The organism is Candidatus Symbiopectobacterium sp. 'North America' (genome assembly GCF_015762685.1).
GTDB lineage: Bacteria > Pseudomonadota > Gammaproteobacteria > Enterobacterales > Enterobacteriaceae > Symbiopectobacterium.
This window is the reverse complement of the sequence record NZ_PEHF01000002.1, coordinates 1-57,671: the sequence shown is the minus strand read 5'-3', so window position 1 is coordinate 57,671 and position 57,671 is coordinate 1. Positions and strand designations below refer to the sequence as shown.

At 51.4% G+C, this 57,671-nt stretch carries 48 protein-coding genes and 12 pseudogenes; 37 read left to right on the top strand and 23 right to left on the bottom strand.

The features are described 5' to 3' along the window. The first annotated feature begins 37 nt into the window (after positions 1–37). From CS369_RS01090 to CS369_RS01020, 15 genes and pseudogenes are all read left to right on the top strand, one after another. Entirely contained in the window at positions 38–877 is an 840-nt protein-coding gene (locus CS369_RS01090; RefSeq protein ID WP_196905671.1) for a hypothetical protein, read from the top strand. A gap of 53 nt (positions 878–930) precedes the next feature. Continuing rightward, positions 931–1,476, top strand: coding sequence for a pilus assembly protein N-terminal domain-containing protein (locus tag CS369_RS01085; RefSeq protein ID WP_196905670.1), 546 nt, complete (start codon positions 931–933; stop codon positions 1,474–1,476). Positions 1,477–1,484: 8 nt separating this feature from the next. After that, complete coding sequence (locus CS369_RS01080; RefSeq protein ID WP_196905669.1) at positions 1,485–2,333, top strand: type II and III secretion system protein family protein; 849 nt, start codon at positions 1,485–1,487, stop codon at positions 2,331–2,333. Next, positions 2,290–3,333, top strand: a complete 1,044-nt coding sequence (locus CS369_RS01075) for a hypothetical protein (protein ID WP_210769469.1) — start codon at positions 2,290–2,292, stop codon at positions 3,331–3,333. Before CS369_RS01080 ends, CS369_RS01075 begins: the two co-directional genes overlap by 44 nt. A 222-nt stretch (positions 3,334–3,555) precedes the next feature. Next, positions 3,556–4,851 (top strand): annotated as a pseudogene (locus tag CS369_RS01070) (CpaF family protein). 157 nt (positions 4,852–5,008) lie between these two features. After that, positions 5,009–5,554: a type II secretion system F family protein gene (locus tag CS369_RS01065; RefSeq protein ID WP_196905667.1), complete on the top strand. Its 546-nt coding sequence runs from the start codon at positions 5,009–5,011 to the stop codon at positions 5,552–5,554. Positions 5,555–5,755: 201 nt separating this feature from the next. Then, positions 5,756–6,604: a type II secretion system F family protein gene (locus CS369_RS01060; protein ID WP_196905666.1), complete on the top strand. Its 849-nt coding sequence runs from the start codon at positions 5,756–5,758 to the stop codon at positions 6,602–6,604. Between the two features lie 106 nt (positions 6,605–6,710). Next, entirely contained in the window at positions 6,711–7,766 is a 1,056-nt protein-coding gene (locus tag CS369_RS01055) for a tetratricopeptide repeat protein (protein ID WP_196905665.1), read from the top strand. A gap of 144 nt (positions 7,767–7,910) precedes the next feature. Next, positions 7,911–8,324: a prepilin peptidase gene (locus CS369_RS01050; RefSeq protein WP_196905664.1), complete on the top strand. Its 414-nt coding sequence runs from the start codon at positions 7,911–7,913 to the stop codon at positions 8,322–8,324. A gap of 29 nt (positions 8,325–8,353) precedes the next feature. After that, on the top strand, positions 8,354–8,848 hold the full coding sequence (locus tag CS369_RS01045; RefSeq protein ID WP_196905663.1) for a TadE/TadG family type IV pilus assembly protein: 495 nt from the start codon (positions 8,354–8,356) through the stop codon (positions 8,846–8,848). Between the two features lie 87 nt (positions 8,849–8,935). Beyond that, positions 8,936–9,475: pseudogene (tadF, locus tag CS369_RS01040) on the top strand (tight adherence pilus pseudopilin TadF); the annotation flags it as partial. Positions 9,476–9,664: 189 nt separating this feature from the next. Further along, a complete protein-coding gene (locus CS369_RS01035) occupies positions 9,665–10,396 on the top strand; it encodes a VWA domain-containing protein (RefSeq protein WP_210769468.1) in 732 nt (243 codons plus the stop codon). A 47-nt stretch (positions 10,397–10,443) separates the two neighbouring features. Further along, the gene (locus CS369_RS01030) at positions 10,444–10,773 is read left to right on the top strand and encodes a hypothetical protein (RefSeq protein ID WP_196905661.1); all 330 of its coding nucleotides are present in this window, start codon (positions 10,444–10,446) and stop codon (positions 10,771–10,773) included. Further along, on the top strand, positions 10,758–11,294 hold the full coding sequence (locus CS369_RS01025; RefSeq protein WP_196905660.1) for a hypothetical protein: 537 nt from the start codon (positions 10,758–10,760) through the stop codon (positions 11,292–11,294). The genes CS369_RS01030 and CS369_RS01025 overlap by 16 nt, the downstream gene beginning before the upstream one ends. A gap of 31 nt (positions 11,295–11,325) precedes the next feature. Continuing rightward, positions 11,326–11,661: a hypothetical protein gene (locus tag CS369_RS01020; RefSeq protein ID WP_210769467.1), complete on the top strand. Its 336-nt coding sequence runs from the start codon at positions 11,326–11,328 to the stop codon at positions 11,659–11,661. A 417-nt stretch (positions 11,662–12,078) separates the two neighbouring features. Here the strand turns inward: CS369_RS01020 and nrdF are convergent, their stop codons facing one another. The 7 genes and pseudogenes from nrdF to CS369_RS00985 all read right to left on the bottom strand — a co-directional run bounded on the left by nrdF (position 12,079) and on the right by CS369_RS00985 (position 18,296). Continuing rightward, entirely contained in the window at positions 12,079–13,041 is a 963-nt protein-coding gene (gene nrdF, locus CS369_RS01015) for a class 1b ribonucleoside-diphosphate reductase subunit beta (protein WP_196905658.1), read from the bottom strand. A gap of 24 nt (positions 13,042–13,065) precedes the next feature. After that, entirely contained in the window at positions 13,066–15,207 is a 2,142-nt protein-coding gene (nrdE, locus tag CS369_RS01010) for a class 1b ribonucleoside-diphosphate reductase subunit alpha (protein WP_374191015.1), read from the bottom strand. Beyond that, complete coding sequence (nrdI, locus tag CS369_RS01005) at positions 15,207–15,611, bottom strand: class Ib ribonucleoside-diphosphate reductase assembly flavoprotein NrdI (RefSeq protein WP_196905656.1); 405 nt, start codon at positions 15,609–15,611, stop codon at positions 15,207–15,209. Before nrdI ends, nrdE begins: the two co-directional genes overlap by 1 nt. 9 nt (positions 15,612–15,620) lie before the next feature. Continuing rightward, positions 15,621–15,857 (bottom strand): glutaredoxin-like protein NrdH, encoded by a 237-nt coding sequence (gene nrdH, locus CS369_RS01000; RefSeq protein ID WP_196905655.1) that lies wholly within the window; start codon positions 15,855–15,857, stop codon positions 15,621–15,623. A gap of 279 nt (positions 15,858–16,136) precedes the next feature. Beyond that, positions 16,137–16,931, bottom strand: a complete 795-nt coding sequence (gene speD, locus CS369_RS00995) for an adenosylmethionine decarboxylase (protein WP_196905654.1) — start codon at positions 16,929–16,931, stop codon at positions 16,137–16,139. Positions 16,932–16,960: 29 nt separating this feature from the next. Beyond that, positions 16,961–17,816: pseudogene (gene speE, locus CS369_RS00990) on the bottom strand (polyamine aminopropyltransferase). 132 nt (positions 17,817–17,948) lie between these two features. Further along, the gene (locus tag CS369_RS00985) at positions 17,949–18,296 is read right to left on the bottom strand and encodes a YacC family pilotin-like protein (RefSeq protein WP_196905653.1); all 348 of its coding nucleotides are present in this window, start codon (positions 18,294–18,296) and stop codon (positions 17,949–17,951) included. Positions 18,297–18,532: 236 nt separating this feature from the next. Between CS369_RS00985 and CS369_RS00980 the strand changes: the two genes are divergently transcribed. Then, positions 18,533–20,116, top strand: a complete 1,584-nt coding sequence (locus CS369_RS00980) for an iron ABC transporter permease (protein WP_244664683.1) — start codon at positions 18,533–18,535, stop codon at positions 20,114–20,116. 14 nt (positions 20,117–20,130) lie between these two features. Further along, positions 20,131–21,207, top strand: coding sequence for an ABC transporter ATP-binding protein (locus CS369_RS00975; protein WP_196905651.1), 1,077 nt, complete (start codon positions 20,131–20,133; stop codon positions 21,205–21,207). A gap of 4 nt (positions 21,208–21,211) precedes the next feature. On the opposite strand, the gene CS369_RS00970 is transcribed toward CS369_RS00975, so the two are convergent. After that, a complete protein-coding gene (locus CS369_RS00970) occupies positions 21,212–21,517 on the bottom strand; it encodes a hypothetical protein (RefSeq protein ID WP_196905650.1) in 306 nt (101 codons plus the stop codon). A 277-nt stretch (positions 21,518–21,794) separates the two neighbouring features. Between CS369_RS00970 and hpt the strand changes: the two genes are divergently transcribed. Beyond that, entirely contained in the window at positions 21,795–22,331 is a 537-nt protein-coding gene (gene hpt, locus CS369_RS00965) for a hypoxanthine phosphoribosyltransferase (RefSeq protein WP_196905649.1), read from the top strand. 43 nt (positions 22,332–22,374) lie between these two features. On the opposite strand, the gene can is transcribed toward hpt, so the two are convergent. Beyond that, complete coding sequence (can, locus tag CS369_RS00960; RefSeq protein WP_196905648.1) at positions 22,375–23,016, bottom strand: carbonate dehydratase; 642 nt, start codon at positions 23,014–23,016, stop codon at positions 22,375–22,377. A gap of 114 nt (positions 23,017–23,130) precedes the next feature. Here can and CS369_RS00955 point away from each other — a divergent pair, with 114 nt between their 5' ends. Beyond that, the gene (locus CS369_RS00955) at positions 23,131–24,084 is read left to right on the top strand and encodes an ABC transporter ATP-binding protein (RefSeq protein ID WP_196905647.1); all 954 of its coding nucleotides are present in this window, start codon (positions 23,131–23,133) and stop codon (positions 24,082–24,084) included. After that, positions 24,081–24,851, top strand: a complete 771-nt coding sequence (locus tag CS369_RS00950; RefSeq protein ID WP_196905646.1) for an ABC transporter permease — start codon at positions 24,081–24,083, stop codon at positions 24,849–24,851. Before CS369_RS00955 ends, CS369_RS00950 begins: the two co-directional genes overlap by 4 nt. Before the next feature lie 32 nt (positions 24,852–24,883). On the opposite strand, the pseudogene panD reads toward CS369_RS00950, so the two are convergent. The 9 genes and pseudogenes from panD to CS369_RS00905 form a co-directional block, all read right to left on the bottom strand. Further along, positions 24,884–25,264: pseudogene (panD, locus tag CS369_RS00945) on the bottom strand (aspartate 1-decarboxylase). 34 nt (positions 25,265–25,298) lie between these two features. Further along, positions 25,299–26,153, bottom strand: a pseudogene (panC, locus tag CS369_RS00940) (pantoate--beta-alanine ligase). A gap of 63 nt (positions 26,154–26,216) precedes the next feature. After that, complete coding sequence (gene panB, locus CS369_RS00935; protein WP_196905645.1) at positions 26,217–27,011, bottom strand: 3-methyl-2-oxobutanoate hydroxymethyltransferase; 795 nt, start codon at positions 27,009–27,011, stop codon at positions 26,217–26,219. A gap of 98 nt (positions 27,012–27,109) precedes the next feature. Beyond that, on the bottom strand, positions 27,110–27,601 hold the full coding sequence (gene folK / locus CS369_RS00930) for a 2-amino-4-hydroxy-6-hydroxymethyldihydropteridine diphosphokinase (RefSeq protein WP_196905644.1): 492 nt from the start codon (positions 27,599–27,601) through the stop codon (positions 27,110–27,112). Then, positions 27,598–29,001 (bottom strand): polynucleotide adenylyltransferase PcnB, encoded by a 1,404-nt coding sequence (gene pcnB / locus CS369_RS00925; protein ID WP_210769470.1) that lies wholly within the window; start codon positions 28,999–29,001, stop codon positions 27,598–27,600. Before pcnB ends, folK begins: the two co-directional genes overlap by 4 nt. 61 nt (positions 29,002–29,062) lie before the next feature. Further along, complete coding sequence (gluQRS, locus tag CS369_RS00920) at positions 29,063–29,968, bottom strand: tRNA glutamyl-Q(34) synthetase GluQRS (protein WP_196905674.1); 906 nt, start codon at positions 29,966–29,968, stop codon at positions 29,063–29,065. 101 nt (positions 29,969–30,069) lie between these two features. Next, positions 30,070–30,525 carry an RNA polymerase-binding protein DksA gene (gene dksA, locus CS369_RS00915; RefSeq protein WP_196905643.1) on the bottom strand — a complete coding sequence of 152 codons (456 nt, stop codon included), beginning with the start codon at positions 30,523–30,525 and terminating at the stop codon, positions 30,070–30,072. Between the two features lie 180 nt (positions 30,526–30,705). Further along, positions 30,706–31,437, bottom strand: a complete 732-nt coding sequence (sfsA, locus tag CS369_RS00910; RefSeq protein ID WP_196905642.1) for a DNA/RNA nuclease SfsA — start codon at positions 31,435–31,437, stop codon at positions 30,706–30,708. 4 nt (positions 31,438–31,441) lie between these two features. Next, positions 31,442–31,910: pseudogene (locus CS369_RS00905) on the bottom strand (2'-5' RNA ligase family protein). Positions 31,911–32,040: 130 nt separating this feature from the next. On the opposite strand from CS369_RS00905, the pseudogene hrpB reads away from it, so the two are divergent. From hrpB to CS369_RS24785, 8 genes and pseudogenes are all read left to right on the top strand, one after another. Beyond that, a pseudogene (gene hrpB / locus CS369_RS00900) lies at positions 32,041–34,506 on the top strand (ATP-dependent helicase HrpB). A gap of 135 nt (positions 34,507–34,641) precedes the next feature. Beyond that, the gene (gene mrcB / locus CS369_RS00895; RefSeq protein ID WP_196905640.1) at positions 34,642–37,107 is read left to right on the top strand and encodes a bifunctional glycosyl transferase/transpeptidase; all 2,466 of its coding nucleotides are present in this window, start codon (positions 34,642–34,644) and stop codon (positions 37,105–37,107) included. Between the two features lie 411 nt (positions 37,108–37,518). Beyond that, complete coding sequence (gene fhuC / locus CS369_RS00890) at positions 37,519–38,313, top strand: Fe3+-hydroxamate ABC transporter ATP-binding protein FhuC (RefSeq protein WP_196905673.1); 795 nt, start codon at positions 37,519–37,521, stop codon at positions 38,311–38,313. A 44-nt stretch (positions 38,314–38,357) separates the two neighbouring features. Beyond that, the gene (gene fhuD, locus CS369_RS00885; protein ID WP_196905672.1) at positions 38,358–39,230 is read left to right on the top strand and encodes a Fe(3+)-hydroxamate ABC transporter substrate-binding protein FhuD; all 873 of its coding nucleotides are present in this window, start codon (positions 38,358–38,360) and stop codon (positions 39,228–39,230) included. After that, positions 39,214–41,126: pseudogene (fhuB, locus tag CS369_RS00880) on the top strand (Fe(3+)-hydroxamate ABC transporter permease FhuB). Before fhuD ends, fhuB begins: the two are co-directional and overlap by 17 nt. Before the next feature lie 211 nt (positions 41,127–41,337). Further along, positions 41,338–42,834, top strand: coding sequence for a TonB-dependent receptor plug domain-containing protein (locus CS369_RS22730; RefSeq protein ID WP_244664681.1), 1,497 nt, complete (start codon positions 41,338–41,340; stop codon positions 42,832–42,834). 12 nt (positions 42,835–42,846) lie between these two features. Beyond that, positions 42,847–43,440 (top strand): TonB-dependent receptor domain-containing protein, encoded by a 594-nt coding sequence (locus tag CS369_RS24790; protein WP_307833626.1) that lies wholly within the window; start codon positions 42,847–42,849, stop codon positions 43,438–43,440. Next, positions 43,433–43,591: a TonB-dependent receptor gene (locus CS369_RS24785; protein ID WP_307833625.1), complete on the top strand. Its 159-nt coding sequence runs from the start codon at positions 43,433–43,435 to the stop codon at positions 43,589–43,591. The genes CS369_RS24790 and CS369_RS24785 overlap by 8 nt, the downstream gene beginning before the upstream one ends. A 48-nt stretch (positions 43,592–43,639) precedes the next feature. Here CS369_RS24785 and hemL read toward each other — a convergent pair whose 3' ends face one another. Beyond that, the gene (gene hemL, locus CS369_RS00870) at positions 43,640–44,920 is read right to left on the bottom strand and encodes a glutamate-1-semialdehyde 2,1-aminomutase (RefSeq protein WP_196905639.1); all 1,281 of its coding nucleotides are present in this window, start codon (positions 44,918–44,920) and stop codon (positions 43,640–43,642) included. Positions 44,921–45,066: 146 nt separating this feature from the next. Between hemL and CS369_RS00865 the strand changes: the two genes are divergently transcribed. Both CS369_RS00865 and erpA read left to right on the top strand, forming a co-directional pair. Then, positions 45,067–45,828 carry a chloride channel protein gene (locus tag CS369_RS00865; RefSeq protein WP_244664680.1) on the top strand — a complete coding sequence of 254 codons (762 nt, stop codon included), beginning with the start codon at positions 45,067–45,069 and terminating at the stop codon, positions 45,826–45,828. A gap of 92 nt (positions 45,829–45,920) precedes the next feature. Beyond that, positions 45,921–46,268: an iron-sulfur cluster insertion protein ErpA gene (erpA, locus tag CS369_RS00860; protein WP_196905637.1), complete on the top strand. Its 348-nt coding sequence runs from the start codon at positions 45,921–45,923 to the stop codon at positions 46,266–46,268. An 84-nt stretch (positions 46,269–46,352) separates the two neighbouring features. On the opposite strand, the gene CS369_RS00855 is transcribed toward erpA, so the two are convergent. The 3 genes from CS369_RS00855 to mtnN form a co-directional block, all read right to left on the bottom strand. Further along, a complete protein-coding gene (locus tag CS369_RS00855) occupies positions 46,353–46,610 on the bottom strand; it encodes a hypothetical protein (protein WP_196905636.1) in 258 nt (85 codons plus the stop codon). Positions 46,611–46,789: 179 nt separating this feature from the next. Next, positions 46,790–47,611: a vitamin B12 ABC transporter substrate-binding protein BtuF gene (btuF, locus tag CS369_RS00850; RefSeq protein WP_196905635.1), complete on the bottom strand. Its 822-nt coding sequence runs from the start codon at positions 47,609–47,611 to the stop codon at positions 46,790–46,792. Further along, positions 47,611–48,312 carry a 5'-methylthioadenosine/S-adenosylhomocysteine nucleosidase gene (gene mtnN, locus CS369_RS00845; RefSeq protein WP_196905634.1) on the bottom strand — a complete coding sequence of 234 codons (702 nt, stop codon included), beginning with the start codon at positions 48,310–48,312 and terminating at the stop codon, positions 47,611–47,613. Before mtnN ends, btuF begins: the two co-directional genes overlap by 1 nt. A gap of 129 nt (positions 48,313–48,441) precedes the next feature. Here mtnN and dgt point away from each other — a divergent pair, with 129 nt between their 5' ends. From dgt to CS369_RS00810, 7 genes and pseudogenes are all read left to right on the top strand, one after another. After that, positions 48,442–49,953: a dGTPase gene (dgt, locus tag CS369_RS00840; protein ID WP_196905633.1), complete on the top strand. Its 1,512-nt coding sequence runs from the start codon at positions 48,442–48,444 to the stop codon at positions 49,951–49,953. Positions 49,954–50,155: 202 nt separating this feature from the next. After that, complete coding sequence (gene degP, locus CS369_RS00835; RefSeq protein ID WP_196905632.1) at positions 50,156–51,589, top strand: serine endoprotease DegP; 1,434 nt, start codon at positions 50,156–50,158, stop codon at positions 51,587–51,589. A 259-nt stretch (positions 51,590–51,848) separates the two neighbouring features. Continuing rightward, positions 51,849–52,953: pseudogene (locus CS369_RS00830) on the top strand (CdaR family transcriptional regulator). A gap of 429 nt (positions 52,954–53,382) precedes the next feature. Then, positions 53,383–54,365: pseudogene (locus CS369_RS00825) on the top strand (sulfate ABC transporter substrate-binding protein). Between the two features lie 108 nt (positions 54,366–54,473). After that, a pseudogene (gene cysT / locus CS369_RS00820) lies at positions 54,474–55,282 on the top strand (sulfate ABC transporter permease subunit CysT). A 10-nt stretch (positions 55,283–55,292) separates the two neighbouring features. Then, positions 55,293–56,177 (top strand): sulfate ABC transporter permease subunit CysW, encoded by an 885-nt coding sequence (gene cysW, locus CS369_RS00815; protein WP_196905631.1) that lies wholly within the window; start codon positions 55,293–55,295, stop codon positions 56,175–56,177. Then, entirely contained in the window at positions 56,167–57,159 is a 993-nt protein-coding gene (locus CS369_RS00810; protein ID WP_196905630.1) for a sulfate ABC transporter ATP-binding protein, read from the top strand. The genes cysW and CS369_RS00810 overlap by 11 nt, the downstream gene beginning before the upstream one ends. 217 nt (positions 57,160–57,376) lie before the next feature. Here CS369_RS00810 and CS369_RS00805 read toward each other — a convergent pair. After that, positions 57,377–57,607, bottom strand: a pseudogene (locus CS369_RS00805) (DoxX family protein); the annotation flags it as partial. Positions 57,608–57,671: the final 64 nt, after the last annotated feature.

The following is a 57,671-nucleotide window of genomic DNA, read 5'->3' as shown; positions in this document are numbered from 1 at the left end:
AATTTTATAACAACAGCGAAAGCGGATTAGCGTTGAAATGAAAAAGAGCGCATTGATTATTTACATGCTAATGATTCTGACTGGCAGCATTGGTATTTTATTCTATATGAAATCCGCACGTACGCCGACACCAGGAACGAGTGAAATGCGGGCGAATTCTTTAACAAAAACTATTGTCGTGGCCGTCGCCCAGCGAGACCTGTCTGCTAACAATGTTCTGAAGAAAGACGATTTTCAATTGAAAAATATATCTGTATCACCAGAAAGCACTGATATGCAGTTCAATATAAAAGAAAATGACCTTATTCATTGGGCCCTTAAAAGTGCGGTAGCCAAAGGCAGCTACCTTCAACCAACTGCATTGGTTGAGCCCGGCAGTGATGATTATATCGCTATGTTTATCATGCCAGGAAATGTGCTTTATCCCTTTGAGTTAGATGCTTCTGATAATTATCTGTTAACCAATTTAAAGCCAGGTGCCAGTGTGGATACCTATCTTTCCTATGGACTCCGTCAAGACGATAACGGAAGTGAGGACATCATTTCTCCCGCTAAATCGATTCGCGATACACGGCTTAAACCCCTGATGATTAATAGGCGTGTATTAGCAATTCGTCGGGTAAACCCGGATGAAAAAGAGAAGTCTCAAGAAAGCAGAAGCCAACTCCTGGTTAAACTGAGAGATGCAGAAATCAAGCTGCTAAAAGGATTAGAAGGCAACGCCAGGATACAGCTATTTCCCACGGCCAGAAACCCTATTGACTTGCGTTCGAGAGGTAGTGAAACGCTATCCGGCAAAGAGGCAACATGGCCCGTCAGTAGTGCCCCCCTATTTGATGAACCTCGCTCGCGGCCCACACACGAGTGGCGTGGTTAACAGGTCTTGCCTGTTGGGGCTGATAGGGAAATTTTAACAGAGGAAAAAGTTTGATGATGAAGCGCTTCTCATTTCACGCTCGCCTGATGCTAGCACTGATTTTATTGTGTCCGTTAACCGTAATGGCCAATCAACTCTTTTTAAAGCCTGCGCAGTCAAAAACATTACGAACCAAAGGGCGTGTTAATACGGTATTTATCTCAGATCCCTCAGTAGCGGACTATAAAGTATTGAATGAAAACACCATCGTATTATATGCGAAAGTACTCGGTATTTCAGAGGTCACTGCCTATGATGCTGACACAAAAAATTTGGATGATTTACAAATAAATGTCGATTCATTCCTGGGGGATATCAATCAGCGCATTGCGGTTGAATTTCCCGGTAGTCAGGTGGTAGTTAAGAGTTTTATCAGCGGTGAAGGTAAATCTTATATCCTGACGGGGACTGCGCCAGATGAGAAAACCCGTGGGGCGGTATATCAGTTAGTGGGCAGTGTCGTAGGGAAGGAAAACCGAGATCTGAAGGTAAAGTATAATACTGATGATCAGGAAAGCTCAGAAGTTTTCTTCATGACAAAAAAATCTATAGCAATGTAATAAACAGATTGCAATTACCCTCATCCAATCAAGTTAACGTAAAGCTCAGCGTTGTTGAGGTAAGTAAAAATTTCACAGACACTTTAGGGATTGAGTGGAGTAATTTAACCCTTAGTGGACTGATTAAAGGAAATGGAGCTATTAATGACCCTGGTGTTTTCAGTTTGATTGGTCTTAAACGTGGATTCGATGCAGAAAATATCAGTACCACAATCAGTGCTGTTAATAATGACCGTTTGGCTCGAGTACTCGCTCAACCTAATCTCACCGTGTTGTCCGGTGAAGTTGCCAACTTTTTAGTCGGCGGTGAAATCCCGCTGTTAGTACAAAGTAAAGAGGGTACAACGATACAATATAAAGAATATGGTATTCGATTAAATGTTGCTGCTAAAGTTGAAAAGAAACAGAAAATAAAATTGTTGGTTTCTAACGAAATCAGCAGTGTCTCAGGGAGTTATGCATACAATAATTACAGCATACCTCGGATAAAAACGCGGCGTTCCAGTTCTACGATCGAAGTGGCTGATGGTGATAGCTTTGTGATTGGGGGCCTACTCAATGAAGAGGATGTGGAATCACTGACCAAGGTCCCTTTCATTAGTGATATCCCTATTCTTGGGGCGCTGGCGCGTAAATCTCACACGGAAAGAAATAAAATAGAATTGGTGGTCTTTGCGACTGTCGATCTGGTTAAACCCGAGTCTTCGGCATCACGACAGAAAATTAAGTTACCTGAATATCACCGTAGCTTATCCGTTCAATTATTTTTTAATAGTGGTGTAAATAAAAATACCCGTGAAGGACGGCTTGCCAGTGATGCTTGCAGTTTTATGGAACGCGGTGGTTTTGCCAAATAGTCATGATAAACCAGGGCGCTATACATTGAAGTTTCGCATGAAATTATTTTTTGATACTAAATCGAATAATAAAAATACAACTGTGAAGTCGCAGAAGAAAAAATTTGCACAGCCTATTTTAATTATTTCACCACGACCTGATGTGATGTCTGATATTGTCAGTCAGTTGTTAATGCATCATTTAGATGATGTCACACTGCATGAAGCGGATTTTTTTACTATGAATGATAATCTAGCTGCCAGCGATGCCAGCGAGGTTATTGTCGATATTGGCGATGTGGATAATGTTGAACTTATTATGCAGATGGTTGCGCTACTCATCCCGGTTTCGGCAAAACCGATTCTGGTGGGCAATAATGACTCAATCGGCTTTGCACATGCGTTGATGATGGCAGGAACCAACTATCGGCATATTGGATCACAGTTAGCGCAATTGCCCGATCTGATTCGTGACCCTATTCCGGCTACGCATAACAGAGTGACGATGAAAATCAGCGTCTTGGGATGCAAGGGAGGGGCAGGCGCATCCACTGTGGCGCATCAACTTTTTAAGGCCGCGGGAATGCTGACCTCAATACCCATGCTATTGGTGCAGGGGTGCAGCGGCAGTCGGGATTTGGATTTATTGTTAGCGAAAGCATTACCCAGCGACGGCAGCATTGCCGATCTTACCGCTCATCAGTCGGTAAAGATGGAAACGTGCGACGCAGCATGGCTGTATGAGGATACCGCGTTTAATCGATATAATCTGGATTTCTTTGATCATGGAATTCATACACACCTCGAACAGCAACTGGAACAGGTATTTATGCAGTCCCATGTCGTTGTGTTGGTGATTTCACGGGCGTTAGCCTCATTGCGTGTGGCGAAAAATATACTTGAAGAGCATAAACGTTTCTTGCTGGCAAACCCGCTGAAAGAAACGCGTATTTTGCCGTGTTTAAACGAGAGTCATCCCAAAAATACGGATGAGCTTGTTAATGCTGATATTGAAGCGTAAATGCCTACAATGTTCATCATAATCCACTCTCCTCAGAGAGTTCACTTTATCGACTTGCTGCTCACCTGTTAGGCAAGTCGTTGGGCTCTAAGTCCTCTCGTAAAGTTCTGTTTTGCCTGCCGACTTTTCGTCGTACTGCGCGTCAAAATGCGATCGTGTGATTGTTGGTCTTTTTGATATCTGAGCCGTGGGAAACAGAACAAGTGAAAGAGGGAAAAGGTGATGAATATTGAAACTGAAATGACCAGCACACTGCTCTATTTCCGCGAGCAGGTGCTTAAAAATATCGATTTAGAGCGCATTGATGAGTTGAAAAATCAGCGCGATGCACTGTTGCGAGAAGTTAACGACGCCATTCAGCGCGTGATGAATAACACAGGACAATATCTTTCAAGCCGGGTTTGCAACTGCTTAAGCGAGCTGATTGCCGATGAGATTACGGGGTATGGACCGCTGCGTGAGTTGATGGAAGATGAAAGTGTCAGTGACATTCTGGTTAATGGGCCTGAACTTATTTTTGTTGAGCGAGCGGGGAAATTGGAATTAGTCGATAAGCGTTTTATCAGCAACGAGCAGTTGATTGATATTGCCCGTCGACTGGTTGCGCGGGTGGGGCGCCGCGTTGATGACTCGCAACCGTTGGTCGATGCGCGCATGCCTGACGGTAGTCGCCTGAGCGTGGTCATCGCGCCTGTTGCACTGGATGGTGCCTCGATCTCAATTCGTAAGTTTGGCTCCGGGCAGAGAACGCTGGCCAATCTGATTGAGTACGGCAGTATGAATGAGATGATGGCGAATTTCCTGGTCATCGCGAGTCGCTGTCGCGTAAATATTATTGTCTCTGGCGTGACCGGGTCTGGGAAAACAACCCGGCTAAATGCCATGTCCCATTATATCGATGAAGGCGAGCGGGTACTGACGCTGGAAGATGCAGCTGAGTTGCGTTTGCAGCAACCGCATGTTGTCAGGCTGGAAACCCGTATGGCCGGTGCCGAGAACCAAGGCCAGATTACTATGCGTCATCTCGTCGTCAATGCACTGCGTATGAGACCCGATCGCATCATTATCGGGGAGTGCCGGGGAGAAGAAGCGTTCGAAATGTTGCAGGCAATGAACACCGGCCATGATGGCTCCATGTCAACCTTGCATGCCAACTCGCCGCATGATGCCTTAGCGCGTCTTGAAAGTATGGTCATGATGTCAAGCGCGGCACTTCTCCTTGCAGCAATCTGCCGCAATATCGTATCGGCAGTCCATATCGTTGTTCAGGTATCGCGCTTGCCTGATGACTCACTAAAAGTGATTAACATTACATAAGTAATGGGTATGGAAGGCGATAACATTATCTTGCAAGATATCTTCAGCTATTCCGCGCAGGCCGAACGTTCTGAAACGGGGGCAATTCAAGGTAGTTTTACCTCTTACGGCCTATTACAGCGCTCAACCGTATACCAACAGGCAATAATCCATGATATGCAAGAGCCCTTGAAGCAACTGTTCGGAAATAAATTACCATGATCTTTATCTTCATAAGCATGCTTCTGCTTGGCTTGCTTCAACTCGTGCTCGAGCATCGGAAGAAAAAAATATTCAACGATTACGTCACGTTGCTACTGTACCGACAACTAACAAGTTAACCCACCAACTTAAGCAGCATGCATTATGGCAACGTTTGGTGGCACTTTTCAGTGATATTTTTCGGTATTTGCTAGGTAAAGAGCATGACCTGGCGTTAAAAAATGGTTTGGTTTTCTTCGCTGTTCAAGGGGTAAGCATTTATAGTAGCCTGGAGTATTTACATATTGATTTACTTATTGTATCGCCGCTCATGTTGTTGTTGACATTGTATATACTTTTCCAACGGAGTAAAAAAGCGGCGCGAATAGCATTCGAAACCACATTTTCGGAGGCGTTGAATATTATTAACAGCGTTATTAGCGCTGGGAATTCAGTGATGCTCGGCATTGAGCTGTGTGGTGAAAAAATTGCAGGTATTGTTGGCGAAGAGTTTAGAAAAATATCTCAGCGTCTTGAAATTGGTGAGGATATTGAAAGTGTTTTGATGGAGTCGTATCAACGTTTACCTTATAGAGAGTATTATTTTTTTATTGTCACTGTCTTGGTGAATATGAAAGGGGGAGGCCAAATCAAGGACGTCATGACGCGGTTAGCAACCATGATCTCTAATGGAAGAATTATTGATAAAAAAAATTGGCCATGACATCTGAAGTAAGAATCTCTGTAAAAATATTAACGGCCATTCCGATTTTTTTCTTCTTTTTCATAAAATACACTTCGCCAGACAGTTTTGCTATATTGATTTATGACCCAATGGGTAAATTCATACTTTATTATGCGGTAGGCAGTATTTCCTCTGGCATTTTTATCCTTTGGTTAATAATGAATAAGTTATAGGTGAGTTATGTTTTATCTGTTTTCACTGCTCATGATGGTTCTGGGCCTGGGTGGACTTCTCATCCATTTTTTTAAAGATAAGAATAAAAACAAATCATTAATGTTGTTGAATGTATATAAACATTCATTGAATGATACTGAAAATCAGGATAACGCATCGCATGTTGAGACGATTTTGATAAAATCAAGCCGTTTGATTTCGATTGCATCATTGTTAGATAAAAATGTGATACTAAAAATGCTAACCGTTGTTACGCTTGAAGGCGTATTATTTTTACTGAACATAAGTGGTATCCTCCAGGTGTCAATGAATGTTTTACTCATTTGTTTTTTAATCCTGAGTGTATCAGTCATTATTTTACCTGATGTGGTCAAAAAACGTATTATCGTAAAACGGTTAAAAAGCATATCAAACGATTTGCCTTTTATTATTGATATGATGGCGGTTTGTATTCAGTCTGGAATGACGGTTGAAAAATTTATGCGATATATTAGTGATAACACTAAGCATGTTAATAAGGATATTGCTAAAATTCTGGAACGTGTCATGCTAAAAACAGAGGTTAGTGGAATCAATGCCGCATTGGAACAACTTTATCAAGAGATAGCCAGTAATGAAGTGAGAATGTTCTGTACTACATTACAGCAGAGCATAAATTTTGGCTCATCCATTTATAAAATGTTAATCGCTTTAGGTAAGGAAATAAGAGATATACAGTTACTCGATATGGAAGAAAAAGTGGCAAGCTTATCTGCCAAAATGACCATGCCGATGATTGGCTTTATTATTTTTCCATTGTTGGCAATAATTGTCGGACCAGGTTTTATAGGGATGATGGCATTATGGAGAAATTAGTTCATATTTTATTATTACTTTCAGTTTTTTTCTCGCAGGATGTGTTACCAAAAGCGGAAATCACAATGCTATTGACGAGGAGCAGAAGGAGTTTATTCTTACCAAGATGAATGATTTTCAAGAGCTAATTAAGTTATATCGTGAAAAACTAAATCGAAAAGAGGATAAAAAAACACGGTATATTTTGGCAAATCATTACCACTCTGCGATGGATTATGAATCATCAAGGCATTATTTAGGGCCTTTGCTGGTCGATAATCCCGATGAGGATATTCTGTTACTTGAAGGCAAGAATTTGCTGGAACAAGGACACATTGCTGAAGCGCTTGACAGAGTTAGGGCGGCTTTAAATAAAAACCCTGAAAATGGGGAAGTGTTAAACATACAAGGCGTGTTACTGGCGCAGCAGGGCAATTATCTTGCCGCCAAAGTATCGTTCGATAAAGCCCGAACGCATTTTGTTGATGAAGATAAAGTCATTAATAACCTCGCGATGTTGACCATTATGCAAGAGGATTATCCTACCGCAAGGGGTTATCTGGCACCCTTGTATGCACGAGGGTATACGGGTGAAAATCTATTACATAATTTAGTGTTTCTACTAGTGAAAATGCGAGATTTTGAGGGAGCTGAAGCGGTATTGCATCGAGCAAAGAACGTTGATATCAGTGATGGCTTGCTTGAATCGTTATCAAAAATCAAGCCCCGCTCTCAACGCCAGTTACAGCAACGCGAATTGTTGGCTAAGCAAGATGTATCGATAAAAAAAGGCCAGGATGACGAAGATGCTACGCCCGCATTACCGTTATCGAAAGAACATAATAACGAGATTATTGCGGTGCGGGCGGGACAACATGAAAAATATTTCCGCATGGCAATGGAGTCACGGGAAAGAATAGCAGTTAAAGAGCTCGGTGATAGAGCGCTGAACCAGATAGTCTATGAATTACAAGGCGTGACGGCGAGTGATGACATATTGTGCATAGGAAACAACTTGATGGCAGACGGTAATGTAAGGTCAATTTCAATTGCACATAAAGATAAAAATACCATTTTGGTGAAGTTCTTATTAAAGAAAAAAATGGATAAGTTGAAGGTATTTCACCTTGAGGCTGAGAAATCAGCACCGGAGAGATTAGTGTTTGATTTCTATCACGGCTAATTTTTATCGGGGATATTCTCTGAGTTGTATCATCAAACGGGTTTTTATTGTATTAGGTTGATTACCAAATCGTCTGTTGATTCATTACACCATACCATTCAGTGGATTATAAGCGCTTCTGGCATTTTTAAGTAATGATGTAAAGTGAAAGTAGAAGGGATACTGGCAATGGCTATTATTATAATATTGACGTTCGTCTGTTATACGGATATTCGTTGTCGTAAAATTACCAATGCGACGACATTGCTCATTTTTTCTCTCTCACTTTTATTAGCCTTTCATCATCCTGAAGATCTCTCTTTAACATTGCTGTTGCTATTGTTTTGTCTTGGTTTTGTTTTATCTATAGTCGGCGTAATCGGTGCAGGCGATGTTAAACTGGTATGTGCATTATCAACGGGGCTTTCAACGACAGAGATGGGTAATTTTCTATTTTTGACGGGAATGGCAGGGATCTCACTCTCGCTGTTTACGTGTTTATATTATCGACTGTTCTCAAAACAGAATGTCATCACAGTACCCTATGGTGTTGCTATTTACTCTGGCTATTGGTTGTAGTGAGCAGTGTAAGTAAAAGGAATAAAAAATTGAACAACAAGAGAAAAAATGTGCTTTTATGGTATCGTTCGAGCACTGGAAGTGCCGCGCTTGAGTTTTCTTTGATCTTTATCCCTTTTATTATGGCATTTCTTTTTCTCGCAGAGCTGTGCCGGGTGGTTTATATTTTATCTGCCTTGGATTTGATTCTGGCTGAATCCAGCTATCGTACATCGCTTCGTCAGCCTGACAGCGATTATAACGCTTATTTTACGAAAGCCTTAAATAAGGGTTTAGGTGTATGGCCATTATTTACCAAAGAAAATAAGATAAGTGCGTCTGCACAATATTGTGATGATATTGCTGCGTTAATTGAGAATGGCAAACATTGCTCATCGACTCATGCAGTTGGAAAACCGTTGGCATTGTATCACGTGAATATTCATTACCAGCCTCTCTTCTTTCTATTTCCGACAGTGATGGTTGAACAGCGATGGAAGAGAAAGGTTGCTTTTGTTCAGGAATTTCAGCGAGCAGAATTGTAATATGTCTTCGCTTTGCAGAAATGGAAAATTGCTGTCTGAGATAAAAAGTGAGAAAAGAAGCGTAGCGATTGAGTTTTTTTTCTACTTTTTTCTGTCGTACTACTCTGTTTTTTATTAGTTGATTACGGTCGATATTTTTTAAACAAAGGCTATATGGAACGTGTCAATCATTCTCTTGCCACAGTGCTGCGTGAACGCACTGTACTTTATCATGGAAAAGAGATCTTGACACAGGATGATGTCAATCAGTTAGATTTACTTGCAAAGATGCTCTTGGCTGAATCTCACATTGGAGAAAAGTATAATCTCTATTTGGATGCTATCTATTTTGATGAAGATATAAAGTCAGAAAAAAAGATAAAAGGTAAGCCCATATCCTTTACTGTGGTTCATGTAACCGATGGCAATTGCCCAAATTCAGAGTTTGCAAAGGATTTCACTAAACGTATTCCTCTTTCCCCTTTTTCTCATGCTGATACTGGGTCGACGCGAACTGAGTATTGGCTACCTGTTTATCAAGTCACTCTCTGTACTCAAGGTCAGTATAGTTTGTTACTGAAAATATTAGGTGCTATTGGACTATCTGTAGGAAATATCTCTCTGAGTAACGCGGTAATCCCTCGGTGAGTTTTTGGAGTTCGATGATTATTTCAGGGAGCGTCATGAAGATAAAATACGCTATTGATTTCTTTCTGTTGGTATTCCGCAGAGAGTCTGGGGCAATGACATTGCCGTTTGCTATTATGTTTCCAATGTTATTGATGTTTTTTTTCTTTTGCACTTGATGGGGCGCATTTCCAGTCAAACCGTGCCCGATTGGCAGATGCGATGAATCAGGGGGTATTAGCCATTGCGATAAACGATCGCTGTGATTACGTTGCGGATAAAGAATGTGCTGTTAAGCATGGAAACAAAGAGACCAATGAAAAGGTTCTGAGCCACTATCTGAATTATTATCTGCCCAACGTGACGTTTACTGATAGCGATCTGGACGTTATTGTCAGTCTAAATCGTGATAATTCAAAAAAATTAACCTCAATTGATTATAATGCATCAGGGATTGCGACATTACATCCTATCTTCAAAAAATATAATGAGGTTGGATTTAGCGATGATATTCATATTCGTGCTGACAAGTCTGCTGGTACGGTAAGAAAATCGATGGAGCAGAAAAGTTTCCCTACAGATTTCGTTTTTGTTGTAGACGTTTCTGGCTCAATGGGCGAGGATATTAATGGGGTGAAACCTGATGTTAAAGGTGGTGTAAAATATGATATTTTAAAAAAAGCGGTAGTGGATTTTTCTCAAACCATTCTTAATGGTGATGAGAAAAACACCATTGGTATTGTTCCTTTTAATATTGGTTTTGGTGTTCCTGTTAAATTGAATAAAAAAGACCTTTTTGGTGGAAAAGAAACTGGCGTTCTTTTGTCGGTAAGCTTAAAAAAGAGTATGCGGGTGTTAGCAATAAAAAGATTGATTTTAACTTTTGGTATAATAAAAATTTCAATGAGAAAAATAAGAGTTTCGACCAGCAGGATAATGTAATTACCTCTTATTATAGATCAATCGTCTCGCCTGTTTTGGGGCTTACCATGGATCAAATAGTTAATGAAAAATGGTGCGCTGAAATTTCTAAGGAAAATGGTTCTTACAGCTGTGATGCTGATCCTCATGCTAATTTGCGGGCGCATCCTGAAAAATTTACTCTTCATTATAATAAGGCTAAGAAATTATCCACATTAGCAAAAGATTATGTAAATGTTGTAAATGTTAAAACTATTGATTTCGATGAAACTTTGAAGGATGACTATTTGTTTTCTGATAAATCAGTTACTACCTATACCTACTTCCCTTATTATGAAGAAGATAGTATGTTTTATCACATGTGTATTGGTTCTGTGCGAGGGTGGGAAAGTCAATAAATGAATCTCAAGTAAAGACGATAACTGATTTTGCTGGGTTGTCGCGAGACAGTGAGTCTCCGTACTCTTATTTAATTGAATTAACCTCTAATGCTGACATTATCTCTCACTTTAAGAAAAGGGACCTTCTTGGAGGAAGCACTGATAGTAGCAGTGGTTTGTTGCGATCGCTACCTATTATCGCGAAGGGTAATAATCCTAAAAAAGTCATTAGTGATGGGGAGGATAGCGGTAAGCCGAAAGAGTTGACCACAGCGCTTCATGAGAAACACAATATTTGCAAAATAATAAAAGAGTGTTTGTTATCATATAATAAAATCCATAAGACAGTGGAGGTAGATATCTTTTTTATTTCATTGGCTAAGGATGGGGTTGATGGTGATAATGTTAAATTTTGGCGGAAACTCTGTATTGGAGACAATAACGCTTTTGTTGTGAGTAATTACCTAGATCTGGTGAATATACTGGCAAAAATAGCTAAAAAAGAGAAATTAAACTTTATCGATAAAAGTGGTTTTTAATCGATAGGCTGCGTCCGTGTTTGGGATGAGTATGAGAACAATAGTCATTGCGGATACACTCTATTATCGTTATATAGGGTTGAGCGATCTTTTTTATAAAAAATTCGATAGCAATCCTGATGTGGATGTATTCGATCACTACAATGAGAAAAAGCTAACGCGTAGGGGAGAATACCGTAATGTGCTGGTCATTGGTAATCAAACCTTTCATGAGATGGAGAGGACCAACCGATTATTGCTCGCCAATAACAGCGATATCATCGTTTATCGTATTTTTTTCCGATATGATCAAACTACGACGCTTGAAGCGACATTTGGTGCTGAGTCCTTATTGTATCGTGGTGTCTTCAGATATCGCCAATCGTGATTTATTTATGCTAAGCCATTCTTGGCTAGGGGGTTTAGACAAAGAGAAATTCTCCTATGTCAGGTTTAATTTACACGAGCGACAACTGTTACGGTATTGGGAGGAAATAACACATGGTCATATGCCTGCTAGGCTTAAGGATATAGCCTACTCCGTTATTAGTCGTTTAAAGCGAAAGATGGATATTCGCAGTGAATACTCTCTTTATTTGCTATGGTGGATAACGCATCTGGGGATTTTTTCTTTGAACAATTTTTCAATAAGCAGTAACCGCAACCGGGGCAGAGCGCCTGTACCGTGTAAACTAACGGCTACGCCCTCTATTCCCCACGGCTATTTTTTTCTGCGCTAAGTCTGTTGTGTCGTCTGAAGGGATCGGGGCCCGGGGAGCGTCGCTCCCGGGCCGTGTTCTGTCGCTTAGAAATCCCAGTCATCATCTTCGGTATTAACCGCCTTACCGATGACGTATGAAGAGCCTGAACCGGAGAAGAAATCGTGATTTTCATCCGCGTTGGGTGACAATGCGGAAAGGATTGCCGGATTGACATCGGTCATGTTGGCAGGGAACAGCGCTTCATAACCAAGGTTCATCAATGCTTTATTGGCGTTGTAATGCAGAAACTTTTTCACATCCTCCGTCCAGCCCACACCGTCGTACAGTGCCTCGGTGTAGAGGATTTCATTGTCATAGAGATCCTGCATTAAATCGAAGGCGTAGTCCTTTATCTGCTGTTGCCGCACAGCGTCAACGTTGGCGAGACCCTGATGGAATTTATAGCCAATATAATACCCGTGCACGGCTTCATCACGGATAATCAGGCGGATCAGATCGGCGGTGTTGGTCAGCTTGGCTCGGCTAGACCAGTACATCGGCAGATAAAAGCCGGAATAGAACAGAAACGATTCGAGAAATACGCTGGCGATCTTTTTCATCAGGGGATCGCTGCTGCGGTATTGTTCAAGAATCAGTGTGGCTTTTTTTTGCAACGTGGCGTTTTCTTCACTCCAGTGATAGGCATCATCCACTTCGCTGGTGAGACAGAGCGTCGAAAAAATCGAACTGTATGAGCGGGCGTGTACTGCTTCCATAAAGCTGATATTTGACAGCACGGCTTCCTCATGCGGGGTGACAGCGTCGGGCATCAAGGTAGGGGCACCCACGGTGTTTTGTATGGTGTCCAGCAGCGTAAGGCCAGTAAAAACGCGGATGGTTAACTGGCGCTCCTGGGGGGTTAACGTGCCCCAGGAGGGAATGTCGTTCGACAGCGGCACTTTCTCCGGCAGCCAGAAGTTACTGGTCAGACGATTCCACACTTCCAAATCCTTGTCGTCTTCGATTTTGTTCCAGTTGATCGCTTTTACACGTGTGAGCAGAGTCATCGTTAAATTCCTTCGAGAAACCTATCAGAGCGCACAGGAGACACAGCCTTGCACTTCGGTGCCTTCCAGCGCCATCTGGCGTATGCGCACGTAATAAATGGTCTTAATGCCTTTTTTCCAGGCATAAATCTGTGCCTTATTGATATCCCGAGTGGTGGCGGTATCGCGGAAAAACAGGGTTAACGACAGCCCTTGATCGACGTGCTGGGTGGCGGCGGCGTAGGTGTCGATGATTTTTTCCGGACCGATCTCGTAAGCATCCTGGTAGTAATCCAGATTGTCGTTAGTCATGTAGGGGGCAGGGTAGTAAACGCGACCAATCTTGCCTTCTTTGCGGATCTCGATACGTGACACGATGGGGTGAATGCTGGAGGTTGCATGGTTGATGTAAGAGATCGATCCGGTAGGTGGCACCGCTTGTAAGTTTTGGTTATACAGCCCGTGCGCCATCACGGAATCGCGTAACTCGGTCCATGCTTGCTGTGAAGGAATAACAATCTGCGCCGCCTCGAACAGTTCACGCACGCGTTCCGTTTCCGGCTGCCAGGTGCGTTCGATGTATTTGCCAAAATAGTCGCCGGACGCATAGGTCGATTGTGCAAACCCTGCAAAGGTGCGCCCACGCTCAATCGCCAGTTGGTTCGAGGCGCACAGTGCATGATATGCCACGGTGTAGAAGTAGATGTTGGTAAAATCGATGCCTTCCGGCGAGCCATAAAAAATCCGTTCCCGAGCCAGATAACCATGCAGGTTCATTTGTCCGAGGCCAATGGCATGGGAGTCATCATTACCTTTGGCGATGGAGGGCACAGAAGCGATGTGGCTCATGTCAGAGACCGCCGTCAATGCGCGAATTGCGGTTTCAACCGTATTGCCGAAATCAGGTGAATCCATGGTTTTAGCGATGTTCAACGACCCTAGATTACACGAGATATCCTTGCCGATGTGGCGATAGCCTAAGTAGTCATCGTAAAGGCTGGCTTCGTTGATCTGAAGGATCTCCGAGCACAGGTTACTCATGGTGATTCGGCCATGAATCGGGTTGGCGCGATTCACCGTATCTTCAAACATCATGTAGGGGTAGCCAGATTCAAACTGTATTTCGGCCAGAATCTGGAAGAATTCGCGCGCCTTGATCTGCGATTTGCAGATGCGTTTATCGTTTACCATCTCATGGTACTTCTCGCTCACGCTGATTTCCGAGAAGGGCAAGCCATACACCTGTTCCACATCGTAGGGAGAGAACAGGTACATCACCTGATTGGTTTTCGCCAATTGAAAGGTGATATCCGGGATCACGATGCCAAGAGAGAGTGTTTTAATCCGGATTTTCTCATCGGCGTTTTCACGCTTGGTATCGAGAAAACGCAAAATGTCGGGATGGTGCGCATTGAGATAGACTGCACCTGCACCTTGCCGTGCACCCAACTGATTGGCATAGGAAAAAGCATCCTCCAGCATCTTCATGATGGGGATGATACCGGAAGACTGGTTTTCAATACGTTTGATCGGTGCACCGGTTTCGCGGATGTTGGTCAAGGTAAAGGCAACGCCACCGCCACGCTTAGAGAGTTGTAACGCGGAATTGATGGCGCGCCCGATAGATTCCATGTTGTCTTCAATACGCAACAGAAAACAGGAGACCAACTCACCACGCTGTTTTTTACAGCAGTTGAGAAAGGTAGGCGTCGCGGGTTGAAAGCGACCGCTGATGATCTCATCGACCAATGCGCTGGCAAGTTGAGTATTGCCCTTGGCCAACGTCAAAGCAACCAGACAGACCCGGTCCTCATAGCGTTCCAGATAGCGTTTGCCATCAAAGGTTTTCAGCGTATAGCTGGTGTAATATTTGAACGCGCCAAGGAAGGTTTGGAAACGGAATTTGTGCGCATAGGCCTGCTGATACAGGCTCTTGATAAAGCTGAATTGATACTGTTCCAATACCTCTGCTTCATAGTAGCCTTCTTCTACCAGATAGCGCAGTTTCTCCTCCAAATTGTGGAAGAACACCGTATTCTGGTTGACGTGCTGAAGGAAATAGCGTCGTGCCGCCAGCCGGTCTTTTTCAAACTGAATGTGCCCGTCAGCGTCATAGAGATTCAGCATGGCATTAAGCGCATGGTAATCGAGCGTGTTGTCGCTTTTTCCCTGCGTGGGTGTATTGATTACGGATGTTGTTGCCAAAATTGGGTTACTCCTTTGCGCACATTGATGACATCTTCCGGTGTGCCGAGCAGTTCAAAACGATACAGGTACGGCACTTGGCATTTCTGCGCGATAATGTCGCCAGCCAGACAATACGCGGTGCCGAAGTTCATATTGCCTGCCGCAATCACGCCGCGCAGACCGGCCCGGTTGTTGGCGTCGTTGAGGAAGCGAATGACCTGGTGCGGCACGGCACCTTTGCTGCTTCCTCCGCCGTAGCTGGGCACAACCAGAATGAACAGTTGTGCCACGTTGAGTACCGGCTGGTCTTCTGCTATCGGAATGCGCAGAGCGGGTAGACCCACACGAACGATAAACCGATGCGTGTTTTCCGATTGGCTGGAAAAATAGACAAGTGGATTCATTGCGCCCCCTTATTGCAACTGCGCTGAGCGCAATGCGCCGAGTTTATCCGGGCGAAAACCGCTCCAGTGGTCGTCCTCTGTCATAACGACCGGTACCTGTTGATAGCCCAATGCCCTTACCCGCTGTAATGCCTGCTCATCTTCTGTCAGGTCGATAAGCTGATAAGCGATACCTTGTTTATCCAAAGCACGGCACGTCGCATTGCACTGAACACAGTGCGGTTTAGTAAAAATAGTAATGCGCATGATTCGTATTTATTTTTTGGGTTAAAGTCAGTATGGTAAAGCGGCCTTGTGACACCCTTCCGCTGCCGCCTTTCTGCGAAACGCGCCTCATCGATAACCTTGGCGTGTTTAAATACTAGATGTAGATGTTTTTAATTTCAACCATACAATATATGGTGCTTAGTGTGGGTTCGTTGAGGATGAGATCGGAATGGCGGAAGAGGACAGTGCTACCAAGGGGAAACGGGGGCGTGGTTGAGAATAAAAAAACGGACCACTGTGGGCCCGCTGCTGCGTCATCTACAAAACCGGAAGATTCCTACCGTAGTAGATCTCTCGCATTTCATGATAGAGCAGATCGGTGATCCTTTTGCGTTCCACCGCTTCCAGATTTTCCGGCGCGGCGTTGAACAGATAGTGCCGCAGATCGAAATCCTTGAGCTGCATTTTGGTGTGAAACATATTCTCCTGATACACATTCACGTCCATCAGGTGATACAGCGACTTCATATCTTCCGACATAAAGTTCTGAATGGAATTGATTTGATGGTCGATGAAATGTTTCACCCCGTTGATATCAAGCGTGAAACCGCGCACGCGATAGTCAATGGTAACAATATCGGATTCCAACTGGTGAATCAGGTAATTCAGCGCTTTTAGCGGGGAAATCACGCCGCAGGTTGACACTTCAATATCGGCGCGAAGGGTGCACAGGCCACCCTCGGGATGGCTTTCCGGGTAGGTATGTACACAAATATGGCTCTTGTCCAGATGCGCAACCACGGAATGGGGCAGCGGTCCGGGATGTTCGGAGTTATCGACATCGCGCGGATCCATCAGCTCTTCGCTGACCAGAATGGTCACGCTGGCGCCCTGAGGATCGTAGTCCTGTCGTGCGATGTTCAAAATATTGGCTCCAGTGATCGTACAGGTTTCCGTCAGGATCTCTGTCAAACGATTGGCGTTGTATTGTTCGTCAATATAGGCGATATAGCCGTCGCGATCGTCAGCGGTTTTGGCATAGCAGATATCGTAGATACAAAAACTCAGGCTTTTGGTCAGGTTGTTAAAGCCGTGCAGTTTCAGCTTGTGCAATTTTCGTCACCCCCTTATGGCTGTAAGCGTCATGCTAATGCATTCAGTAGATATTGTGGCAGCGCAAAGCTACCGGTGTGGACAGCCGGATTGTAATAACGGCAGCTGATGCCTGATGCCTGATAACGTGCCGCAAGCGTGTCCTGTGCTACCAGGGCGCAATGTCGGATCGTTGCTGGCCCAGGCAAAGGTCATGATGCCACCGTAATAGGTGGGGATCGCCTCCTGATAGAAGGTGATATCCGAAAAAGAGCGGTTGAGTAAGCGGTGGCTGTTGATGGCTTCATCCTGTTGCAGGAAACAGACGCCATTTTGTGCGACAAACAGGCCGCCAGGATTCAGGCTGCGCGCACAACCATCATAAGACGCTGAGCTGAAAAGGCTTTCTCCGGGGCCGATGGGATCGGTGCAATCAGAAATGATCACATCAAACCTATCGCGGTTTTGGCTGACAAAATCAACGCCATCGGCGATCACCAGCGTTAAACGCGGATCGTCATAAGCTCCGGCACTGTGGTTGGGAAGGTACTGGCGACAGAAACTGACCACACCCGCATCAATCTCCACCATGGTGATGTGTTCTACTTCCGGATGGCGACACACTTCGCGCAGGATACCGCCATCGCCGCCGCCGACAATCAGCACACGCTTGGCAGCGCCATGTGCCAACAGAGGAACATGGGTTAGCATTTCGTGGTATATAAACTCGTCGTGTTCGGTGGTTTGCACCACGCCATCCAGTGCCATCACGCGCCCCAGCGCCGCATTTTCGAAGATAATCAGATCCTGATGGGCAGTTTTTTCATGAAACAGCACCTGGTCAATGGAAAAATATTGGCCGAAGCTGGCATGTAACGTTTCATGCCACATCTCTTTTCGGGACATGTCAGGGCTTCCTCTGCGATAACCGCCGTGAAAATGAGCGCGCCATCACAGCTAACTCGCTGATGGCTTGCACGGCGAAATTTCAGGCAATGCGGGAAACGTTACGCGAGCACTATTTCGCCTACGCCAGTACTATTTCGCGTACGCGAGCAGACCGAGCGAGTTTTGCGCAAGCGATTGACACTTTTTGGGCGTCGAGATGGGGATGTTACTCAGATCGCGGTAGCTATCCTCACCCAGGCTGGTCATATCAAAGTCGCTGTAATTGTTGAGATTCCAACGGTTTTGCTGCGCAAAAGCGATCAGCACGCGTCGAATATGATCGTTGGGAATGTCTTGATAGCCACAGTTGTTTTTCAGATAGACGAAAATGGCCGTCAAGTCAGCGAGATCTTCCGCCTCAAATTCATTCAGTGCGTTACTGGCTGACGAAAATCCCATCAGATTCATAAGCAGCAGTGCCAGCGCAGAGCGTTTCATGATTAAACCTGTATAAACAATCGTAAAATGACGTTATCACAGATGGGGTAAGTGGGTTCAAGGTTTATTTTACGTGTTAACGTTAGTAAAACTCGTTATTCCCTGATGTGCCAATCTGTACGGTTGAGACCAATGGCCGGATTAAGCCCCATTTATTCCGTGTTGATAACATGACGCCGTACTCAGCCTCTGTTATTAATAGATGATGGTCAATAGGATTTGCCGTTGCTGGTGTGATGATATCGGGTCTCTGGCGTATCAGTTATTGGGTGATTAACGGAGCATTTTTGCTTCCCGTGGGGATCGTCTTTGCGCTGGCATTTTGGCACGATGCTGGCGGCATGCTAGCACTGTGGCAGCAGGGGATGCCGCTTTATCTGCTGCATACGACGATTCTGGTCTGTGGTGCGGTGGCGCTGAGCCTGCTGATCGGGCTGCCTGCTGCTTGGGTCATGGCCTATTACCGTTTTCCCGGCAAACGCGGTGTTGCCTGGACCTTGTGCTTGCCGCTGGCCATGCCCGCCTTTTTGATGGCTGATTTTTATGCCGATATGCTGGGACAACATGGCGTACTGTGGGATCTATTGGATTTTCCTGTGTTCAGTGAGGAAAGTGCGCACAACCGAACGCTGTTGGGCGCTTGCGTCGTGCTGGCGCTGGCCTTTTACCCTTATGTTTATCTGCCGGTGCGTCATGCGCTGGAATCCCAACCTCCGCATTGGTTACAGGCCGCGCAGCTACTCAAACTGACGCCGCGCCAGGTATTCTGGCGTTTGTCTTTCCCGCTGGTGCGCCCGGTTATCGGAATGGGTGCCATGCTGGTGGCCGTCGAGGCCTTGAATGATTATGGTACCGCGCGCTTGCTGGCACTGCCTACGCTGACAACGCGTTTGATCGATGCTGGCGTGTTGCAAGGTGATACTCAGGCTGTCGCCCATTGGACGCTCTCTCTGTTGCCTTTTGTTGTGCTGCTTACCTGGCTTGGCCTGCGTTTTGCCCGCCAGCAACGGCAAAATACCTTTCCGGGGATCGCAGATAGCATCGTCAAACCGGTGCTGACGGCCGGTATGGCGCGATTGGTCACGCTGGTATGCTGGAGGCTGGCGCTGTTGGCTTTCGGTTTGCCGCTCGGTCGCTTGCTGTATTGGCAATTAGCGAATATCCGCGACGGCTGGAGCGCAACACTGCTTGACGCGTTGTTGAATAGTCTGACCATGGCATCGCTGGCTGCCGTTATTCTGTGCGCGATGATGATTCCTTTTCTGCTGTTTATTCGTCTGGCGGGGTTACGTGCCGGACGCGTTTCTTTCGCTCTGGCGCAGTGGGGCTATGTATTTCCGGCGGCTGCGCTGGCGACGGGCATTGCCATTCCTCTGATTGCACTGGATAACGGGCTTGGTTCTCTGGCTATGCTGGCGGAGATACCGTTTGTACCCCCGCTGTTTTCCAGCGTCTGGTTGATCATGGTGCTGGTTTACTGCGCCAAATTCAGCCGTTTTGTGTTGGAGCCGCTCAGCATACGTATGGCGAACATTCTCGATCAGGCCAGCGCGATGGCTGGGCTCACGCTGTGGCAACGCGGAGCGCGCGTCTATTTTCCGTTACTGAAACCACAGGTGATGATGGGCGTGGTGATTCTGTTTTTCGAAGGCATGAAAGAGTTAAATGCCGCATTTTTATTCCGCACGTTCGGGTGGGAAACGTTGCCGACGTATGTTTTTCGTCTTGCTGCCGATAACCTGTTGCAGTGGGGGGCACTGCCAGCGCTGTGTTTAGTGCTGATTGGCGGTGTGCCGATGTTGTGGTTTCAATGGCTTTGAAAGGGAAATAATCGATGACGCCCACCACGGTTTTGGCGGTGCAAAGTGTATCTTGTCATCTCAGGCAGCAGCCCGTGCTGGACGCGGTAACCTTTTCAGTGCGCGAGCAGGAACTGATTTGCGTATTGGGTCCGCACGACAGCGGCAAGACCACGCTGTTGCAAGCGATCGCAGGCTTGTTGCCGGTGGCAAAAGGGGAGATAGCGCTTGTCGGTGAGCGCATGAGCACCCCGATGATATCTGTTCCCGCGCATCAGCGTCCTGTTGGGTTGGTGTTTCAAGACTACGCCCTGTTCCCGCATTTGACCGGGCAGGAGAATCTGGCTTTTGCCTGCCCGGTGCCCATGACGCAGGAACATAAAGATGCGGTGCAGGAGATGCTGACGCTATTGGGATTGACCGAGTGCGCGGCGCGCTATCCTCGAGATCTCTCTGCCGAGCAGCAGCTGCGCGTGGCGTTGGGGCGTGCGTTATTGTGTAAGCCGCACCTGTTGCTGCTGGATGCGCCGTTCCCCGCCATGGATAGCCAGCAGCGCGATCGGCTGATTGCGGAAATTCGCGATTTGCTCAAACAGCGTCAGATTGCTGCCATTCTGGCGACGCTCAGTCGCGAAGATGCGTTTGCTTTGTCAGATCATGTGGTGTTATTGCATGAAGGCAAGGTGATACAGCAAGGCAATCCTTACGAACTCTATTATCGACCCGTTCAGCGCGCGGTGGCTGATTTTCTGGGCAACACCAACTATCTGCCGATTACCGTACTGAGCGAACATCAGTGGCAAAGCCCAATGGGGGATTTTCATGCCAACTATCCGCTTGGTTTCCCGATTGGCAGCCAGTGCGATTGGCTGGTGCGGCCGCAAGAAATTGCGCTGGCGCTCGATCCAGATGGCGCAGCGCTGATTGAAGATCGCGTGTTTCTGGGAACCTCAAACGTGTACCGGGTTCGGCTGGCGGAACGCGTTCTGACGGTACAAACCAGTAACTGGTTTGAGCCGGGGCAGCAGGTCAGGATCAGTATCCGACCCGATCAGCCCATTTTGTTTCCCGCGTTGCCGCTTGAACCCGTCGCTGAAGAGAACGCGTCTTGAGCGGCTATTTGTCGGCTTTGCTCACCTCCGCCGATGGCAGCTCGCGAATCATCACTCTCACTTCATAGTTTTTGTTCTCCGCCTGCGGGGCATTGGCAATCAGCTTACCAAGCGCTTCTGCGGGCTGGTGGGTTTGCATCGACGCCTCGTAAAGCGGTGGTACAGGCGGCGGAGGAGGGAGCTCGTCTTTGGCAAAGGGAGGGGCACTGATAGGCAGTGGTCGTGGTGTGTCTGGTGCGGCCTGCGCTATCCAAGAGAGCCCTAACAGCAGGGCAAGCAAAAGAGTAGGGTGCGGGTGCGTCATGTTCATAAAAGACCTTTCTCGCTGGCTGAATTCAGGCCTTATCAAAGCCGCTCTGGCAGGGGGGCGCAATGCGTTTTACCCAGTTTTATGCTGCGATAACGCTTCACTTACACTCCTGTCATTTTGTGATCGTCTGGCAATGCGAGGCGCATAAGCCTTTTCCTGTGTCATTGAGAACCCTGTGCTGTGGTGTTATACTGCGCGCCTCAAAGAGACCGTGAACAGGCTGCGAATAAGCTGCGTAGCGCTGTAGTGTCGCCCTTTTTCAAAACGAGTGATGTGTATGATGAAACATACTGTGGACGTCATGATTGACGAAGCGGACGTTCGCGCGCGCGTGAGCGCATTAGGTCAGGAAATCAGCCAGCACTATCGTGGCAGTGACAGCGATCTGGTGTTAATCGGGCTGCTGCGCGGTTCGTTTATTTTCATGGCAGATTTATGCCGTGCTATCAATGTCTCCCACGAAGTGGACTTTATGACGGCATCCAGCTACGGCAGCAGTACCAGCTCTACGCGAGACGTCAAGATCCTCAAAGATCTGGATGAAGACATCCGTGGTAAACACGTGCTGATCGTGGAAGACATCATCGATTCCGGCAACACTCTGAGCAAAGTACGCGAAATTCTGCGTCTGCGTGAGCCTGCGTCGCTGGCGATCTGTACGCTGCTGGATAAGCCGGAGCGTCGGGAAGTGGACGTGAAAGTTCAGTGGGTCGGTTTTTCTATTCCTGACGAATTTGTGGTGGGATACGGCATCGACTACGCACAGCACTATCGGCATTTACCTTATATTGGCAAGGTGATTCCGCAGGAATAAGTGGTCGCGCCAGATAAGGGGCACATAAGGTGCCCCTGTAAAATCAGATCAGGGAAGATATGGCACGGCGATAGCGCTGTTCCAGCGTTTCGCGGCTAGTCGCGGTAACTTCCAGATCGCTTAACAAACCGTCCTTGATGCCATACACCCAACCGTGAATCGTGACCTTTTGGCCGCGTTTCCAGGCGGATTGCATGATGGTGGAGTGGCCCAGGTTGTACACTTGTTCTATAACATTGATTTCACACAGTTTGTTAAAGCGTTCTTCGGGCGGCAATTCTCCCAACAGCGAGCTATGCTTGTACCACAAATCACGGATGTGCAGCAGCCAGTTGTTGATAAGCCCCAATTCAGGGTTTTCTACCGCCGCCTGCACGCCGCCGCAACCGTAATGCCCACAAATGATGATGTGTTCGACTTCGAGCACTTCAACGGCATACTGCACCACGGAAAGGCAGTTTAAATCGGTATGGATAACCAGGTTTGCCACATTGCGGTGAACGAACAGTTCGCCGGGCGCAAGGCTGGTCAGGCTTTCAGCGGGTACGCGACTGTCAGAGCAGCCAATCCACAAAAAACGGGGCTTTTGTGCCAACGCCAGACGTTCAAAATAACCCGGATCTTCTTCAACCATGGTGTTGGACCAACGCTGGTTGTTGGCGATGAGCGTTTCAATATCTTTCATGAAAGTAAATGGCCTGTGACAGAAAAAGGGCAGTGGAAGGTAATATAAGGCAAGCGTGAATGTTTTAAAATCGAAACTGAGTCACTCATTGATAATAGGGCTAGTTAACTTGTTATGACATATGCACTGGAACTGGAGAAACTGACCAAAACGTACCCAGGGGGCGTCAAGGCCGTGCGCGGTATCGATCTGCGCGTGGAGGCTGGGGATTTTTATGCGCTGCTGGGACCGAACGGCGCAGGGAAATCGACCACGATTGGTATCATCAGCTCACTGGTAAACAAATCTTCCGGTAAGGTGCGCGTTTTCGGCTACGATTTGGAGCGCGACATCGTTAACGCCAAGCGCCAACTCGGGCTGGTGCCTCAAGAGTTTAACTTCAACCCGTTTGAAACGGTGCTGCAAATCGTTACCCATCAGGCGGGGTACTATGGCGTGTCGCGCCAGGATGCCCTGCAACGGGCGGAGAAATACCTCAAGCAGCTCGATCTGTGGGAAAAGCGCCAGGAAAAGGCACACATGCTTTCCGGTGGGATGAAGCGCCGTTTGATGATTGCGCGCGCCCTGATGCATGAACCCAAACTGTTGATCCTCGATGAGCCAACCGCCGGGGTGGATATCGAACTGCGTCGTTCCATGTGGGGGTTTCTCAAGGCGCTGAACGCGCAGGGCACCACCATCATTCTCACCACGCACTACCTGGAAGAAGCAGAAATGCTGTGCAGCAATATCGGCATTATTCAGCATGGTGAATTGGTGGAAAACACCTCGATGAAGGCATTACTCGCCAACGTGCAATCGGAAACCTTTATTCTCGATCTCGCGCCGAAAAGCCCGCTGCCCAAGCTGGAGGGGTATACCCACCGTCTGACAGATACTTCAACGCTGGAAGTGGACGTGATGCGTGAGCAGGGACTCAATGGCGTTTTCAGCCAATTAAGCACGCAAGGGATTCAAATATTGAGTATGCGTAACAAGGCGAACCGTCTGGAAGAGCTGTTCGTCTCCATGCTTAACGGTGAAAAGATGAAGCATGTGAAGGCCAGAGGGGAGGCGAAAAAAGCATGACGCAGTTATATTGGGTCGCCCTGAAAAGTATCTGGACCAAAGAGATCAACCGCTTCAGCCGCATCTGGATACAAACGCTGGTGCCGCCAGTGATCACCATGACGCTCTATTTCATTATCTTCGGTAGCCTGATTGGCTCCCGTATCGGTGAAATGCACGGTTTCGACTACATGCAGTTTATCGTGCCTGGGCTCATCATGATGTCGGTGATCACCAACGCTTATGCCAACGTCGCAGCGTCTTTCTTCAGCGCCAAATTTCAGCGCAATATTGAAGAACTGCTGGTAGCGCCGGTTCCGACACACATCATTATTGCCGGTTACATGGGGGGCGGGGTAGCCCGCGGCGTGTGTGTCGGTGTGTTGGTCACGGCGGTGTCGCTGTTTTTTGTCCCGTTGTATGTGCATGCCTGGTGGGTGGTGGTGGCTACGTTACTGCTGACGGCGGTACTGTTCTCGCTGGCCGGATTGCTGAATGCGGTATTTGCCAAAACCTTTGATGACATCAGCCTTATCCCGACGTTTGTGCTGACGCCGTTAACCTACCTTGGCGGCGTGTTTTATTCGCTGACGCTGCTGCCGCCATTCTGGCAAGCGGTGTCCAAGCTCAATCCCGTGGTGTACATGATAAGCGGCTTCCGCTACGGCTTTCTCGGCATTCAGGATGTACCGCTGGCTTTCACCATGGCGGTGTTGCTGGTGTTTATTCTGGTGTTTTACGTGCTGGCGTGGTGGCTGATCGAACGCGGGCGCGGTCTGCTAAGTTGAGAGAAAACGGGGCCATTATGGCACCGTTGCTTTTAGGCGACCTGAACCGGAATCGCCTTCGCCTGGCGCGACATCACGTTATCACCGGAGAAATAGGCGACTTTCGGGTGATGCGTGCGCGCTTCTTCGTCTGACATCTGTACATAGGAGCAGATGATCAGTTTGTCGCCGAAGCAGGCGCAGCGTGCCGCCGCCTCATTGACAGAAATAATGCGTGATCCTCTTTCTGTCGCAATGGCATAGGTAGAGAAACGCGCCCCGTTATCCACGTTGTAGATATCGATGGCTTCGTATTCCAGAATGCCCGCTGCATCCATGAAATTCTGATAGATGGCGCAAGAACCTTAATAGTGGAGATCTGCCTGGGTGACTTTTACCCGGTGCAGCTTACCTTGTAGCATGGTGCGTATCACTGTCGGTTACCTCGGTTAATGTCTGTCATGCCAGTCAATCGACCAGAACGACCTGCTGATTATCAATGAAGCGGGCCTTACCCAGCCAGGCTGCCATCAATACCACTGCGCGCGTGCTGGCCACGGTCAGTTCTTGCAGCGTATCCGCATCGCGAATGTAGAGCTCATCGGGCGTGAACCCGGCTTCGCGTAACGCTTCTGCGGCGCTGGTTACTATTTCCTCAAGCTGTCGATCGCCGTTGCTGAGTTTATCTACCATCTGATCCATGATGCGTTTTAGCGCGGGCGCAGACTAGCGCTCTTCCGGGTTAAGATAACCGTTGCGCGAGCTGAGTGCCAGCCCGTCCGCTGCACGGACAATCGGCACACCGACGATATCAATGTCGTAGCCCATGTCGTGCACCATTTGGCGAATCAGCGCTAACTGCTGGTAATCCTTTTCACCAAAGCAGGCGATATCGGGTTGTACCATGTTAAACAGCTTGCTGACAATGGTGGCCACACCGCGAAAATGGCCCGGACGGCTGGCGCCTTCCAGCATGGTAGACAACCCCGGGACCTCGACAAATGTTTGCTGGCCCAGTCCATGCGGATAGACTGTCTCTGGTGACGGTGCAAACACCAGATCCACGTTACGGCGGGTTAACTTTTCGCAATCCTCTTGCAAGGTGCGTGGATAACGTTGCAGATCGTCGGGTTTATCGAACTGCATCGGGTTGACGAAAATGGAGACGATAACAATATCGGCGCGTGCCCGCGCCTCGTCTACCAGCGTCATGTGTCCGTCATGTAGATTGCCCATGGTAGGCACCAATGCAATGCGTTTCCCCTCTTGACGCCAGCGGCGAATCTCACGGCGTAATAGCAAAGGGGTTTCAAGAATCAACACGGTCTTGCTCCTTTGTATGTATTCATCATTTTTATCAATACTTGCTGTGGTAAAGGGTTTAGATTAACGGAACGAATGTTCCTCGACAGGGTAAAGTCCCTGCTCAATTTCCTGCACATAAAGACGCGCGGCGGCGGGGATGTCGGCGCTTTGTGCTAAAAAGTTTTTAGCAAATTTGGGGGTGTTCTCGCCAGTGATGCCGAACGCATCGTGCATCACCAGAATTTGACCATCGGTGACGTTACCTGCACCAATGCCAATAACCGGGATCGACAATGCCTCGGTGACACGTTGCGCCAGCGGAACCGGCACGCATTCCAGTACCAACAGTTGGGCTCCCGCAGCCTCCAGCGCTAACGCATCATCCAGTAATTGCGCCGCCGCGGCCTCATCGCGACCTTGCACCTTGTAGCCACCGAAAATATTCACCGATTGCGGCGTCAATCCCAGATGGCCGCACACCGGTAACGCGCGCTCGGTCAGCATCTTCACTGTGGGGGCAAGACATTGGCCGCCTTCCAGTTTTACCATGTTGGCACCGGCGCGCATCACTTCCGCCGCATTCGTAAACGTTTGCTCTGGCGTGGTATAAGCCATAAACGGCAGGTCGGCAAGCAGCAGGCACAGCGGCGCACCGCGCCGTACACAGCGGGTGTGATAGGCAATGTCACTGACGGTCACTGGCAGCGTGGAATCATGGCCTTGTAACGTCATGCCCAGTGAATCACCCACCAGCATCACGCCAATGCCATTGTCGTAGAATAAGCGGGCAAAGCTGGCGTCATAGGCGGTAATGGTCGCGAATTTACGCTTCTCCTGCTTACATTTGCGTAGGTAGGTCAGGGTTGTCGGTTTCATTAGCAGCCTCCCAGAATCGAAAAAGTCATGAGAGCATCTTAAAGGAAGCCTGCCTTAAGGCATAGCCGTTGAAGGGGGGAAATGCGACTTGAGTGATATCAGCTTTGCTCATCCCACTGCGTCATGCCGTTGCGCGGCACGGCGGACAAGCGCAATGCCAGCGCTTCACCGTCAGGAAAGTGCAAATCCGGGGCGATATCGGCCAGCGGATACAGCATGAATTCCCGGTTTTTCATGTCGTAGTGAGGCACGGTTAAACGCGCGGTGTGCAGGGTTTCATTGCCATACAGCAGAATATCCAGATCCAGCGTGCGCGGCCCCCAACGGTGAGCTTTACGCTCGCGGCCATGCTGCTGTTCAATGGCTTGGGTGTGGTCGAGCAGAATTTCCGGCGCGAGTGTGGTGTCCAATGCCACCACCGCATTGAGATAGTCGGGCTGATCTTGCAGACCCAACGGACGACTGCGATAAAACGGTGAGCAGCACAGCACGCGGGTGTGCGGCACGGTATCCAGCGCCGCCAGCGCGGAGTTAACCTGCTGTAGCGGATGCGCCAGGTTGCTACCCAGCGCCAGATAAACGCGTGTCACGAGGTTCTTTCTCTGCGCGGTGCACTCGGCTTACGGCGTCGAGAATGGCGATGTGGCGTAGGGCCATCATCCAACGTGCTGAGCATGGCTTGCTGGCGCGGCAGCGTGGCGACCTGGAATTCTCCCCACCATTGAGAGAGACGTTGCAGCTCTGGCTGACGCTCTATTTCGGCGCGCAGGCTCAACAAATCGTAGGCAGCACGGAATTTCGGATGCTCCATCAGCTTGTAGGCGCGTTTGCCCTGACGCCGTGACAGGCGCAACTGCAACTGCCAGATATCACGCACTAACGAGGTGATGCGTTTGGGAATGGCAAGAGAGCGGCACTGTTCGTCCAGAATGTCGTTCATGGCAAGGGCGAAGGAGTCGAAGTAGGTTAATCCGCTCTCCTGTGCCAGTTTCTGTGCATGCTCGATCAACGGGTACCACAGCATGGCGGCAAACAGAAACGCTGGATTAACGCGCATGTCATTTTGCAACCGTTGGTCGGTGTTCTTTAACACCAGCGCCACCATTTTTTCCAGATGGCTATCGCCGTTAGGCGTAAAGTGGCGACTGATTAGCGGAAACAGTGGCTGAAACAGTTGGTATTCGCACAGCAAACGGTACGTCGGGTAACCGTAGCCCGCTTGCAACAGCTTTAGGGATTCCTCAAACAGGCGTGCGGCGGGGATATCATGCAGCAATGTCGCCAGACGTGGAATCGGCTCGGCGGTTTCCGGGCTGATGGTCATGTTCAGTTTGGCGGCAAAACGCACGGCGCGCAGCATGCGTACCGGATCTTCCCGATAGCGGGTTTCGGGATCGCCAATCAACCGGATCACTCCCTGACGCAGATCGTTTAACCCGCCGGTGTAATCACGCACGCTGAAATCGGCGACGCTGTAATAGAGGCTGTTAATGGAAAAATCGCGGCGTTGAGCATCTTCTTCAATGCTGCCGAAAATATTATCGCGTAACAGCATGCCGCTCTGTGCCTGCTGAGAAGTGGTTTTTAGCTGCTGCTCCTGATGTTGCTCGTGATGGCCGCGAAAAGTCGCGACTTCGATCACTTCAGGGCCAAACATCACGTGAGCAAGGCGGAAACGGCGGCCAACCAGGCGGCAATTGCGAAATAATTTACGTACCTGCTCCGGCGTCGCATTGGTGGTGATATCAAAATCTTTTGGCTTTTTCCCCAGCAGCAGATCTCTGACGCCGCCGCCAACCAGATAGGCTTCATAGCCCGATTTGTTCAGGCGATAGAGTACCTTCAGCGCATTTTCGCTGATATCACTGCGCGAAAGGTTATGCTGGTCGCGCGGAATCACGGTCATAGCCTGACGAACGGGCTCCGTGGTGGCCACGTCATTGTCGCGGCTGAGTACCTTGCGACAGAAATTAGCGACTCGGGTAAAGATGGTACACCTCGATAGTGATGAAAAAATAACGGTACAACAAAAAATAGCGGCTAATCATAGCTCACCGCGCCACCTTTGAGAATGCCGATGTTGTCTCAGCCACCCCGATTAACGGAATTGACGTGAGCGACCAATGGCTAACGGCCCACTGTAAAAGGAGCGGCAACGCCATACCTTGCAAATGATCCGGCACTGGCTGATTAAGAAAGCGCAGCGCGCTTAACAACACCGGACGCGGATCGCCATCCGGCAGCGCTGGCGCGTGGTTCTGCTTGGAAAGCTTATTTCCCTGGGTGTTGAGCGCCAGCGGTAAATGGATGTAATCTGGCACCGGATAGCCTAGCTGTTGATAGAGCGCGATCTGTCGGACGGTAGGGGCGATCAGATCTGCGCCGCGCACGATTTCCGTTACCCCTTGATCGTGGTCATCCACCACAACGGCAAGATTATAGGCGAATAATCCATCGCGGCGGTGAATGATAAAATCTTCCTGTGCCAGCGCCGGGTCGGCACACAACTCTCCGCGCAGCCTGTCGTGAAAGTGCAACACCGGGTTGTCTTGACGCAAACGCAGCACGGCGTGGGTGGGGCCCAATTGGCGCGTACGGCAATGGCCATCATACTGCCCGCCCAGTGAATGAATGCGTTGGCGCGTGCAATCGCAGTAGTAGCACTGGTGGCGCGCTTTCAGTGTGGCTAGCACTTCCAGATAACGCGCTTGCCGTTGGGACTGATAAAGCACTGGGCCATCCCACAGCAAACCGTAGTGTTCCAACTGTGAAAGAATGCGACTTGCCGCGCCAGCGACTTCGCGCGGTGGATCGATGTCTTCAATGCGCACCAGCCAGCGGCCACCATGGGCGCGTGCCTGTAGATAGCTGCCTAATGCAGCGATCAGAGAACCAAAATGAAGATCGCCGGAAGGCGATGGGGCAAAACGGCCGGTATAACGATGGGTATCAGGCATACGGGTGAACAATACCTGCACGTCACTCCCGCATTCGGTGCCGGGAGATGACGCTACGGCAAAAACGTAAAGCGGAACAGCTTTTCCGCCCTACAGTGGGATTATCCCGCCATCTGTTTCTCGCGGATTTCCGCCAGAGTTTTGCAGTCAATGCATAAATCGGCGGTAGGACGCGCTTCCAGGCGACGGATACCAATTTCAACACCACAAGAATCACAGTAGCCGAAGTCCTCGTCTTCGATTTTCTGTAGTGTTTTGGAAATTTTTTTGATCAACTTGCGTTCCCGATCGCGGTTACGCAGTTCCAGACTGAACTCTTCTTCCTGTGCGGCGCGATCGACCGGATCCGGGAAGTTGGCTGCTTCATCGCGCATATGGGAAACGGTGCGATCCACTTCATCCCTGAGTTGATTGCGCCATGCTTCAAGAATACGCTTGAAATGAGCTAATTGGGCGTCGTTCATGTACTCTTCGCCCGGCTTTTCCTGGTACGGCTCCACTCCGGCAATTGCGAGAATGCTCAGAGAAGATGTCTTACGGTTTTGCTCTTCTTGCATGTTGCTTCTCCTACATAACACGACACGCACTATCGATCCCTAAGGGGAGAGAAAAATAGGCCGCTATAAATAGCAGATGGAACTGGGGTTGGCAATAATTCCTGTCACAGGCCTGATAAGGTGTCAGGAACCTCGTCGTCACATCCGATAATAAACAACAGGTAAAGGCACCTACCGTCTTTATCGCGTTACGGTTAACGGCAACGGGTACGTGAGCGTAATACCGTCAGGGCATAATGTGGTGGCATAGCAAAAAATTTCAACCCCCTTTTGCCGCGCTTCGCAAAATAATTCTGCATAGCGGGCATCGATGTGCTGTGCAGGCGCAACCTCGGCGATGCCAGAGTGCAGTACTGCGAAAAACAGCACTGCACGTTCGCTGTTTTCGGCCACCTGCATCAATTCGCGCAGGTGTTTTTGTCCGCGCTGCGTCACGGCGTCGGGAAAAAATCCCTGTTGAGGCGACATATGCAACGGAGTTTGTTGCAATAATGTAACTGACTTCACCTCAATATAGCAGTTAATCTGCCCCGGTGCCTGTAACAGCAGGTCAATGCGGCTGTTCTCCGTGCCATATTTCACTTCGGGGGTGATTTGGTGGTAGCCAGCCAACTCAGGAATGCGTTGTGCCAGCAGCGCTTCATGCACCAGATGATTGGCGCGCAGCGTATTGACACAAATCCAATGCCCCTGCGCGGTTTCTGTAAGTTCCCAACTGTGCGCATATTTACGCTTGGGGTTATCCGAGGTGGAGTACCACACTGTATCACCCGGTGTGGCGCACCCGGTCATCGCACCGGTGTTGGCACAGTGCAGCATAAAGGTTTCTCCTTCTGGCGTAACCACATCGGCAAGGAAGCGTTTGTAACGCTTAATCAGCCGTGCCGGTTTGAGCGGCGGCGTAAAGTTCATCGGGTTATCCTGCGTTAGGGTGGGCCAACGGCCATTCCGCGACCTGTTGATAGCGGGTTTTTCCCTGTTCCCAGCGAGATTCATACAGGGCAAAGCGCTCGGCCGACAACGTCCAGTCAAAATTGGCGGGGGGAAGCGCCATGGGGCGCGTGGCACCGCGCAACAGTGTGATATGCGGGTGAAAGGGCTGCGGGCTTTGGTAGCAACCGCTGCGTGCCGTTTGCGATCGCAGCAGCGCGGCCAATTGTAGCAAGCCGCGCGGTGCCTGACGGATTCTGTCGGCCAGCAGCCGAAGGGCGCGCTCTTTTTGCTCGCTCACGTCACCCAAAAAGGCCAGCGTCATATGCATATTGGCGGCAGCGACCGGGCGTCCCGCCTCCGGGGTAAAGTGCTGGGCACGCGACTGAACCAGCGTTTGTGCCAGTGAATCGGGTAAGGACAAGGCAAAAAAACAGGCGGCGTGTGCTTAACATGGCTCTCTACGCGGATAACCGAGGATGCTACAATGCCGATTCGAAGGCGACAACCACCGCTTTCGCGCAATGCCTTATTTTGTGCGAACATGCGTTGCGCCAGGAAGACGCTATTGTAGAGGAAAATGCTGTGAGTTTACCGCCGGTCAGCGTCGTGCTGAATGAGGTCATTGACGCGTTAGGCCGCGCGCCTCAAGTTTTATTGCACGCACCCACCGGAGCGGGAAAATCCACCTGGCTGCCGCTAAAACTGCTGGAAATGGGCGGGTTCTCTGGCCGGATCATTTTACTTGAGCCGCGTCGGTTAGCGGCCAAAAACGTGGCGTGACGCCTGGCGGAACAATTGGGTGAAACACCGGCTGGCACCATCGGTTACCGCATGCGCGCTGAAACGCGCGTCGGCCCCCAGACGCGCATCGAAGTGGTCACTGAAGGGGTGTTGACACGCATGCTGCAACGGGATGCCGAACTGACGGGCGTGTCGCTGGTGATTCTGGATGAATTTCACGAGCGCAGCTTGCAGGCGGATTTGGCATTGGCTCTACTGCTTGATGTTCAGCAAGGGCTACGCGAGGATCTGGTGCTGCTCATTATGTCCGCCACGCTGGATAACGCGCGTTTGGCTGCACTATTACCGACGGCGGAGACGGTAGTATCACAAGGGTGGGCTTTTCCGGTGGATCGCCACTATCAGCCGTTGGGCAACCAGGAACGGTTGGAAGAGGGCATCGCCCGGCAGATTCGCCGTTTGCTGACGGAACAGCCCGGATCGGCGTTGGTGTTTTTGCCCAGTGTAGCGGAGATCAAACGGGTGGAGGCCATGCTGCAAGAGACGCTTACCAGTGATGTGGACCTCTGTCCACTGTATGGCGCGTTGACGCTGGCCGACCAGCAGAAAGCGATTCTCCCTGCCGCACCGGGGCGGCGTAAAGTGGTGTTGTCCACCAATATTGCAGAAACCAGCCTGACAATTGAAGGTATTCGGCTGGTGGTCGATAGTGGACTGGAGCGCGTTGCCCGTTTTGATGTGAAAAGCGGGCTGACGCGCTTGGTGACGCAGCGCATCAGTCAGGCATCGATGACGCAACGGGCGGGGCGCGCCGGACGACTTGAAGCGGGCTTGTGCGTGCACCTGTGCGCCAAAGATCAGGCGGAGCGTGCTGCCGCACAGAGCAGCCCGGAAATGTTAAACAGCGATTTGAGCAGCGTCTGGCTTGAATTGTTGCAATGGGGCTGCGCCTCCGCTGAGTCGCTCATCTGGCTGGATACCCCGCCGACGCCAGCTCTTGATGCTGCACGTCGTTTGCTGACGCAATTGCAGGTAACCGACAATGCCGGGAAGCTTACGATCCGCGGACGCCATATCGCCCGACTGGGCATCGAGCCTCGTTTGGCGGCGATGCTGCACAGCACCGCACAGCAGGATGCGCAAACGCAGGCCACCGCCTGTCTGTTGGTAACGCTGTTATTAGAAGAACCGCCGCGTATGGGGTCGATAGACATTGAGCGTTTACTTGCGCGGCCTTCGCCCTCCTGGCTGCAGCGTGCTACGCAGTTGATGACGTGTCTGGCGGGAAAATCGGCAAGCTGGCGCGAGCCGCAGAACTTTGCCGCATTGCCCGCGCTGCTGGCTTTTGCCTATCCCGATCGCATTGCCCAACGACGCAGTGCCGATGGTCGTTATCAGTTGGCAAGCGGGCTGGGCGCACGCTTGCCAATGGACCAGCCGTTGGCGGCGCAGGAGTGGCTGATTGTACCGACACTTATGTTGGCCGAGAGGGGGCAGAACGCTGATGCGCGCATTACGCTGGCGCTGCCCGTTGATATTGATGCGCTTATCGCGCAGCGCCCTGACCTGGTATCAGAACAGAACATCGTGCACTGGGATGAAGAAAAAGGTACCCTGCGCGCCAGTCGACGTGAGTGCATTGGCTGCTTGACGCTGCGTCACCAGCCGCTGAATAAACCCTCTGATGAGGCGATGCAGCAGGCGCTGCTCAACTGGGTGCGCGAGCAGGGTCTGGCTGCACTCAACTGGCAAAACGACGCGGAACAACTGCGGATACGCGTGGCTTGCGCGCAGCGTTGGCTCTCCTAGGGCGACTGGCCCGCCATGGACGATGAGGCTCTGCTGGCAAAGTTGGATACTTGGTTGCTGCCATCGCTGCACGGCGTGCGCGATGTGCGTACACTGCGACAGATTGACCTTTACGATGCGTTGCTGCGCCTGCTGGATTGGCCGCTGCGACAGCGGCTGGAAAGCGCACTGCCGCGCCATTACACCGCACCGGGCTGCAGCCATCTGCCGTTGCGCTATCATCACGATCAGCCGCCGGCGCTAGCGGTGCGTATGCAGGAGATGTTTGGCGAGCGGCAAAACCCCACGGTGGCAGAAGGGCGCGTTGCCGTGGTGTTGGAGCTGCTCTCTCCGGCGCACCGACCTTTGCAGATTACGCGCGATCTGGCCGCATTCTGGCAAGGCGCGTACCGTGAGGTGCAAAAAGAGATGAAAGGGCGTTATCCCAAACACGTATGGCCGGACGATCCTGCCAATACTGCGCCGACGCGGCGCACGAAGAAATACCAGACGCCTTGATACGTTATTGCAACGTATTTCAGACGGTTCTGCTTTTCTGAAACCGGGCGGAACAACAGAGTAAGCGACGACAGCCAGCGCCTACGTCTATAGTGGTGCTGTTATTGTCATTAACCTGACGGAGAAGTAGCCGCAATGTCACAGGACGATCGTGAACCTATCGGACGCAAAGGAAGAGCGTCAGGACGAAAACCGCCGCGCCCTCAGGCGACCCGGCGTCGTAGTCGAAGGGATGACTATGAAGAAGAGGATGACGTCTATCAGGATGACATTGATGAAGAAGACGATGAGGACGAGATGAGCAAAAAACCGCGTAAAAAAAGACGCTGGCTTGGGTTGTTCATTAAGCTGTCGCTGCTATTCACCGTGGTTCTTGCGCTGTATGGCGTCTATCTTGACAGCCAGATTCGCAGCCGAATTGAAGGCAAAGTGTGGCAGTTGCCTGCGGCCGTTTATGGCCGCATGGTGAACCTCGAACCGGGCATGTCATACAGCCAGAAAGAGATGATAAACCTGCTGGAAGGGATGCAATACCGTCAGGTATCGCGTATCACCCGGCCGGGCGAATTCAGCGTGCGTGGCAATACCATTGATATACTTCGCCGCCCGTTCGATTTCCCCGATGGTAAGGAAGGGCAGATCAATGCCCGACTGATCTTTACCAACGATCGTTTGGCTCAGATCCAAAATCTGGAGAACCAACTTAATTTTGGTTTCTTCCGCCTCGATCCGCGCCTGATCACCATGATGCAATCCCCTAACGGGGAGCAGCGGCTGTTCGTGCAGCGCTCCGGTTTCCCAGATTTACTGGTTGATACGCTGGTCGCGACTGAAGACCGCCATTTTTACCAGCATGACGGCATCAGCTTCCTGTCTATTGGCCGTGCTTTTCTGGCGAACATCACGGCAGGTCGCACGGTGCAGGGAGGGAGTACCCTGACGCAGCAGTTGGTGAAAAACCTATTTCTCACCAATGAACGCTCCCTGTGGCGTAAAGCGAACGAAGCTTACATGGCGTTGATCATGGATTACCGCTACAGCAAAGATCGCATTCTTGAGCTGTACCTGAACGAAGTGTATCTCGGCCAGAGCGGCAACGATCAGATTCGTGGTTTCCCGCTTGCCAGCCTTTACTACTTCGGTCGTCCGGTTAATGAACTGAGTCTGGATCAGCAGGCACTGTTGGTCGGCATGGTAAAAGGCGCTTCGCTGTATAACCCGTGGCGTAACCCGCAACTGACATTAGAACGCCGTAATCTGGTGCTGCGTTTGCTGCAAAACCAGCAGATTATTGACGAAGATCTCTACAACATGCTGAGCGCACGCACGTTAGGGGTGCAGCCGAAAGGGGGCGTGATCACACCGCAACCTGCCTTTATGCAGTTGGTGCGTCAGGAGTTGCAGCAGCGCCTGGGAGATAAGGTAAAAGATCTTTCCGGCGTGAAGATTTTCACAACGCTGGATCCGGTGTCGCAGGATGCGGCTGAAAAAGCGGTGGAAGAGGGGATTCCTGCGCTGCGTGCGGCACGCAACGTTAGCGATCTGGAATCTGCCATGGTGGTTGTCGATCGTTTCAGCGGTGAAATTCGCGCCATGGTGGGCGGGGCTCAAACCCAATACGCCGGTTTTAACCGTGCCATGCAAGCGCGTCGTCCTGTGGGTTCACTGGCAAAACCGCCGACCTACCTGACCGCGTTGAGTCAGCCCGACACCTTCCGTCTCAACACCTGGTTGGCGGATGAACCACTCTCGCTCAAGCAGCCGAACGGGCAGGTGTGGCAGCCGAACAACTACGATCGCCAGTTCCGTGGACGCGTGATGTTGGTGGATGCATTAGCCAACTCGCTTAACGTGCCGACGGTCAATCTGGGGATGACGGTTGGGCTGGATCAGATCAGCAATACGCTGCAACGTTTGGGTATCCCGAAAGAGGTGATCCAACCGGTGCCCGCCATGCTGCTGGGGGCTATCAGCCTGACACCGATGGAAGTAGCGCAGGAGTATCAAACCATCGCCAGCGGCGGTAATCGCGCGCCGTTGTCGGCGCTGCGTTCGGTGATTGCGGAAGACGGCAGCGTGCTGTATCAAAGCTTCCCGCAGGCTGAGCGAGCGGTGCCGGCTCAGGCGGCGTACCTGACGCTGTATGGCATGCAGCAGGTAGTTGAACGGGGAACTTCACGCTCATTGGCGGTGAAGTTCCCCAATTACCATCTGGCGGCGAAAACCGGGACCACCAACGACCTGCGCGACAGCTGGTTTGCTGGTGTTGATGGCAAAGAAGTGGCGATCACCTGGGTGGGGCGCGATAACAACGGTCCGGCAAAACTGACCGGTGCCAACGGTGCGCTAACGCTGTATCGCCGCTATATGGAAAACCAGACGCCGCTGGCGCTGATGCTGACGCCGCCGGAAGGCATCGCTACCATGACCGTCGATGGCGGCGGCCAGTTTATCTGTAATGGCAGCGCAGGCCGGGCATTGCCAGTGTGGACGGAAAATCCGCAGGCGCTGTGCCAGAGCGCACAACAGCAGCAACAAGCGCCCGCACAGCAAAACGACAGCGGTGTCGCAGACTGGATCAAAGAGATGTTTGGTCAGTAATCACGCGGTTTACCGTGATGAACAACGCCCCGACGCGACCTGCGCCGGGGCGTTGTGTTTTTTGGGCCTATACCCTAAATAATTCGCGTTGCGGGAAGGCGGCAAGTGAATGACAAATCTGCCGGGAGCAGGTTTGAACGCCGCGTGCGGCGGCCTCGTAAGAGGTGAAGCCCAAGGATGGGCCGAATAACGAGAGCAGCCAACGCACCTGTAACGTGAAGTCTGACGGGTATAAATTGCTTGCGAGAGGGATCCCGTCCGCCTATCATTCCCGCTCTTGATAATAATCATTATAGTTCTCTTTTGCGTCGGTAGCACCACGGTAAAAAGCGCTGCTACCTGACAAATTGCGAACAAAAAAAACTGGTTACGACGGTTATGCAAAATCCAGACACCTCTTCTAATGAATCGATGCGGGCTGATAATGGGCCGGATACCACCTTTCGTCTCGAAGATGTCAGCTTCGCTGTGCCTGGTCGCACCCTGCTGCATTCGCTTACTCTGACATTTCCCATCGGTAAAGTGTGTGGATTGATTGGCCACAAAGGTTCAGGTAAATCAACGTTGTTGAAGATGCTGGGGCGTCATCAAACGCCAAGGAGCGGCGTGATATCGGTCAAGGACACGCCGTTGCCCGGCTGGGACAGCAAATTCTTTGCCCGACAGGTTGCTTATCTGCCTCAGCAACTTCCTGCTGCGGAAGGTATGACGATGCGTGAGCTGGTTGCGCTCGGATGTTACCCGTGGCACGGCGCGCTGGGGCGCTTTGGCAGCACCGATCGCGAAAAAGTGGAAAATACTATCGCCGTCGTGGGGCTGAAGCCGTTCGCTCACCGTCTGGTTGACAGCTTGTCTGGCGGTGAGCGTCAACGCGCCTGGCTGGCAATGACGGTGGCGCAGGACAGTCGCTGTCTGCTGCTGGATGAGCCGACATCGGCGTTAGACATTGCGCATCAGGTAGAGGTACTGGCCCTGATCCAACGTATGAGCCGAGAGCAAGGACTGACGGTGATCGCCGTGCTGCACGATATCAATATGGCGGCACGCTACTGCGATTATCTGGTGGCGTTGCGCGGTGGCGAAATGATTGCGCAAGGGACGCCTGATGCCATCATGACGCCACAGGTGCTTGAAGCGGTGTACGGCATTCCGATGGGAATCCTGCCGCATCCTGGCGGCGGTGCGCCAGTAAGCTTTGTGTGCTAAAGATGGCTTTGTTATCTCATCGTATCAATTAGGATCGCCGTCGCCTGCTGACGGCACTGTTGCTTTCCCCCCTGTGCTTCTCCGCCTGGGCAAAAACCGAGACGCCGCCAGACCTACGGCGCATCGTGGCGCTCGAGTGGTTGCCTGCTGAACTGCTGCTGGCACTGGGCGTTACGCCGCTGGGTGTGGCTGAAATCCCGAATTACCGGCTATGGGTCGCTGAGCCGCAACTGCCCGAGTCGGTGATTGATGTCGGCTTCCGTACTGAACCTAATATGGAACTGTTGGCGCAGTTGCGGCCTTCGTTGATGGTCTACTCCGCGGGTTACGGCCCGTCGGTAGAGAAAATGTCGCGCATTGCCCCGACCATGGGGTTAACCTTTAATAACGAAGCCGGACGGCCGCTGACCATGGCAAAAGCGTCGCTGCGCCAGTTGGCACAGCGGTTAGCCATCCCCGACGCCGCGGAACAGCATCTGCAATCCTTCTCAACCTTTATGCAGCAGGCCAAGGTGAAGTTGCAGCCCTACACCCGTCGTCCACTGTTGCTGTTCTCTTTTATCGACAGCACGCACGTTTTGATTATCGCGAAGAACAGCCTGTTTCAGGAAGTGATGGATGAACTCGGCATTGAAAACTCCTGGCGTGAAGAAACCAGCTTCTGGGGCAGCGTGGTGGTGGGCGTTGAGCGTTTGGCGGAAATTCAGGATGCCAACGCCATCTGTTTTGGTCATGGTGACGAGGCCATGATGGCGCAGGTAGAACGCTGCCCGTTATGCCAGGCGTTGCCGTTTGTGCGCCAGCAACGCTGGCAGCGCGTACCGGCGGTGTGGCTGTATGGCAGCACGCTGTCTGCAATGCGTTTTTGTCAGGTATTGCAGGATGCACTGGAGGCTCGTCATGACGCCAACACCTAAGCGCTCTGGAGCGGTGCTGATCGTGGTCGGCATGCTGGCGGTGCTGCTGTTGATGATGGCCGTCAATCTGCGCCACGCATTGCCAGTGGCGACGTGGTGGCAGGCCGTCGCCAACCCCGAAACGGATTATTTGCGCCAACTGCTGTTCCATTACAGCCTGTTACCGCGCGTGGCGCTCTCGCTGCTGGTCGGCGCGGGGCTAGGGCTGGCGGGGCTGCTGTTTCAACAGGTGCTGCGCAATCTGCTCGCGGAACCGGCTACGCTGGGCGTTGCCACCGGTGCTCAGCTAGGGGTGATGGTTGCAACCTTATGGATGCTGCCGGGCGGCGACGTCGCGCTGCAGTGGATGGCGATGGCAGGCGCGCTCGGTATCTGCGTACTGGTGTTTGGCCTCGCGTGGGGCAAGCAGATGTCACCGATCACGTTGCTGCTCGCTGGACTGGTGCTGAGTTTTTACTGTGCTGCCGTCAATCAATTGCTGGTGCTGTTTAACCATGAGCAGCTACAGAATCTGTTTTTGTGTAGCAGCGGCATGCTGAACCAGCAGGATTGGAGCCGTGTGGCGTTTCTATTTCCCCGGTTGCTGGTGTGTTTTGCGCTGGCGTTGCTGCTGTTGCGTCCATTGACGCTGTTGGGACTGGATGATGGCGTGGCGCGTAATCTGGGATTAGGCCTGATGTTGGCGCGCTTAACCACGCTTGGTGTTGCGATTTTTCTCAGCGCTCAACTGGTGAACGTGGCGGGGATTATCGGCTTTGTTGGCCTGTTTGCCCCGTTGCTGGCCCGCATGCTGGGTGCTCGTCGCTTGTAGCAACGGCTCTGGCTGGCCCCATTGCTGGGGGCGCTGCTGCTGGGATTGACCGATCAAACCGTGCTGTGGCTGACCCGCGTCTGGCGTGAAGTGCCGACGGGGGCGGTGACGGCGCTGATTGGTGCCCCACTGCTGCTGTGGCTGCTGCCGTGCTTACGCACCACGCACCAGCCTGCGTTAGCACCAGCCGGAGACATTAACGCCGTGGCACCCCGCTGGGGACGCTGGCTGTTGGCTGTTGGCTGTTGGCTGGGATAGTACTGTTGCTGGTCGCTCTGGCGATAGCGCTGATGCTGGGTAAAGGCGCACAAGGCTGGCGATGGAGCCGCGGCGAGGAACTGGCGCAATTGTTGCCCTGGCGTTGGCCGCGCGCGGTGGCGGCATTGACGGCGGGCATGATGCTGGCGATGGCAGGCACACTGATCCAGAAACTGACGGCTAACCCGATGGGCAGCCCGGAAGTGTTGGGCATCAGCGCGGGGGCGGCGACCGGGGTTATTCTGTTGCTGTTCCTGATTCCGGGAGACACCAGCGCATGGCAGTTGCCAGCGGGCAGCGCTGGCGCGGCGTTGACACTGCTGGTGATGATCACCATCGCCAGTCGCGGTGGATTTTCCACACAGCGCATGCTATTGGCCGGGATTGCTCTCAGTACCGCATTTTCCACCGTGCTTACGCTGCTGCTGGCGAGCGGTGATCCGCGCATGAGCGGCGTAATCACCTGGATTTCTGGGTCGACATACGGCGTTGAATCTGAACAGGCGATCAACACCGCAGGTGTGGCACTGGTGTTGGTGCTAATGGTGCCCTTGTGCCAGCGTTGGCTGCGCATTTTGCCGTTGGGGAGCGTGACTTCCCAGGCGTTAGGCGTTGCTGTCACGCCAGTACGCTTGCTGATTTTGCTGTTGGCATCAGTGTTGACCGCGATGGCAACCCTGACGGTAGGGCCGCTCAGCTTTGTCGGGCTGATGGCACCGCATCTGGCGCGCATGATCCTGTTTCTTAATCAGGTGCCTGCTGGTCTGCTGGCGACCTTTATCGGCGCGCCTTACTTTATTTATCTGCTGCGTAAACAAGTCCATTAACGACCTGTTGGCAGGGAAAACCGTGCCAACAGGTAAATCCTATTTACGAATTAAATACAAATCATTATCACTATGATTACTATTATTTAATGTTATGTGTATTCAATAATTAGATTTGTGCCTCAGGGATACGACCATCGTCGGGCGTTAACCCGATGATAGCCAGGTAAAACGGTGTCGTGTCAGCATGATGTACGCTTAAGGGATCGTTATGAAAAGAAAGATGTTTGGCTGCGTGAAGCCGGTTCAGGCAATGGAATCGGTAAGCGGTTTTTCTGTTTTGGCGCTGTGCGTGGGCGCGGCACTGTGGCCCGCTCTGGCGGGTGCTGCACAAACCAGCACTGCGGTGGGTGACAACACCCATCAGAGCGCTGCACAATCTGCCTCATCATCGGGTAAAAAGATTGGCGACACGCTGGTGGTCAACGCCACCGGAGGCGCAGCAGGGCAGGATGTGCCCGGCGACTACAGCACCAAACTAACCACGGCGGGGACGCGTTTGTTGTTAAGTCCGCGTGATATTCCGCAATCCATTACCATAGTGAATAAACAGCGCATGCAGGATCAGAACCTGCAAACGGTGGGCGACGTGTTGGATAACGTGGTTGGTGTCACCGGCAACTATACCGACAGTGAGCGTACTGGCTACTATGCGCGCGGTTTCTACATCAACAATTTCGTCATTGATGATATTCCCACTTCGGTATCCGAAGCCTGGAATTTTGGTGACGCGCTGGGAGATACCGCGATCTACGATCGCATTGAAGTGGTGCGCGGTGCCAACGGCCTGCTGACCGGCACCGGTAATCCCTCCGCAACGGTGAATATGGTGCGCAAACACGCCACCAGCAAAGAAGTAACCGGCAACGTTTCTGCCAGCTATGGCTCGTGGAATAACCAACGCTATGTGACCGATCTTTCCGCACCCTTGACCGAATCCGGCAGCGTGCGCGGGCGTATTATTGCCGGTTATCAGGATCAGGATAGCTGGTTCGATCGCTACCATAAGCGCAAAAAATTTATTTCCGGAATTGTCGATGCGGATCTGGCCAATAATTCCACGCTGTCATTCGGCTACGATTATCAGGAAAGTAAAACCCCCGGTTCAACCTGGGGCGGCTTGCCGACCTGGTTCAGTAACGGCAACCGCACCCACTTCGATCGCAGTTTCAATCCCGCTCCGAACTGGGCCTATTACAATATCGAGACCAACAAGGTCTTCGCCCAGTTCAGCCATATGTTTGATAACGGCTGGGACTGGCATATCAACACCACTCATGCGGAAACCAAGTTTGATGACAAACTGATGTACGCTTCTCCTTATGCTTTCAATGGTGGCAGCTTCCCAGATCAAGACACTGGATTAGGATTGGCGGGTGGTGCAGGTTGGTTTACTGGCACACGCAAACTGGACGCACTGGAAACCTACGTGTGCGTTCCGTTCGAACTGTTGGGGCGCCAGCATGAGCTGGTTACTGGGGTGGGGTTCAGTCGCCAACGCAACTACTACTATGCCTCGAACGATGCCGTGACGGTTGCTGATATGGGAAATTACTATAACTGGAACGGCAGTGCGCCGGAACCGAACTGGCAGGCGCAGACCAAAAGTTCGGATGATACCGTGCATCAAAGGTCGGTCTACAGTGCAGCCCGTTTCTCGCTGGCCGATCCATTGGCGCTGGTGGCCGGTGCGAGCTATACCGAATAGAGCACGGGCGGTATGACCTCAAGCTTCAGCAAAGACAAGGTGTCACCTTATGCCGGGTTGATTTACGACATCAACGACACCCTCTCTGCCTATGTCAGCTACACCTCCATCTTCCAGCCGCAAGATAACCGAAGTGTTAATGGCAACTACCTGGCACCGATTGAAGGCAAAAACTATGAAACCGGTCTGAAATTCGACTGGCTTGATGGCCGCCTGACGGCATCCATAGCCTTATTCCGCATTGAACAGGATAATCTAGCGCAGACTGATGGTAGCAACAAGGTCCAGGGGCCGAGCGATCAGGCTTACTACGGTGCACAAGGTGTGACCAGTAAAGGTGTCGAACTGGAACTGAACGGAGCCCTGACGGATAATTGGCAGATGACGTTCGGTGCCGCGCGTTACGTTGCCAAAGACGCGGCGGATAATCGGGTGAACAGCCAGCTACCGCAAACCACGTTGAAATGGTTTACGCGCTACCAGTTGCCGATGTTGCCGGAGCTTACACTGGGCGGCGGAGTAAACTGGCAGAACGGCCACCTTTGTGGATACCTCGGGGCCGAATGGTGCTGCGCGTGTGCATCAGGGAAGCTACCCATTGGTTAACCTGTTTGGTCGCTACCAGATCAACAAGCAGCTGGCGGTGCAGGCTAACGTCAACAATCTGCTGGATAAGAGCTATTACAGCGCCCTCAGTGATAGCTATGCCTATGGCGCGCCGCGCAGCGTGTCCATGAGTGTGAATTACAACTTCTGATGCGCAAACGCCCCGATCGTGCGATCGGGGCGTTTCTCTTGGCTGCGATTATAACTGGGCAAAACAGCGACGTGCTGCCGCGATGGTGTTCTCAATATCCTGCTGGCTGTGCGCCAGCGACATAAAGCCCGCTTCAAACGCTGACGGAGCCAGATAAACGCCTTCGGCCAGCATCAGGTGGAAGAAACGCTTAAAGCGCTCCACGTCGCACTGCGTCACATCCTGATAGCAGGTTACGCTCGGTGCGTCGGTGAAAAACAGACCGAACATGCCGCCCACGTGATTCACCACCAGAGGAATGTGCTGCGCTTTGGCTGCGGCTTCCAGCCCCTGTGCCAACTGCGTGGTCAATGCGGTGAGCGTGTCGTGCACTCCGGGTTTAACCACTTCGCTTAGGCAGGCAAAACCCGCTGCCATGGCAATAGGGTTACCGGACAGCGTTCCCGCCTGATACACCGGGCCGGTTGGGGCCAACGCTTGCATCACATCACGCCGTCCACCAAAAGCGCCTACTGGCATGCCGCCACCAATGATTTTACCCAGACAGGTCAGGTCGGGTACCACGCCGTAGTGCGCCTGTGCGCCGCCTAATGCCACGCGAAAGCCCGTCATCACTTCATCGATGATCAGCAGCGCGCCGAATTCATCGCATAATGCGCGTAATCCCGGCAGAAACTCAGGCAGTGGCGGAATACAGTTCATGTTGCCAGCCACTGGCTCAACGATAATCGCTGCAATGTCATCAGGGGATTGCTCAAAAGCCTGACGGACTGACGCTAAATCGTTATAGATGCAGGTCAGGGTATGGCGGGCGAAATCAGCGGGTACGCCGGGGGAATTAGGCTGGCCCAGCGTCAATGCACCCGATCCCGCCTTGACCAGCAGGCAGTCCGCATGGCCGTGATAGCAGCCCTCAAACTTGATGATTTTGTCACGGCCCGTGAAGCCGCGCGCCAGACGAATGGCACTCATGGTGGCTTCGGTACCGGAATTCACCATGCGTACCATATCCATAGACGGCACCAGCGAGGTCACCAACCGCGCCATGTGCACTTCCATTTCGGTTGGCGCACCAAAGCTCAATCCGCGCTCTGCGGCGGCGATAACCGCCTGACGAATAGCGGGATGGTTATGTCCCAGCACCATGGGGCCCCAGGAACCGACATAATCGATATAGGCGTTACCGTCCGCGTCGTAGAGATGTGATCCTTCCGCCCGCTCAATAAACAACGGCACGCCGCCGACGCCGTTGAACGCGCGCACCGGCGAGTTGACGCCGCCGGGAATAAGCTGCTGTGCCGCAGCGTAGAGACTTTCTGATTTATTCATGGAAAGGGTCCTGAAAAGAGAGCGGAGTTTTGCCTATTGTAAACAACGCTGTCGCGTTATCAAATTTGCGTCATTGATGTCAGAGTGAGAGAGAGGCGATGGGCGTATACTGTGCCTCTTTGGTATTAGCTGCTTTGGTTTATCCTGTGACGACTTCCCGAGAGATTTCCCTGATTGATGTGCGCCGTGCTGCGATTCGGCAGTTCCTGCGCCGTGATAAAACGCCGGTGATGATTCTGGTGCTGGCTGCCCTGGTGGGTACGTTAGTCAGTCTGGTTGGGGTGGCTTTTGAGAAAGGGGTGAGTGCGCTGCAAGCACTGCGTTTGGAAACGGTGACGCAGTGGGCGCCCGCTGAGTGGCGCTGGCCGCTGGCGTTTCTCCTCTCTGGGCTGATGGCTGCCGGGGGATATTATCTGGTGCGTCGTTTTGCGCCGGAAGCGGGGGGCTCGGGGATTCCGGAGATTGAAGGTGCATTGGAGGATCTTCGCCCGGTACGCTGGTGGCGCGTATTGCCAGTGAAGTTCTTCGGTGGCTTGGGAACACTTGGCGCTGGCATGGTGTTGGGCAGAGAAGGACCAACGGTGCAACTCGGCGGCAACGTGGGCGGGATGATCGCGGATTTGTTGTCTGCCAAACGCGCAGACGTGCGTCATTCTCTGTTGGCAACCGGGGCGGCAGCCGGGTTGTCAGCAGCGTTCAACGCCCCGCTGACCGGGATTGTGCTGGTGCTGGAAATGACGGATAACTATCAGTTGATTCTGCCCATGATCATCACCTGCCTGGGGGCGACGTTAATGGCGCAGTTTTTAGGCGGACAACCGTTATACTCTGCGATTCTGGCCCGAACGCTGCAACGGCAAAATGCGTTAGAGCAGCGTGCGGAAAATGAACACAAGGCCAAACCTTGAACCTTGTTTCCCGCTGTTGGATAATGAGCGTATGATTGGGATAAGGCAAACGGCATGCGCCGCCCAATAAAAGACAAGCTGGGAGTACGACAATGAGCGATGAAGTAATGGCTGTGCCGCTGCAATTCACTGATGCGGCGGCAAAAAAGGTGAAAGTCCTGATTGCTGATGAAGAGAACCCGGAGCTGAAACTTCGCGTCTACATCACCGGGGGCGGCTGTAGCGGCTTCCAATACGGTTTCACTTTCGACGATAAAATTAACGACGGTGACATGACCATTGAGAAACAGGGCGTGGCGATGGTGGTAGACCCGATGAGTCTGCAATATCTGGTCGGCGGTTCGGTGGATTACACTGAAGGTCTGGAAGGTTCGCGCTTCGTTGTCACTAACCCGAATGCGAAAAGCACCTGCGGCTGCGGCTCTTCTTTTAGTATCTGATTATCCTACCGCTGATATCGAAAAAAACCGCGTTCTTCAACGCGGTTTTTTGTTTTAACGGGCCGAATAAACCAACCTGCGCCATCACCACTCAATCGTGATCAGCCGCTGTTCCTGATGGGTTACCGTGCGAGCTCCTGCGCTTAGCGATGTTTGCGTAATCTTTGGCATGAGCGCTTTTGCATTCGGGCATTCAACGCGGGCGGTGGCTGCGGTTTCCTTGATCTCACAGACAGCAACCACGTTCAACCCTACATTGATTTGCCCGCTGGTGCTTGCCGCATACGCAGTATTGCAGGCCAGCATCAACAGGCCCGCGTTAAGCAGACTTATTTTTATCACTTTTCTACCTGTTGTTAAAAAGAACCGTTGCCGGTTCAGTGCACAATGTGCGTTATCAAATCGTTATGTTTTGGTTTGTATACGGTTGCGTTTTAACCGTTTGTGGCATGATAACCGGTTTTTAACTGGATGAAAAGCGTGCGGTCATGCCTGCACGAGCGCAGGCATGACCCTATGATTTACTGGGCGGGGAGAGCGGCGAGTTGCTGACAAATGTACTGGGCTGCCAGTAGCATGCGCGGACTGCTGCGATTAAACCAATCTTCGTCTACCGTAATAATTGGCACGGACAATTGCGGCGACCAAAAATCACGCGTGGTGGCTGCATCAGCAGCGGTGCCCGTTGTTATGATCACCTGTGGGTTGCGCCGTAATACCTGTTCACGACTGACCTGCGGCCAGGGCACCTTGCTGTCATCGAAAACATTGACGCCGCCACACAGGGCGAGCACCTGGTTTTGCAACGACTGTTTGCCTGACGTGAACAGCGGGTGTGTACCAAATTGCAGGAATACCTGATGTTTTGACGCATGGGCGTAGCGTGCTTTCAAATCAGCCAACTGCTGGCGTAAGGTCTGCGCGTTTTGTCGCGCCACCTCAGGGTGCGCGCTATATTGCCCAAGCTGTTCCAGAATGGTCGGTATTGCCTCCAGCGAGGTAGGATCCAGATACAACACCGGGATGCCAAAGGCAGAGAGTTGCTCAAGCGGTCGCTGCGGGTTCCCTTCACGCCAGGCCAGAACCAAATCCGGCTTTAAGGCCAGCACCCGTTCCAGATTGATACCTTGCCAGGAGGCAACCTGTTCCCGCTGTTGTGCTTCGGGCGGGTAGTTTGACCAGGCACTCACACCAATCACCTGATCGCCCATGCCAGCGGCGAAGGCCAGCTCCGTAGCGTGGGGAGCCAGACTGATAATGCGCTGGGCGACTGCGTCTGCGCTGGCCCGTCCGGCCATGAACAGACACAGTATTACCAGAAGAGAGAGCCTGCGAACGCGCATCAGGCTTTTCCAGCGAGCTCTTGCAACATGGCGCTCACCATGCGTGAGGATTGCTGGGCCGCCACGGCCAGAAACTCGTCAAAACTCAGGTGAGAGGCTTTGTCTGCAACATCGGAAATAGCGCGTACTACGACAAAAGGCACACCGAACTGATGGCAAACGTGAGCGATTGCCGTGGCTTCCATTTCGACCGCGACGGCCTGTGGGAAGGTGCGACGGATGCGGGCCAGCGGTTCAGCACCGTTGATAAACGCATCACCACTGACAATCAGCCCCTGAACGGCATTCAATTGCAGAGAAACAATGACGCGCTCGGCCAGCGCAATAAGGGAGGCATCGGCAGAAAACGCCGCTGTGCAACCTGCCATCTGGCCCGCTTCATAACCGAAGGCGGTGACATCGGCATCGTGATAGCGCGCTTCACTGGATACTACGATATCGCCGACGTTCAGGGTCGATGCCAGACCACCCGCAGAGCCGGTGTTGATGACGATGTCAGGACGGGCATGTTCCAACAGCAGCGTGGTGCCCATCGCCGCGGAAACCTTGCCAATACCGGATTTTAACAGCGCTACTTCAACACCGTTCAGCCACCCGCTGTAGATTTCGCATCCGGCGTGTGTGAAGGTACTGCGGTTTTCGATGCGATCTCGCAGGATCGTCACTTCTTGTTCCACGGCTCCGATGATGCCGACTTTCATAAGATTCCCCACAAAATTTCGAATAGTATTTCGAATAGTTAGCCGCAGTCTGTGTTGTGTAGTCTATCATGGCTAAGGGGGTGAAATGGAACCCAGGCGTGATTTTGGCGGCGGTAAAGGGGGAAGGGGATGTCCGATATCGATTTTTCAAAGAAATTCAGCGTTCAGCGGCCTCTGAGCAAACCGATCACGGCGGAGAGTGAATATGACATCGTCCGCCTGTTTGAAAGTGACAGAGGGCGTATCATCAACTCTGCCGCGATCCGCCGTTTACAACAGAAGACGCAGGTATTTCCGCTGGAGCGTAACGCCGCGGTGCGTTCGCGGCTGACACACTCTATGGAAGTGCAGCAGGTCGGTCGCTATATCGCCAAAGATATTCTGGTGCGGATAAAAGGCGAAAACCGACTGGACGCCCTTGGCCTGTCTCTGTGGCAGACGCCCTTTGAAAGCATGGTAGAAATGGCCTGCCTGATGCACGACATCGGCAACCCGCCCTTTGGCCATTTTGGTGAATCCGCTATCAACAACTGGTTTAGAAAACGGTTGGATGCCGCTTATATTCAGGATGAGGCATTGTCGCGTGATGATGCTTGTCAGGTTGAAGCCCTGTGGCTGAAAGGCGATGCGCATGACGCATTGCGGCGTCAGGTGCGACAGGATCTCAGCCATTTCGAAGGCAATGCACAAGCGATTCGTTTGGTGCATACGCTGCTTAAACTGAATCTCACCTACAGCCAGGTGGGCTGTATTCTCAAATATACCCGGCCAGCGTATTGGGTCGGCGAGGTGCCCGACAACTATCGCTATCTGATGAAAAAACCGGGGTATTACCTTTCTGAACAGGATTTTGTTGCCGACTTGCGTCAGGAATTGTCGCTGGACGAATACCATCGCTTTCCGCTCACCTACATCATGGAAGCCGCGGACGACATCTCCTACTGCGTTGCCGATCTGGAGGATGCGGTAGAAAAAGAGATCCTTACCACCGAACAGCTTTATCTGTACCTGCGCCAAACCTGGGGTACGGTCGATCCTTCGGATCTATTTGCCAAAACCGTAGAGCAGGCATATGAAAGCCGAAAACGGCACCGCTGGCGCAGCACCGACGATCAATTTTTTATGCAGTTGCGCGTCAATACGGTGGCGAAGCTGGTGCCTTACGCGGCGCATCGTTTTATCAAAAATTTGCCTGCGATTTACGCTGGCGCTTTTGATGAGGCGCTGCTGGAAGACAAGGGCGCGCAGGCCAAACTGTTGCGGGTGTTCAAAGAGGTTGCGCGCAAATATGTGTTTAATAACGCAGAAGTCGAAAAGCTGGAACTGCAAGGCTATCGCGTGATCGGGGGGCTATTGGACATTTATCACCCGCTGCTGGAAATGTCTTATGATGCGTTCAGCCAGATGGTGAATGATGATACGTATCCGCACTACCCCATCGAAACCCGGCTCTACCACAAGCTTTCCAGCAAACATTGCCTGGCCTATCGTGAAGCCACGCTCCAACTCTCTGCACTGTCTCGTGAGGAACAGGAGATTTGGGAATACTATTATCGGGCGCGATTGATTCAAGATTATATCAGTGGAATGACAGATCTTTACGCTTACGACGAATACCGGCGGCTGATGGCGGCGGAATAACAATTTATGTAAAGCGGCTCCATACTTGCTTACGTTTGGGCCAGCGCGCGGCGATGAACTTTGTGCTTTCTTGTTTATCTGATATAGCGCGAACGCCAATTGAGCCTGTTTACAAACCCGCCAGCGCGACATCGAGAGGGTGGGATGGTAAACAGGTTCGGCGACGTGGGATTCACCTGTTGATACGACGAGATAAGAGATCATGAAAAGAAAATCATTGGTTCTGAGTGCATTGGCGCTGAGCCTGGCAATGAGCATGGGGCACGTCTTTGCGGCGACTGAGGCGGTAGTATCGACATCCAGCCAGATGCCAAGTCTGGCTCCGATGCTCGAGAAAGTGATGCCTTCCGTCGTCAGCATCTCCATTGAAGGGCATACCGACGTCAAGCGCAGCAATATTCCGCAGCAGATGCAGCCTTTCTTCGGTGAGAATTCGCCGTTCTGTCAGGAGGGGTCTCCCTTCCAAAATTCCCCAATTTGTCAGGGGGCTGAAGACGAAGGGGAAGAGGGCGCGCCCGCAAAACGTGAGAACTTCCAGGCATTAGGCTCTGGTGTGGTGATCAACGCGGAGAAAGGCTATGTGGTAACCAATAACCACGTGGTCGACAATGCGGACAAGATTCAGGTGCGGCTTTACGATGGGCGTAAGTATGATGCCAAAGTGATTGGCAAAGACCCACGTACCGACGTTGCGTTGATTCAACTGATTGATTTTAAAAATCTGACCGCCATCAAGATCGCTGATTCCGATCAGTTGCGGGTGGGTGATTATACTGTGGCGATCGGCAGCCCCTACGGCCTAGGCCAAACGGCGACGTCCGGTATTGTTTCAGCGTTAGGACGCAGCGGGCTGAATATCGAGAATTATGAAAACTTTATCCAGACCGATGCCGCGATCAACCGAGGCAACTCGGGCGGGGCGCTGGTTAACCTTAATGGTGAGCTTATCGGTCTGAACACCGCGATTCTGGCACCGGATGGTGGAAACATCGGTATTGGTTTTGCCATTCCTAGCAACATGGTGAAAAACCTGACCGCGCAATTGGTTGAGTTTGGCGACGTGAAACGCGGCGAACTGGGTATTACTGGCACCGAGCTCAATTCCGATCTGGCGCAAGCGATGAAAGTGGATGCGCAGCGCGGGGCATTTGTCAGCCAGGTCAGGCCGAAATCCGCTGCTGACGAAGCAGGCATCAAAGCCGGTGACGTCATTTTGACGCTGAACGATAAACCGATCAGCAGCTTTGCAGCATTGCGCGCCCAGGTGGCTTCCTTACCCGTCGGTAGCAAGGTCAAGCTGGGGCTGCTGCGTGAAGGCAAACCGTTAACGGTAGAAGTGACCTTGCAGCAGGCCAGCCAGACACAGGTCGCCTCGGGTAATCTTTACACCGGCATCAGCGGCGCATCGCTCAGCAATACCGAAATCGACAGCCAGAAAGGCGTGAAGGTGGACGAAGTGAAAGCAGGATCGGCGGCCGCGAAAATCGGCTTGAAGAAAGATGACGTTATCCTCGGTGTGAACCAGCAGCCGGTGCAGAATCTGGGTGAACTGCGTAAAATTCTGGACAGCAAGCCTCCGGTGTTAGCACTGAACGTGCTGCGTGGCAATACTACGATTTATCTGTTGGTACAATAAACGGTAGCAATTTCAGACTGAAAGGAGCGTATCAAGTACGCTCCTTTTTTATTTTCCCCTTAGCCATCCGCCTCCTCGTTATTATTTTGTGATACTTCCCGCAATTCTAAGGAATTGGGTCAATGTTTGTGAAATCGCACAATGTCCAGCTTTCAGGGCAATGTTATGATAGTGCAATTGTCACTTTCTCTTACCAGGGGCGGGAATGGCGTCATATCACCTCAATGCAAAGCTTGCGTAGGATATCGTTGCGCGCACCATGCAAATTATTGATAGCAATATCAAAGTGATGGATGCCCGAGGGCGAATCATCGGCAGCGGCGATCGAGAACGCGTGCGCGAACTGCACGAAGGGGCGCTATTGGCTTTGTCATAGGGGCGTGTAGTCGATATCGATGATGCGGTTGCCCGTCATCTGCACGGGGTGCGGCCTAGTATCAACTTGCCGCTACGTATTGACGGTGAAATCGTCGGCGTAATCGGCCTGACCGGTAATCCCGCCCATTTGCGTCAGTTTGGTGAACTGGTGTGCATGACCGCAGAGATGATGCTGGAGCAGGCTAGGCTGCTGCACATGTTGGCGCAGGATAGCCGTCTGCGTGAAGAACTGGTGCTAAACCTGATTCGCACGGACGAACTGTCACACGCGCTGATGGAGTGGGCACAACGTCTGGGGATCGATCTTAATACGCCGCGTGTGGTGGCCGTTGTCGAGGTGGATAGCGGCCAATTGTGCGTGGACAGTGCGATGGCAGAATTGCAGCAGTTGCAAACGCTGTTGACCACGCCCGAGCGCAACAACCTGATCGCTATCGTGTCTCTGACCGAAATGGTGGTGCTGAAACCCGCGCTGAACAGCCATGGTCGTTGGGATGCCGAAGAACATCGACGTCCGCGTAGATAACCTGTTCTCCCGCATGACGGAGAGCGGTCGCCTGCGGGTACGGATGGCGTTGGGTAATTACTTTACCGGACCGGGCAGCATTGCGCGTTCTTACCGTACTGCGCGTACCACCATGGGCGTAGGGAAACAGCGTATGCCCAGTCAGCGTTGCTACTACTATCAGGATTTAATGCTGCCAGTGTTGCTCGATAGTCTGCGCGGTGGCTGGCAGGCCAATGAACTGGTTCGTCCATTGGCAAAGCTGAAAGCGATGGACGGCAATGGTTTGCTGCGACGTACGCTTAACGCCTGGTTTCGCAATAATGTTCAGCCGGGCGCTACGGCTAAGGCGCTGTTTATCCACCACAATACGCTTGAATATCGCCTGAACCGTATTTCCGAACTGACCGGGCTGGATTTGGGCAACTTTGACGATCGTTTGCTGCTCTATGTGGCACTGCAACTCGATGAAGAAGAATAATTTGCTATCTAATTGATCCAAGCGGCCGATGGCCCCTTGTGATTACTGATGAACAGCACTATTTCCACCGTCATTCCTGCTCACCGTTGTCATTCCCGCGAAGGCGGGAATCTCTTGCAGAAGAAACGTGTTTATTCTCACAGAGATCTCTGGCTTTCGCCGAGGATGACAAGGGGTAAGTGACTCTGTCATCAGTCTGAAGGGGACTTAGGCCTTTTTTTGCTGTCTGCGAGCCGGTAATCTGCTTAGATTTAAAAAACTGAATAGGCTCAAAGAATATAACGCGAGAGCATAAATTATCGCGAAACAATATTTTTGCCCCCACCCCCTATCCTCTATTGTCACTCCATGTTGTGAGCCCATTGCCCGCACCACGCCAAACACACTACACAAATTACGAAAAATGTTGAGGGAGTGATAATGATGTCAATACGTCGTCTGGGAGTATCTCTTGCAGCAGCAACGGTATTATTTGCGGGCGCTGTATCTGCGGCAACGGAATTGTTGAACGTGTCTTATGACCCAACACGTGAACTGTATCAGGAATATAACGCTGCCTTCATTAAACACTGGAAAGAAACCACTGGTGAAACACTTTCTATTAAAAACTCCCACGGCGGTTCCAGCAAACAGGCGCGCTCGGTCATCGATGGTTTGCAGGCGGACGTGGTGACGCTGGCGTTGGCGGGCGATATTGATGCCCTGAATCTGAATCAGCCGCTGATCGATCCCAAGTGGTGCCGGATAACAATACGCCTTACACCTCTACCATTGTGTTCCTGATGCGCAAGGGCAACCCGAAAAACATCAAGGACTGGGGCGATCTGGTGAAACCGGGCGTAGAGGTGATCACGCCGAACCTGAAAACCTCCGGCGGTGCGCGTTGGAATTTCCTGGCGGCCTGGGCTTATGCCAAGCACCTGCCGGAGGGAAGTGATGAAAGCGCACTGAAATTTGTGACTGAACTTTATCGCCATGCGCCGGTATTAGACACTGGTGCGCGCGGTGCCACTATCAGTTTCGTACAACGCCAATTGGGCGATGTATTGCTAGCGTGGGAAAACAAAGCCTATCTGTCACTGAAAGAGCAGGGCGGCGATCAGTTGGAAATCGTCACGCCGTCGCTGTCTATTCTGGCAGAGCCGCCGGTTGCCGTTGTGGACAAAGTGGTTGAGCGCAAAGGCACACAAAAACAGGCTGAAGCCTACCTGAAATACCTCTACAGCGACGATGCGCAGCGCATTATCGGTAAGAACTTCTACCGCCCACGCAATGCCAAGATTGCTGAAGAATTCAAAGGTCAATTCGCACCAGTGAAACTGGTGACCATCGATGAAGAGTTTGGCGGCTGGACCAAAGTGCAGGACCAATACTTTAACGATGGTGGCGCTTTTGACAATATTTTCAATTAAATCAATAAATAATTTTTAAAACGCCTACTGGCTGGCCGCTACGTTGATAGCGGCTTTGCCATGTGGATGGGCTGGTTCACTGAACTATTGCATTAAGAAAGGCTTGGTATGTCACGACGCATTTCTCCCGTCATTCCTGGTTTTGGCCTTACCTTGGGGTTTAGCCTCAGCTACTTGAGTTTGATTGTGTTGATCCCGTTGGCGGGCATGTTTGTCTACGCCAGTCAGCTTACACTCACGCAATTCTGGACGTTGATCACCAGCCGTCAGGTGCTGTTTTCACTGCAACTCTCTTTTGGCACGGCGTTGGCGGCGGCTTTTGTCAATGGTATTTTGGGAACCTTACTGGCCTGGGTGTTGGTGCGCTATAAGTTTCCGGGGCGCAAAGTGATCGATGCCATGATCGACATGCCTTTTGCGCTGCCCACTGCGGTGGCGGGGATTGCACTTACGGCGCTGTATGCGCCAAATGGGCTGATTAGTGGACTGTTTCCTTTCAAGATTGCCTACACCAGCTTGGGTATCACGCTGGCGTTGATCTTTGTCACCCTGCCCTTTGTGGTGAGAACGCTGCAACCGGTGCTGGCTGATATTCCTCGGGAAGTGGAAGAAGCGGCCGACTGTCTGGGCGCAAAACCGGTTCAGGTATTTTGGCATGTACTGCTGCCCGCTCTGCTGCCTGGTTGACGGGCTTTGCACTGGCGTTTGCGCGTGGGGTAGGGGAATACGGCTTGGTGGTGTTTATTGCAGGCAATATTCCGTTTAAAACCGAAATACTGCCGCTGCTGATTGTCTCCAAGCTCGATCAGTATGACTACAAAGGTGCTACCGGTATCGGCGTATTTATGCTGTTGGTCTCTTTCATTATCCTGCTGCTGATTAACCTGTTGCAGCGTCGTATTCAGCCCAAACGGTAAGGCAGTGACAATGGAACAGATAATTGCTACCGCAGCGCGTGCTCCCAAGGGAAAAAAACGCGCAACGACTTATTACGTACTGGTGACGCTGGCCTGGCTGGTGTTTTTTCTGGTTCTGGTATTGCCGCTATTGATGGTACTGACGCAGGGATTGGCGAAAGGCGTAGGTGCGTTTTGGCAGGCGATTTCGGAACCGGATGCGATTTCAGCGCTGAAACTGAGGCTACTGGCGACAGCTATCTCTGTACCGCTTAATATGGTGTTAGGATTGGCGACCTCCTGGAGCGTGACCAAATTTGAGTTTCGCGGCAAAAGCTTGCTGTTAGCACTGATTGACTTGCCCTTCTCGGTATTGCCGGTGGTAGTGGGGTTGGTGTACGTGCTGCTGTTTGGTGCAAAAAGCTATTTTTACCCTTTCCTGACCGCGCACCATCTTGAAATTGTTTATGCCGTGCCGGGGATCGTACTGGCAACCATTTTTGTCACCTTACCCTATGTGGCGCGCGAGCTGATTCCTTTGATGGAGCAGCAAGGCACTCAGGAGGAGGCTGCTGCCCGTTTGCTGGGTGCCAACTGCTGGCAGATGTTCTGGTATATCACGCTGCCCAATGTGAAATGGGCGTTGATTTACGGCGTAGAGCTCTGTATGGCGCGTGCCATGGGTGAGTTTGGTGCGGTGTCCGTGGTTTCTGGTCATATTCGTGGTTTGACCAACACCTTACCGTTGCACATTGAGATTCTTTACAACGAATACAACATTGTAGCGGCCTTTAGCGTGGCGATTTTACTGCTGCTGATGTCGTTAGTGGTATTTCTGCTGCGCCAATGGAGCGAAGGGCGTTTAGCAAAACAGGTTGAGAAACACCAACAGGAGCTGGCTCAAAATGAGCATTGATATTCGTAATATAAACAAACAGTTTGGCCAGTTCCGGGCCTTGAATGAAATTAATCTGGCAATCAACAGCGGCGAGCTGGTGGCACTACTGGGGCCATCGGGCTGTGGCAAAACGACCTTATTGCGCATTATTGCTGGTCTGGAGAAGCCGGACAGCGGGCAGATTGTTTTTCACGGTGAAGATGTGTCGGTGCACGATGTGCGCGATCGCAATGTTGGCTTTGTGTTCCAGCACTATGCGCTGTTTCGCCATATGACTGTGTTTGACAACGTGGCGTTTGGGTTGCGTATGAAACCACGCAGTATCCGCCCTTCCAAGCGTGACATTGAAGCGAAAGTGCACGAGTTGCTGAACATGGTGCAGTTAGACTGGTTGGCAGATCTTTATCCAGAACAGCTCTCTGGCGGTCAGCGACAGCGTATTGCGCTGGCACGCGCGCTGATTGTTGAACCGCGTATTTTGCTGCTGGATGAGCCTTTTGGTGCGTTGGATGCCAAAGTGCGTAAAGAGCTGCGCCGCTGGCTGTCACGTTTACACGAGAACATCAATTTGACATCGGTATTTGTGACGTACGATCAGGAAGAAGCGATGGAAGTTGCCGACCGCATCGTGCTGATGAATAAAGGTGTTATCGAGCAGATCGGCTCACCTGCTGAGGTGTATAACCATCCGGCCAGCGAGTTTGTTTATCACTTCCTCGGCGACAGCAACCGCCTGAAAGTGGCGCACAGCGACAAACCGATCCTGTTCCGTCCCCATGAAGTGGCGATCTCTTCCGAGGTGCAAGACGGATTTCAGCCAGTGGTGGTGCGGGATATCCGTCCATTGGGGGCATTGACTCGTCTGTCGTTGAAAGTCGAAGGTGAACCCGAACTGATTGAAGCCGAAGTCGCACAAGACGACATCAACCTTAACGGTTTGAAGCGTGGTGATGTTATCCAGTTCAAACCCAAAGTGTATAACCACGATTGGGAAATCTAAACGACGGCTACGGTTTCAAAAAATACCACATGGTTCATAAAAAACGCCCGCAATCGCGTGCGTTCAGACCGATGACAAAGCCGTTTCCCCCTCATCATCCTCGGCGAAAGTCGGGGATCTCTGCCATAATGAACGCGTTTCCTCTGCAAGAGATTCCCGCTTGCGCGGGAATGACTATTTTAGGTGGTTTTTTTATTCAAATCATTTGACAGTAAAATTAACGGTAATCTGGGTTAGACACCACAGAGTAACGTCCACTGCCTACCAGCGTGATGATCAGGCCACCGAAGAAATAGAGAGCTTCCACTTCCAGCGCCCAGGCACCGACTTTGGTCAGAGTAAAGAAATTACCAATACCGACCATCAGTGTGGCAACCACTAACGTAAAAGCGGCAATCAGGCCAGAAATGCGGGTAAATACACCTAAAATAATCAGGATCAGCGCAACTGTAAGCACACAGGTTTTAGTTCCACGCACTTTTTGAGATTTCCGGGTTTTCAGCCATCAGCCG

What these genes read in the sequence shown, in the direction of transcription:
- CS369_RS01090 (WP_196905671.1), top strand. Translation starts at nt 38, where the DNA reads ATGAAAAAGAGCGCATTGATTATTTACATGCTAATGATTCTGACTGGC.
- CS369_RS01085 (WP_196905670.1), top strand. Translation starts at nt 931, where the DNA reads ATGATGAAGCGCTTCTCATTTCACGCTCGCCTGATGCTAGCACTGATT.
- CS369_RS01060 (WP_196905666.1), top strand. Translation starts at nt 5,756, where the DNA reads ATGTTTTATCTGTTTTCACTGCTCATGATGGTTCTGGGCCTGGGTGGA.
- CS369_RS01055 (WP_196905665.1), top strand. Translation starts at nt 6,711, where the DNA reads ATGAATGATTTTCAAGAGCTAATTAAGTTATATCGTGAAAAACTAAAT.
- CS369_RS01030 (WP_196905661.1), top strand. Translation starts at nt 10,444, where the DNA reads ATGGATCAAATAGTTAATGAAAAATGGTGCGCTGAAATTTCTAAGGAA.
- CS369_RS01020 (WP_210769467.1), top strand. Translation starts at nt 11,326, where the DNA reads ATGAGAACAATAGTCATTGCGGATACACTCTATTATCGTTATATAGGG.
- nrdF (WP_196905658.1), bottom strand. Translation starts at nt 13,041, where the DNA reads ATGACTCTGCTCACACGTGTAAAAGCGATCAACTGGAACAAAATCGAA.
- nrdI (WP_196905656.1), bottom strand. Translation starts at nt 15,611, where the DNA reads ATGAATCCACTTGTCTATTTTTCCAGCCAATCGGAAAACACGCATCGG.
- nrdH (WP_196905655.1), bottom strand. Translation starts at nt 15,857, where the DNA reads ATGCGCATTACTATTTTTACTAAACCGCACTGTGTTCAGTGCAATGCG.
- CS369_RS00985 (WP_196905653.1), bottom strand. Translation starts at nt 18,296, where the DNA reads ATGAAACGCTCTGCGCTGGCACTGCTGCTTATGAATCTGATGGGATTT.
- CS369_RS00980 (WP_244664683.1), top strand. Translation starts at nt 18,533, where the DNA reads ATGATATCGGGTCTCTGGCGTATCAGTTATTGGGTGATTAACGGAGCA.
- CS369_RS00975 (WP_196905651.1), top strand. Translation starts at nt 20,131, where the DNA reads ATGACGCCCACCACGGTTTTGGCGGTGCAAAGTGTATCTTGTCATCTC.
- CS369_RS00970 (WP_196905650.1), bottom strand. Translation starts at nt 21,517, where the DNA reads ATGAACATGACGCACCCGCACCCTACTCTTTTGCTTGCCCTGCTGTTA.
- hpt (WP_196905649.1), top strand. Translation starts at nt 21,795, where the DNA reads ATGATGAAACATACTGTGGACGTCATGATTGACGAAGCGGACGTTCGC.
- can (WP_196905648.1), bottom strand. Translation starts at nt 23,016, where the DNA reads ATGAAAGATATTGAAACGCTCATCGCCAACAACCAGCGTTGGTCCAAC.
- CS369_RS00955 (WP_196905647.1), top strand. Translation starts at nt 23,131, where the DNA reads ATGACATATGCACTGGAACTGGAGAAACTGACCAAAACGTACCCAGGG.
- CS369_RS00950 (WP_196905646.1), top strand. Translation starts at nt 24,081, where the DNA reads ATGACGCAGTTATATTGGGTCGCCCTGAAAAGTATCTGGACCAAAGAG.
- panB (WP_196905645.1), bottom strand. Translation starts at nt 27,011, where the DNA reads ATGAAACCGACAACCCTGACCTACCTACGCAAATGTAAGCAGGAGAAG.
- gluQRS (WP_196905674.1), bottom strand. Translation starts at nt 29,968, where the DNA reads ATGCCTGATACCCATCGTTATACCGGCCGTTTTGCCCCATCGCCTTCC.
- dksA (WP_196905643.1), bottom strand. Translation starts at nt 30,525, where the DNA reads ATGCAAGAAGAGCAAAACCGTAAGACATCTTCTCTGAGCATTCTCGCA.
- sfsA (WP_196905642.1), bottom strand. Translation starts at nt 31,437, where the DNA reads ATGAACTTTACGCCGCCGCTCAAACCGGCACGGCTGATTAAGCGTTAC.
- mrcB (WP_196905640.1), top strand. Translation starts at nt 34,642, where the DNA reads ATGTCACAGGACGATCGTGAACCTATCGGACGCAAAGGAAGAGCGTCA.
- fhuC (WP_196905673.1), top strand. Translation starts at nt 37,519, where the DNA reads ATGCGGGCTGATAATGGGCCGGATACCACCTTTCGTCTCGAAGATGTC.
- CS369_RS22730 (WP_244664681.1), top strand. Translation starts at nt 41,338, where the DNA reads ATGAAAAGAAAGATGTTTGGCTGCGTGAAGCCGGTTCAGGCAATGGAA.
- CS369_RS24790 (WP_307833626.1), top strand. Translation starts at nt 42,847, where the DNA reads ATGACCTCAAGCTTCAGCAAAGACAAGGTGTCACCTTATGCCGGGTTG.
- hemL (WP_196905639.1), bottom strand. Translation starts at nt 44,920, where the DNA reads ATGAATAAATCAGAAAGTCTCTACGCTGCGGCACAGCAGCTTATTCCC.
- erpA (WP_196905637.1), top strand. Translation starts at nt 45,921, where the DNA reads ATGAGCGATGAAGTAATGGCTGTGCCGCTGCAATTCACTGATGCGGCG.
- btuF (WP_196905635.1), bottom strand. Translation starts at nt 47,611, where the DNA reads ATGCGCGTTCGCAGGCTCTCTCTTCTGGTAATACTGTGTCTGTTCATG.
- mtnN (WP_196905634.1), bottom strand. Translation starts at nt 48,312, where the DNA reads ATGAAAGTCGGCATCATCGGAGCCGTGGAACAAGAAGTGACGATCCTG.
- dgt (WP_196905633.1), top strand. Translation starts at nt 48,442, where the DNA reads ATGTCCGATATCGATTTTTCAAAGAAATTCAGCGTTCAGCGGCCTCTG.
- degP (WP_196905632.1), top strand. Translation starts at nt 50,156, where the DNA reads ATGAAAAGAAAATCATTGGTTCTGAGTGCATTGGCGCTGAGCCTGGCA.
- cysW (WP_196905631.1), top strand. Translation starts at nt 55,293, where the DNA reads ATGGAACAGATAATTGCTACCGCAGCGCGTGCTCCCAAGGGAAAAAAA.
- CS369_RS00810 (WP_196905630.1), top strand. Translation starts at nt 56,167, where the DNA reads ATGAGCATTGATATTCGTAATATAAACAAACAGTTTGGCCAGTTCCGG.